Consider the following 57,671-nt stretch of genomic DNA (forward strand, 5'->3'; position numbering starts at 1 on the left):
CCACACCCCGCGATCTTGCTCACCCACATCTTGTGGTCCCTAGAACCCGTTCTACGCACCGTCAATTCGGAAGAGCCGGTAATCAGGCGGGTGGTGCGCCGGGTACTCCGGGCGGATATGTGGAGCTGCCGGAGATTGACGTCACGTGGCTGGCGACGCAGGTGCCCGACATTGCGGCGGTGAGCGTGGTCGTCGGCACGAGTGGCGGCGAGAGCAAGTTTGGGCAGCGCTCAAACGGGACGTGGGTCTTCGAGACCCGCATTGGTTTCGCTGTCAAGGTTGACGGGTATTCGTTTGTCACTTGCAACTCGGGGCCTGGCGCGGGCGGATACGGCGGCGCTGGCTACACCAGCGGCGGCGCCACCGTCAACAACGGCACTAAGGGTGGCGACTCGATGCTCGCCATCGGCGGTGCGGCAGGTGCCGACGGCTACAACGGCCCCGGTGGAGCGGGAGGCAATGGCATTCGGGCCCCAATCGACGGGCCGGCCAAGTCGGGCGGCTCAGGCGGTGGCGGTGGTGGCGGCGGTGGAGTGACCAGCTTAGGCGGTATCGGGCAATCGGGCGGGGCAGGTGGACACGGTGCATTCCCTGGTGGCGCACCGGGCGGCGGTGGCGGTCGAGCCTCAAATCCCGGACCCGGCACCACAGTCGGCGCGGGCGGTAGCTCCGCAAACGGATACGTCGAGTTGGAGGCGGTATGACCGAGCTTGTGATCAGTAACGTGCAGGGGTGGGCATCGACGACCCGCCTCTACCGCGACGTGGTTGCTGACGGCGACTGGTGGCTGATTTCGGCCATTCTCGTGTCAGCGGTCCGCAACGCCACGGTCGATGTGGTTGCCGAGACTGCCGACATCGACCCTCACGGCACAGCGGACTCGGGCACCGGGCATATCGAAATCTATCGCGCCACCGTGGCCGAGACGCCCGCTTACGAGTGGGTGCAGACCGCCGGACCGCCTGCGCCACAGGGAGATTACGACATCACCTACCCCGATGACACGCACCTCATCGCCACACGCGATGGCGTCGAGTATCGCGCCGAACTCCAACAGGTCCGCACCGACTACACGATCACCGCGGTAGACGCCGACGGCGACCCGCTCAATGGCTTGACGCCGTGGGCGATCCTCCCGCACGGCACCACCTTTGAGCAGGCACTCGACCACATCGCACAGGAGGATTGATGGCTCGACTACAAGGCGTCTACAAGCTGCCTAATGGCAGCATCCCCATCGGCGGCACAATCAAGCTGCGTGTCCCCCGTGACCGCAACACCACAAACGGCAGCTCGTACACGCTGCCCGCGCAAACCGTGACCGTCCCTATCGACGCCACCACTGGGGCTTATGACTCGGGCACTATCCCCGATGGCCCGTATCAGGTGCGTCGCGTTATCACTGGCGCGCAGACACAGGGCAGCAATGGTGGCTGGTCGGACGTCGTCCTGTCAGGCACGACCGATCTGCAGACGGCGATCGACACCTACGACCCCACCTCTTACACCCCACCTGTGGTGTCGGCGGCGCAGGCTGCTGCGGCGCAGGCGGCGCAGTCGGCGGCGGCGGCCGAGGCGGCGGCCGAGCAGGTGACCGGCGGCGTGGTTGCCACCGACAACGGTGACGGCACATTCTCGCTGTCGTCGTCGACGGGCGCGCTCGTCGACCACGGCGACGGCACCTGGACTCTCACCACCTAAGCAGGGAGACATCACGCATGGCATCTGTCACTGGCTATTCGAAGACTCAGACGGACCAGTTGTTTGCGCCGAAGGTGAATGATCGGCCGGCGCACGGGCTCGACGTCGGATTCGCGGTCGGTTTCCCGGAGGCGACGAGCTCGGCGGCGACGATCAATGGGATCGCGGCGAAGGCGAAAGCGTTGGGCGGGCGTCGCATTCGGATCATCATCTCACCCCACGATGTGGGTGCGGGGCCGTCATATGTGTGGACGCGGGTCGATCAGCAGTTCGCGGCGGCGAAGGCTGCCGGCCTGACTCCGCACGTGTTGTTCGAGCAGCCGCGCAATACTGCCGGCACCGCGTTCGTCACCCCGACCACGGCGGTGATGACTCCGCTGATCACGGCGGCGGTCGCACGGTACAAGGATCGGTGCTCGACGTGGGAGATCTGCAACGAGGTCAACCACCAGCAGCTCTGGGGTGGTGCACCGTCGGCGGCGGCGTACAAGACGATCCTGCAGGCTGCCTACACCGCGATCCATGCGGCTCAACCGCACGCTGTGGTGGTGACCGCTGGGTTGATGCAGGTCAACAACGTGGCCAACCAGACGGTGTCGCCGGTCGACTTCTTGACTGGCCTGTATGCGGCTGGGGCGCAACCGTTCTTCGACGCGGTGGGCAATCATCCCTACACCGTGGAGGCGGGAATCGACCCGGCGGCGCCGGTGCCATCGGAAGCCTCGAACGCGTTCCTGCGCGACAAGGCGCTCTATGACCTGATGGTCGCCAATGGTGATGCGGGTAAGCAAGTGTGGTGGAGCGAGGTCGGATTCCCCACGGTGTCGAGCAGCGCGGCATTGGGGTACACGGTCAGCCAGGCTCAGCAGCAGAAGTATCTGACGACGCTGCTGCAGGTGGCGTCTCGCCGCCCGTGGGTGGGTCCGGTGCTGGTGTACACGGTGCGCGATCTCGGTGCGGACACGACCGATCCGGAGAATGCGTACGGCCAGTACACCATTGATGGCACTCCGAAGGCGTCGGTGCAGTGGTGGAAGTCGGTGACGAAGCCGACGAGTGTGGGCATTCTCGGTGAGGCTGTGGTCCCGCGGGTGTCGCTGGGGTCGCTGTATCGGCCGATGACCGATGTGATCTCGACCAGTGTCCTCACCACTGACCGGTACGTGACGTCGCTGCCGAATGATTACACCAATCAGTGGGGCACGCGTTGGGACGCAACGACCTTCAATACCCAGGGCCAGAACCTTGTCGCGGCGACGCCGGGGTCTCCGGCCAATGGGTGCGTCAACTCGAGCTCGGGCCGGTATGTGACGAGCGGGTCGACGACCTTGCAGTTCGGCTCCACCATCGACGTCGAGTTCATGTTCACCGGCGACAAGCTCGACATCATGATGTCTTGTGGCGGAGGCTATTTCGACACCCAAGTCTACATCGAGGACCAGGGCGTGATGCGCAAGGCGAAAGCGTTGCCGCTGGCGGGGAGCGCGACCGGGACCGTGTTTCGGTCGCTGCGATTCGCCGAGCGCGCGACCCGAAGGATTCGCGTCGTCATCCCGTACGGGCCGTACGCTCTGACGTGGACGCAGATCGTGCATGAGCGGTCCGCGATCCTCACCCGCTCACCGGATCGACCGCTGATCGTCACGACCGGCGACTCCTATTTCGAGCCGGCCGGCACCTACAACCCAGGCAGCGCCCGCAGTTTCGCCTGCTTCGGGATGATCGATCAGCTCATCGAGGCGACCGGATTCGCTGTTGCGCGGTGCGCGCAGGGCGGCACCGGCTATTTCAACGACGGCAGCGGGTCCGCAGGCTCACTCACCGCGACGTACGGCACCGCCCACAGCTCACCTTTCGGGTCGACGTCGCGGATCGGCGCGTACACACCATTCCTCGGCGCCGCGAAGCCCGTGCTGTTCCTAGTGAATGGAACCATCAACGACGGCGGGCTCTCGGGTGACGGCACCACCGCGTCCCAGGCGGCGATGCAGGCGCGGGTGACCGCGTTGTTCGATGCCGTCGCCGCTCTCGATCCTCTCGTCGGTATCGCCGCGATTGGTCCTGAGCCGCTCAATGATTCGGCCGCGTCCGGCGTGCACGCGGTGAATCGGCTGGGCATCAAGGCGGCAGTCGACGCTCACGGGCAAGGCGTTGGTTTCGCTGACGCCAACAACCCAGCGGCGCCGTGGTGGACGGGCACCGGCTACGAGAATTCGGTGACCACCAGCCAACAGGCACAGATGATCGGCTCGGATCAGATTCACCCGAATTGGTTCGGGCACAAGTATTACGGCGCGCAGATCGCTGCGGCGCTGGCGAGTATGCGGGTCTTGCGGGATCGCGCGGAGAGGGTGGCGTGATGGACGAGCTCAGTCAGGCATTCACCGAGGCCGGCATCGGGTTGCTTCCCGAGGTGGTGCCGCCGCCACCGCCGCCACCGGATGTTGCCGCACCCGACCCGACTGAAGGAGGTGCCGATCATGTCTGACATCACCGCATACACCAAGCAGCAGGCCGACCAGCTGCTGGGCGGGAAGTACACGAAACCGTCTGATGGTGTGCCGAAGAGCGACCTCGCGTCGGGTGTACAAGCGTCGCTGGAGAAGGCGGACGCTGCGCTCCGCAAGACCGACGCGGACGCGACCTACGTCAAGGCGATCACGCCCGAGATGTTCGGCGCGGCAGGCGACGGCACGACGAATGACCAGGCAGCATTGCAGGCGATGTTCGACGCCGCAGGCGGCAAGACAGTGTGGCTGGCGGGAACGTACGCCCACAGCGGCATCCTGACAATCTCAGCCTCGGGGGTGACTATCGACGGACCGGGCACGCTGCTCGCGACCGCCGAACAGACGTCATCGGTGCTCGTGTCCGGCGCGTACTGCACGATGCGACGGGTCACTATCAAGATGCAGTCGACCACGCAGCGCTACACCGAGTACGAGAAGATGAAGGTGCGGGTGACCGGCGATCACTTTTATGCAGACCGCATCACCATCGACGGCAGCGCCGCGTCCGGCGTGTATCTCGCGGCAGGCTGGGCAACGTTCCTCGGCTGCGTCATCAAGGACACCCGCGCAGATGGCATCTTCACCAGCGAAGGTTCCCACGACGTCACTGTCCTTGCGTGCACGGCAATCAACACTGGCGACGACGGATTTTCTGTCGTCTCGTACCCGGACGGCCCGGTTCAGCGTTACACGAATGTGGGCTGCAAGGTGCTTAACGGCCAGGCTCGCGGGTTCTCGTGCGTCGGCGGCACCGACGTCACGTTCGCGAGCTTCTATGTCAACACCTGCCAGGCCGCGGCCCTGTATGTGGGTGGCGAAGGTGATGGGTTCGCCAACATTGCCCGCGTGAGCTTCGTCGGCGGCGAGATCATCAATGCCAACCAGAATGCGTCCACCGACCACGGCGCGTTGCACATCACCGCGTGGGGCACCCGATCAGTGACGCAGGTGTCGTTCTCCGGACTCACGATCCGCAACACCCGCTCCGGGGCGTCGGCACAGTTGCGCGTCATCCGCTATGACAACTCCACCATCACCGACTTACTGCTGTCGGGGGTAACGCTCATCGACGGACCCGGCACCCTCGTCAACCTCCACCAAGTCACCGCCGCAGGCAACCGCATCTACCTCGCGAACGTGCTCAGGAACGGCATCGACGTCACCGCCCGTCAGGTGTTCACCAGCTACGGCGCGCTCACCTTGGACGGGGCATCAACAAAGTATGTGGTGTTCATGGCGTCGGGCGGATCGGCGCCGGTCCTGCCCACTGCGGTCGGCAACGTGTCCGTCTACCGATTCAAGAACACTGGCGACGCGGACGCCACCATCTCGACCACGTCGTCGCAAACCATCGACGGCGCTGCCACCCTTACTCTGTCACCGGGCAACGCTGTCGATATTGAGTCTGACGGCGATAACTGGCGAACTTTCTGACCGCTAGCTCGGCTCCCACTCGTCGCCCAGCACTCCCGCGATGCTGAGCGGACAATCCAACTTCCGACCAGCGTCGAGCTTCGACCTTCGCCCCCGGTGATCAGCGCCCCACCTTCTTCGGAAGGTGGGGCGCTTTTTGTGCGTTATACGTAAGTGAAAACGTAAGTATCTAGAAGATACTGTGTCTGACCAGAGCCGATGACGGGAATCGAACCCGCGTATTCAGCTTGGGAAGCTGATGTTCTGCCATTGAACTACATCGGCGTGCGAGGTCTGCTCGCGAACGACAGCCTAGCAAACCCAGGCCCCGATGACGGTGACCGGCCGCGACGTCGCGGCTATCCTCGCGACCAGGCTCGCGTAGGCGCCCGGTGCGACACACCGCCTGCGACACACAGCTGCGACAGAGAAACGACGACGGGGAGACCACTCATGGAGTACCGCAACCGCACAGCACTCATCACCGGGGCCAGCGGAGGCATCGGCGAACAGTTTGCCCGCGCCCTCGCGGCGCGTGGTGCAGACCTGATCCTGGTCGCTCGCAGCGAAGACAAGCTGGTCGCGCTCGCCGACGAGTTGGCGTCGCGCCACGGCGTCCGCGCCGAGGTCATCCCCGCCGACCTTTCGATACCGGGCGCAGTCGACAAGGTTGTCGCCGACGCAGATGGCCGCGGGCTGCGCGTCGACGTCTTGATCAACAACGCGGGCTTCGGCACGTTCGGATACCTCGCCGACGCCGACCCGTCGCGCATCCGCGACGAGGTACAGCTCAACGTCGGCGCACTCACCGACTTCACCACGGTCTACATCAAGCGCATGGCCGAAGCGGGTACAGGGGCGATCGTGAATATCGCCAGTAATGCTGCGTTCCAACCGGTTCCGAGCATGGCGGTCTACGCGGCCACCAAGGCGTACGTGCTGTCGCTGAGCGAGGCGCTCTGGTCGGAGGGCAAGCGCAAGGGTGTCCACGTCCTCGCCGTCTGCCCCGGAGCCACTGACACCGAGTTCTTCGACGTTGCTGGCGACGGCTCGGCGATGAAGTCGCGGCGCACGACCGAGCAGGTCGTCGACACCGCGTTCAAGGCGCTCGAGGCCGGCAAGCCGAGCGTCGTCGACGGTCTCGTCAATCGCATCGGTGCGTACGGTGCACGGTTTGCTCCGCGTCGGCTCGTGCTGGCTATCGCCGAGCGTGCCGTGAGCTGAGCAAGTAATCCGTTACCGGCGCCAACCAGCGGCGGACGGAGTAAACCGATTGCCATGCGATCGAGATGGGTAATGCTGGCAGCGGCGTCGGTTCTCGTCCTCGCGGGCTGCGCCACGGACTCGGGCACCGCAACGACCACCAGTCAGCACAAATCGAGTGCCTCGGCGGTCACGGTGACGGTTACCGCGTCGACGCAGACGCCCACGGTCACGACCACCGCACCGCCGGAGACACCCACGGTCGCCCCGGTCAACGAGGGTGCCCAGTGCGGCCCGATCGGGGCCACCGCAGTATTCGCGGACGGCTCGACGGCCTACTGTTCTCGTCTCGCGGGTACCGATAACGCGGTGTGGTCCAGCGTTCAGGGTGTCGCACCCAATCCGAATCTGCCTGAGACCACCACCGCGGGGCCGTCGCTTGGCGACAACTGCATCGGCGCGGACATCGGCCGGACAGCCATTGACGTGAACGGCAACGCCATCATCTGCACCGACTATCAGTGGCAACTCAACACAGGTCAGACTCCCGAGCACAAGTGGGCCGACGACCAGCGGGCGTGGTCGGACTGCATCCAGACCAGGACAACCGAGGAGTGCCGCGCAGAGCTCAATTCCGGGGGTTGAGGCGCCCTGCGTCGCACGGTTCCGTCCCGATAACCCGGTGTGAGACCGCAGAACGCCGTCGTCGTACCTGCACCAGACACCGTCCGATACGCTCGCAGGCGTGCTGCTCTCCGATCGCGACATCCGCTCCGAGGTCTCCGACGGCAACCTGTCGATCGACCCGTTCGATCCTGCTCTCGTGCAGCCGTCGAGCGTCGACGTCCGGCTCGACAACCTGTTCCGGGTCTTCAACAACACCCGCTACACGCACATCGACCCCGCACAGCGGCAGGACGAGCTGACGACGCTCGTCGAACCCGCAGACGGAGAGCCGTTCGTGCTGCATCCGGGCGAGTTCGTCCTCGGCTCGACGCTGGAGATCTGCAGCCTGCCCGACTACCTGGCAGGCAGGCTGGAGGGCAAGTCGTCGCTCGGCAGGCTCGGACTGCTGACACATTCGACGGCGGGCTTCATCGATCCGGGTTTCTCCGGCCACATCACGCTCGAACTGTCAAACGTCGCCAACCTGCCGATCACGCTCTGGCCCGGCATGAAGATCGGGCAGCTCTGCCTGTTCAGGCTCAGCAGCCCGTCGGAAAACCCCTACGGCAGCGCCGCGGTCGGGTCGAAGTACCAGGGCCAACGCGGCCCGACGCCGTCGAAGGCGTATCTGAACTTCATCCGCGACGCCGACAAGTAACCGTCAGCTCGACTCCGCCAGGTGTGCGTAGGCGACGTGCACGAAGATGCGCAGATAGTCGAGCAGCGAGTCGTCGTCGGCGTAGAAATCCGGTGAGTGATTCGATGCCAAGCCGCGGCCGCCGGGCGTCGGAGTCAATCCCTTGCCGCTGACCTGAGCGTCCTGGACACCGTAGGTGAAGTAGGCGCCGCCGAAGTCGCGCACGAACACCGAGACGTCGTCGTATCCGAGCGCTCCGGGCACGTCGACCACACGCTCCTTGCCGATGACGTCGTCGATCACAGGTCGAATCCTGTTGACCCACTCCGGTGTATTGACCACGGGCGGAACATCCTGCAGATACTCGACGGTCGCGCTCGCGCCGTACGCCGCAGCGGTGTTCTCGGCGAGACGTCGGAGTTTGTCTTGTACCGCAGTCATATCGGCGCCATCGAGGCAGCGGATGGTGCCCCAGAGCGTCACTGTCTGGCCGATGATGTTGAAGCGTCCGACGTCGTCGACGTGTCCGAACGACACCGTGATTGCGTCGTTCGCGGGCACCTGCCGGTAGATCTGCGCGCTTCCGGAAATGATCTCGGCTGCAACGGGATACGGGTCGATTCCCATCCACGGTGTCGACCCGTGGACCTGTTTGCCCTCGACGGATATCTTGATCATGCACGACGCCGCGTACTGATTTCCCACGTGCACCCCGACCATCCCGATCGGCAGTGGCACGACGTGCATTCCGAAGACCATGGTTGGGGTGTGGTCGGTGAAGGCATTGTCGTCGACCATCGCCTGCGCGCCACCGCTCTCGCCGACGGGCGCTCCTTCTTCGGCCGGCTGAAAGATGAACATGACGTCGCCGGGCAACCGATCGCGTACCGAGGCCAACACATGCGCGGCAGCGAGAACCGTTGCCGTATGGCAATCGTGGCCGCACGCATGCGCAACGGGGAACGGGCCGCCCGGATAGTCCTTGTCGACGACGGTCGACGCGAAGTCGACCCCTGACGTCTCCTTGACGGGCAGTGCATCGATGTCTGCACGCAACGCTGCCAAGCGCTTGCCGCCGCTTCCACTGTCGCCCCCGCCGCGCAGGATGGCCACCACGCCGGTGCCCGCGATACCGCTGCGGATTTCGTCGATGCCCGCGTCGCGTAGACGTTCGACGATGAACTCCGCGGTGTGATGCTCGCGATTGGAGAGCTCGGGATGAGAATGCAGGTGGTGTCGCCAGGCGACGAGGTCGTCGAAGACATCGCGTGCTGCGGAATCGAGGGCGGAAGCGATCGTCGAGGAGGTCACATAATCGAGTGTGCCCGCGAACCCGGTCCGGCGGTGCCGAATTCGCCGGTGATGTCGGTATTCTCTTGCCGAATCCGACGAGGCGTTGTCCTGTGATTCGCCTGCCGGGTCACCTCGATTCGACTGCCGTTAAACACCTGAACACGACGTTCACACGCGCGCCTGCGACTGGTCATGTGCTCGTAGCAAGTTGGCAGATCGGCCCACGTAGTCACTTCAGGTATGAAGCTGACAGTGATCGGGTGTGGATACCTGGGGGCGACACACGCAGCGTGTATGGCCGAACTCGGGCACGACGTGCTCGGCGTCGACGTCAATCCGGAGAAGGTGGCTCGCCTGTCGTCGGGCGAGGTGCCGTTCTTCGAACCAGGACTCGGAGACATTCTGCGCCGCAACATCTCTGCGGGGAGGCTCTCGTTCACCACGGAGGCTGACGCCGCTGCCGCACACGGTGCGGTGCACTTCATCGGGGTGGGTACACCGCAGCGGGCGCGTGGGCATGCGGCCGACACGTCGTATGTCGAAGGTGCGGTGGACGCACTGGTGCCACATCTGCGTGGTGACCACCTGATCGTCGGCAAATCGACTGTCCCAGTGGGCACCGCAGCGTCGCTGGCTCGACGGATCAGCACGTTGGCGGCACCAGACGCCACTGTTGACCTCGCGTGGAACCCCGAGTTCTTACGCGAAGGCTACGCCGTTGAGGACACGCTTCGTCCCGATCGGCTGGTTATCGGCACCGATCCGGATTCCGACGCGCGGGTCGCGCGTGCGGTGCTGCGTGACGTGTACCGCGAGATCATCGACACCGGACTTCCGGTCATCGAAACCGACTGGTCCACAGCGGAGTTGGTGAAGGTATCGGCCAATGCCTTTCTCGCGACGAAGATCTCGTTCATAAACGCGATCAGCGAACTCTGCGAGATCGTCGGCGCTGATGTCTCGACGCTCGCCGACGCGATCGGTCACGACAAGCGGATCGGGCGCCGATTCCTCAACGCGGGCCTGGGATTCGGCGGCGGATGTCTCCCCAAGGACATTCGGGCTTTCGAGGCACGCGCCGAAGAACTAGGGGCGCATGGAGCTCTCCGATTCCTGCGCGAGGTTGACACGATCAACATGCGACGACGCTCCGCCATGGTCGACCTCATCGCACAGGTATGTCCGCGAGAGTTGTTGGGCGCCAACATCGCGGTGCTCGGCGCGGCCTTCAAGCCAGAAAGCGACGACGTGCGCGATTCCCCCGCGCTGAGTGTCGCAGGACAATTGGCACTACGCGGGGCGTCGGTCACGGTATTCGACCCGAAGGCCAACGCCAACTCTCAACGGATGTATCCGATGCTCGGCTATGCCGATTCGGCCGCAGAGGCCGCCCAGGACGCCGACGTCGTCGCAATCGCCACCGAATGGGCGCAGTTCGTGCACATGGCGCCATCGGAACTCGATCCAGTCGTGCGTTCACGCGTTATCGTCGACGGTCGTCGCTGTTTGGACCCACAGTCGTGGCGGCGAGCAGGCTGGTCGTACGCCGCGCTCGGTGGCGCGGTTGCGACTCCGGAGAACGCGTTCGACGCAGATCAGCGTGCTTCGGCCGGTCTCGGCCGCGGGTCCTTCGAAGGTGCGACACAAGTGGCGCACCGCTGACGTCATGCTAGGTTGAACACTCAGAAGTGCGGGGGAGTGGTCGAACGAGCGCGGCACGGGTGAACGAACACAGGTTTACCGGGCCCGACTCACGAGAATGCGCGTGGGGTTTCTCGATGACGGGGACTACCGAACTATGGACAACGGGGCGATCCCGAACGGGGTGATCGAAGACGGGCGGGTTATCGACGCGTCCGTGATCAGTCGTGTCTCCGACCACCTCCGACGCCGCCACTCGACGCTCGTCGACTCTTTCGCTGTGGTGAGCGTCGCCGAGGACGGTGTCGATGTGACGCTCGTCGACGTCGAATCCGGTGCGGCCGTCGTACGCAGACGCGCCGCAGGCACAAGTGGAGCCGAACTCGACGCCCTCATCTCCGACCACCTCGTGCGCGCGGGCCGCGTCGACGCCCCCGACTCCGACGAGTGGACAGCGGAACTGCACCTCCTGAGTCACAAGGGCCGATACCGCCTCGCCGAGTCCGACGGCACGTTCATCATGGGCGAGAAGCACGTCCGACTGTTCCGTGTCACACGACGCGACGTCGCACAGTCGACACTCGCCCGCGCCGAGAACGTGCCCGACGCTGTCGCGCAGTGCGCGGAATCGACGGGTCGTCAGGTCAGCGCGATGGTCTTCGATTCGACGCACACCGTGTGGCCAGGACTCCCGGAATTGCTCGCTCCGGTCGCCGACGTCCCGATCGTCGTTCTCGACGACGTGACACTGGCGATGCCCGACGTTGCCGCCGTGCAGGGGCCAGCCGCGGTACGGGGGCCAGAACCAGTGGCCGAGACCACCGATCACGTCGAGGTCCACCGCGAGCCGGTCGCGCACGTGGGTGCAGACCCCGTCGCGGAGCCCGAGGGTGCCCCCGTCGCGGGAATCCGTGGCGACTCCGTTGTAGAAGCCGGCCATGCACAGCTGCCACTCGACCCGCCACTCGCTCCGCCGCTGCGGTCCGTCGACAACGAGTTCGATGTGACGGATCGGATCGAGCCCGTCAGGCTCGCGTACTCAGATCCGTCGACGCCCGCGTATCTGCACTCCGTGGGTGTTGGGCGAAACACCGAAAACTACTTTCCGGCAGACGACTTCGTTCCGATATCCCCCAGAATCGAACCTCGCGAGCAAGAAGCCGCAGCGGTTGATGCGGCAGCGGTTGACAAGACACCGTCGCGCGGTCGAAAGAAGATCCTGATCGGTGCCGGCGCAGTCGGCGTAGTCGGAGTTGCCTTGGCTGCCACCGCACTTGGGCTCAGTGGTGGTTCCGCATCGCCATCGGCGTCGAACCCGGTCACCACGACGCACAGTTCGACGACAACGCAACTGTACGCAGATCTCGCCGACCTCAACGAGGCTCGCGCACCCGCTGCTGCCTACGTGCCTCCACCCCCGCCGCCGCCGCGAACCGAGGAGTCGCAGCGCGCCGAACAACCGCGCCCGCGCAGCAATCCTCGGCCGAAACCCAAACCGCGAGCGGTCATTCCGCTACCCGGAGGGTTACCCCCGATCGTCGTTCCCTGACCGCTTTCGTCCCTTGGCGGTCGAGCTCTGGCGTTCGCCCCGTATGTCGAGCGGATCCTGGTCGACGGAGTCGTCGGCGATGGCGAGATAGTCGTCGAGCTGACGAGCCATGTCGCGATCGAGCGCGCGGTCGAGAGCATTGTGCGCGATCGTCGACCCCGCTCGTCTGAATTCGACGAGAAGGTCACGCACCCAATCTGCCTCGGCAGCGGTCTGCGGTATCCAACCGTCCTTGTATTCTTCGGCGATCGTCCCGCGTCCGGCCGAGATGAGTGCCTCCGCAACCGAATCCATCTGTGTACTGAGGTTCTCATGTACGGAGAGAATCGAATTCAGTGTCAGGCCACGCCGCACGAGGCGGGCATATGCATCGATCGTGTCTTGGTCGAGCACCGTGAATGACGTTGGGGGATCTGCTGTCCCCTCCGGCTTGATCAATCCGAGGTCGGTCAATCGCGTGAAGTACGCGGGGTTGCTGTTGTTGAGTAACTCGCGCAGTTCGTCGGCGCTCACCGAGGTCTTCGTCGTGTTCCCCCACGGGGCGGCGACCACTTCGCGCAGCCCGAGGACGTCGGCGAGGTCGTCGCCGCGCTGGATTCCGGTGAGGAATTCGCCGATATGGCGGATGGTGAATCCACGGCGGAGCAGATCGTTGATCACCCTGAGGCGATCGAGGTGAAGGTCGGTGTAGATCGCAATGCGCCCGCGGCGCAGGGGCCTCGGCAACAGTCCACGATCCTGATATCCGCGGACGTTGCGTGTGGTGGTCCCGGCCACCCGCGCCAGATCATCGATCCGGTACTCGTTGGTGGCCTTGTCATCGCTGCTCATCGCGCTCATTCTCGCATCACGCGCTCAGGCCGCGGAGCACCACGGCCAAGACGTGCTCGTAGTTCACGACGGGATCGATCGTCGGGGGATGGGTACCTGCGAGTTCCAAGGCCACCGCACCGTGAACGCAGCTCCACACCTGCATCGTCGCCTGATGGGGATCGTCCTTCACGAGTAGTCCCGCGTTCTGGCCGTACCTGATGTGTTCGGTCAGCACCGAGAAGGCGTGTTCGGCGACGTCGGAGTCGGGGTGGTGCTCGCGCGAGAACATCAGCGAGTACGCGACCGGGTAGCGCAGCGCGAACTCCCGGTACGCCCTGCCGCTGTGCGCCAACCTCTCTCGGGCGTCGTCGTCTGTCACGTCGATCATGCGCGCGAACTCGACGAAGGCGTCGTTGACCAACGCGTCGAGTAACCCCTCCTTGCCGTCGAAGTGGTTGTAGACCCCCATGGGTGCTACGCCGGCGTCGGTCGCGACCACGCGCACGGTGAGGCCGGCGACACCGTCTCGTTCCAGAATTCGACGCCCCGACGCGATGAGGTTCGTGCGTACCTCGGTCGCCGGGGTACGACGCGTACTTCGTGTGGGAGCCATATTGACAACCTACTAGAACAGTGTTCTTCTAGAAAAGAACGACGTTCTATAACAGTAGAACGACAATCTACTCGGAGGGTTTTCGCATGCGTTCTCGCTGGTTGGCGCTGTGTGCGCTGTGTTTGGCTGAGCTCTTGGTGATGGTCGACAACACGATCGTCAACGTCGCGTTGCCGACCATGTCGCGTGATCTCGGGGCTGGAATCTCGGGATTGCAGTGGATCGTCGACGCCTACACGCTGGTCTTCGCCGGGCTGCTTCTCACCGGTGGTTACCTCGGCGACCGGTTCGGGCACCGTCGGATGCTCCTGGTGGGTATCGCGGGCTTTGCAGGGGTGTCGGCCCTCGCCGCCTCGGCGAACACGTTGGGTCAACTGATTGCTGCGCGTGCCGGCCTGGGAGTGTTCGCGGCGCTGGTGTTTCCCGCGACCCTCGGACTGATCGTCGCGATCTTCCCGGAAGGGAAGCAACGTGCCACGGCGGTCGGCATCTGGGGTGCGACGTCGGGAATCGCCGTGGCGATCGGGCCGGTGCTCGGAGGGTGGCTGCTCGAGCACTACTCGTGGGCATCGGTGTTCTGGGTCGGACTACCCATTGCGGCGGTGACCGCGATCGCTGTGCTCGCGGTGGTACCGGGCACGCGACCGGAATCGGTGTCGCGGTTCGACGTCGTCGGACTGGTGCTGTCGGTCATCGGACTCGGCCTGCTGACCTACTCGGTGATCGAAGGTCCTCATCACGGGTGGACCGATGCACGAACCATCGTGGGAATCGTTGTGGCGATTGCGGTTATCGGACTCTTCGTCTGGCGTGAACTCGTGGTGGCGCACCCGATCCTCGACGTCGCGCTGTTCGCCAATCGCAGGTTTGCGACCGCAGCGGGAATGGTGGCGGTCGCGTTCTTCTCGCTGTTCGGATTCATCTTCCTGATCACCCAGTTCTTCCAGGCTGTGAAGGGATATGGACCGTTCGAAGCAGGCCTGCGCACACTGCCTTTCGCGATCGTGACCGCGGTGTGCTCGCCGGTTGCCATGGCGCTGGCGCATCGGTTCGGGCCCCGCTGGGTGGTGACCTCGGGAGCTGTCCTGATGTCGGCAGGCTTTGCGCTGGTGGAGATCTCGTCACGGATGTCTGGTTACTGGGAACTCATCATCTGGTCGATGGCGCTGATGGCGGCGGGCCTCGCCGCGATCACGGGTCCGTGTACGCACGTGATCATGAGCTCGCTGCGACCGGAGCAGGCGGGTGCCGGTAGCGCCGTCAACGACACGACGCGTGAGATCGGTGGAACACTGGGCGTGGCCGTGCTCGGCTCGGTGCTCACCTCGGTGTATGCCTCTTCCGTATCGGAAAGGATTGGCGCACTGGGACTTCCGCGCGAGATTGCCGCGATAGCCGAACAGTCGGTGATGGGCGGAGCGGAGGTCGCCGCCCGCGCCCCTGAGTCGATCTCCGGCCCTATGACCATCGCCGTGCAGGAGGTCTTCGTCGACGGGCTGCACAGCGCGGTCTGGGTGGCGGTTGCGGTGACCGCCGTGGCTGCCGTTGCCGCTGCGGTTCTACTGCGCGGTGAAAGTCACTCGCGTGGCGCCGAACTCACGTCGGATGCGCACTCAGAGGTCGACGGTCAGGTGATCGCCACCGGCGCGTGAGACGCAGGTGAGGATGGAGCCCGCTGCACGCTCCGGCTCGGTCAGGATGTTGTCGCGGTGGTCGATTGCCCCCGACAACGTCCTGATCTTGCATGTGCCACAGAATCCCTGGCGGCATGAATACGGGACCGACGGAACCTCTTTGCGGAGCGCGCTCAGCAAGGTCTCGTCTGCCGCGACGTCGATCTGCTGTCCGGTCGAGTCGATTGTCACGGTGAACGGACGACCGTTCTCCACCGGCGGCGGACTGAAACGCTCGTAGTGCAGTTCGATGTCGGGGCGGTCGTGTAGATGGCGCCGCAACGACTCCAACATCGGTACCGGGCCGCAGCAATAGACTGCGAGACCCGATGGGGCCCTTCCGGTCTGCGGGTCGATCGGTCCGAGCAATTCCTCCATGCTCGGCAGGCCGTGCTCGTCGTCGGTGCGGATGGTGATCTTGTCGCCGAATCGCGCGACCTCGTCGCGGAACGGGATCGAGTCCATACTGCGACCGGTGTAGATCATCGACCAGTCGAGACCGAGGCGCTCGGCGGCCGCCAGCATGGGCAGGATCGGCGTGATGCCGATGCCCGCAGCGACGAACCGGAGTGAGCGGGCTTGCGATCCGTAGCCGGGCAATGCGATCGGAAAGGCGTTGCGCGGACCCTTGATCTGAACGGTGTCGCCGACGTGCAGGGTGTCGTGCACCTCGACCGAACCGCCTCCGCCATCGGGGATGCGCCGCACGGCGATTCGGTAGGTCTTCCTATCGGCGGGATCGCCGCAGAGGGAGTACTCGCGCATCCTGCCCGACGGCAGCAGGAGGTCGAGATGCGCTCCGGCGTGCCACCTTTCGAGAAGCTGATCGTCGAGTCCTGCGAAGGTCAGTGCGACGACGTTCTCGTCCTGCGCGACGACCTCTCGTCCCACGATGCGCAGCGTCGTGACACCGTCGTACTCAGCGGTCGACCGCAGTGGCGAGAACGGACGCCAGAACGGCAGCCACGTCTTGGACAGCACGGTGCCGAAGGTCATCAGGGGATCATGGCGCCATCGTCCGTAGAGATGTGGCGGCACCGAGGTCATTTCGGTGGTGTGCGGGTGTGCCCGTTGATTCATGGTCTGTTCGGTTCCGTGTGTACTCAGGAGGCGTTTCGTGCTGCGGGCGAGGACGCCAGGTAGGCGACAGCCTGTGCGGTCGAACCGATTTCGGTTGGATGAAAACCTGGCCTGAAGTAGCTCGCCGTCGCGAAGAGCACACTGCGGATCGTCGGGAGAACGCCTGCCCGCACGCCGCGCGCGTAGTGATACTGGCGGTAGAAGTAGTTGTTGTGCTTGATCGCCGGATCCTGATGGGTGATGAAGCGGAAACCGCGAAAGAGTAGGAGCAGCAGGGTGGGCAGTGCGATCAGCATCGCCCGGCCGCGCCGAAGGTAGCTGTCACCGAAGTAGACCGCGACGTCGTGTGCGACGGCTCGGTGCTCGACCTCCTCGGCTCCGTGCCAGGTGAACAGGTCCGACATCGTCGGATCGGCCCCGACTTCGGTCCAGGTGTTGTTGAGCGCGAAATCGCCGAGGATCGCGGTGTAGTGCTCGATCGCGGCGATCAGCCACAGTCGTTCGATGAGGTGCTTCTGCTTGGCCTCCACGCTGCCCTTCTCCAGGGGGCCCAACACCTTTCGGAACACCCACTCCATCTGGCGGCAGTACGGCCGAGGGTCGATTCCGTGATGGTCGAGGAACTCCCAGAGCACGTGGTCGTGCGCCTCGGCGTGCATGGCTTCCTGGCCGATGAAGCCGCGCATCGTTGCGGCCAGCTCCTCGTCACGAACCAGGGGGAGTGCTTCGTTGTAGGTCTGGACAAACCAGCGCTCTCCCTCGGGGAGAAGCAGATTGAGCACGCTGATGAAGTCGGACGCGATCGGATGACCCGGAATCCAGTGCAGCGGAACGTCGCTCCAGTCGAACGTCACGTTGCGCGCGTGAAGCTCGACGTCGCCGGGATCGGTGTCGTTGTCCTGAGGTGGGACTGCATGTGGTGTGGATGCGTGTGGTGCGAATGTGTGCGCTGAGGTGGTGTCCACCTTCTCGGCGTGTGCGTGCACGGTAGAAACTCCTTCGCGATGGCAGGTCAGCGGATAGCGGCGCGGTCGGGGGTGGTCGCGGTGGATGTTCGGGCGGCGATGCGTCGTACGAAGTCGCGGATCGAGTCGGCGACGTAGCCGGGATTGGTCGTCGGGGCCCAGTGGGTGGTCGGTGACTCGAGACGGGTGAGATCGGGGGCGAATCGGTTCGTGTTGCGCAGCAGGTGTGTTCGCACCGCGAAGTCGCGGGTGTTGACCATCTCCAGCACGGGAACGTTGGTCGTTCGCGGGTTGGGTTTGCCGACCTTGCGCACCATGTTGGCTCGGTAATAGCGCGCGCCGGAACGCATGTCGCGCCGCAGCGACGGCGCGACGACGATCTGCTCGGGGGGCGTACCGTCCATGAGTCGCAGGAAACGTCGCCATGCGCCGGGCGAGCCGAGCGTCGCGGAGATCAGCGTCGGACCAAATGGCAGGTGCAGCAGCACGATGTACGTCGAGAAGAAGGACTGCAGGAGGGTGTCGAGCGCTCGACGCGGCGTCGGATGAGAGATGTTCTCGCGCAGGAGCACTCCCACGTGGTCCAGGCACGGGCCGGAGATGCTGGTGTACGACGCGAAGTGATCGGCGGCGTCCGGGCGGGACATAGCCTCCCACGACTGAATGGAACCCCAGTCATGCGCGACAACATGGACGGGCGCGTCGGGGCTCACGGCATTGGCGACGGCGTACAGGTCGTCCGCGAGCGTTTCGATGCGATACGCCGACACCCCACGCGGGTTGTCGCTGACTCCGAGTCCGCGGGTGTCGTACGCGACGACCCGGACGTCGTCGGAAAGACGTTCCGCAACCTCGGTCCACACCTCATGCGTATCCGGCCATCCGTGCACGAACAGCACCGTCGGACGCTCGGCGTTTTCGGGAGTAACTGGGCCGGCGGGGTTGCCGGCTCCCGAGACGGCGGATGTGTCACCGGCAGGATCGTCGAACTCGAAAGTCGCGAGCCGTACGCCGTCGACGTCGATGAGTCGTTTGACCCACTGCTTCATACGTCACCCCTTCGGTACCGTGATCTGGTTAACGTAACCGAGCGTCACAGCTATGTCCAGAGATGGTGACAACGAAGAGTGTCACATAACGTGCAGGCGGGGATCAGCGAATCGCGCAGAAGGTGCTGCGCCGCAGGTCATCGGGGGTAATTCGGCCGGTGAACTACTGGCGATACGACGACAGGAAGTTGCCGATCCGTTCGACGGCGTCCTTGAGATCGCGCGACCAGGGGAGTGTGACGATGCGGAAGTGGTTCTGATCGTCGAGGTTGAACCCGCTGCCCTGCACGACCAGGATCTTCTCCTGCAGCAGCAGGTCCTGGACGAAGAGCTCGTCGTTGTGGATCTCGTAGACCTCGGGATCGAGACGCGGGAACGCGTAGAGCGCGCCCTTGGGCTTGACGCAACTGACGCCGGGGATCTCGTTGAGCTTCTCCCACGTGACGTTGCGCTGCTCGTAGAGGCGTCCACCGGGCGCGACGAGCGCCTCGATGCTCTGGTAGCCGCCAAGGGCCACCTGAATCGCGTGCTGGCCCGGAACGTTCGCGCACAGGCGCGTCGACGCCAGGATGCCAAGGCCCTCGATGAAGCCCTTGGCGTGGTCCTTGGGGCCGGTGAGCACAACCCAGCCAGCCCGGTAGCCACAGACGCGGTACGCCTTCGAGAGCCCGTTGAACGTCAGGCAGAACAGGTCGGGGGCGAGCGACGCGATGTTGATGTGCTCAGCGTCGTCGTAGAGGATCTTGTCGTAGATCTCGTCGGCGAGGATGAGCAGTGAGTTGCGTCGGGCGACGTCGACGAGTTGCTCGAGCACCTCCCGCGAGTAGACGGCGCCCGTGGGGTTGTTGGGGTTGATGACGACGATCGCCTTGGTGCGGTCGGTGATCTTCGACTCGATATCGGCGATGTCGGGGTTCCAGTCGTTGTCCTCGTCGCAGCGATAGTGCACGGCTGTGCCGCCGGAGAGGGCCGTCATGGCCGTCCAGAGGGGATAGTCGGGCGCGGGGATCAGCACCTCGTCGCCGTTGTTGAGCAGCGCCTGCATCGTCATCGTGATGAGCTCGGAGACACCGTTGCCGAGGATCACGTCGTCGACGTCGAAGTACGGGAAGTCGGGGAGGAGCTCGTAGCGGGTGACCACGGCGCGTCGTGCCGAGAGCACACCCGCCGACTCCGAGTACCCCTGCGAGTACGGCAGCGCGTGGATCATGTCGCGCATGATCACGTCTGGGGCCTCGAAGCCGAACAGCGCCGGGTTGCCGATGTTCAGCTTCATGATCCGATGGCCCTCGGCCTCGAGTCGCGCCGCATGCGCGTGCACCGGCCCACGGATCTCATAGCAGACGTTCTGCAGCTTCTCGGACTGCTCCAACGGCTTGAGGTTCTGGTTCAGGTGCGATACATACGGCCTACTCACGGGTTCAATTGTCTCAGCCGCAGGCAAATCGATTTTTTCGGGCTGTCGGAAATGCAGAAACACGCGCCTCTGACACCTGCGAGCGATACTTCACTCGCAGGTGTCAGAAACGCGTGTTTCTGACGGGCGGCGGATTCTTACCGTCAGCCGATCAGCGCTGGCCGGGCCGCTTCTTGCCTGCGGCCATGCCGAAGCCCTTGGCCTTCGACGCTCCGGTCTCGGCGATCGTGCGGCCGTCATCAGCTGCGCCTTCTGGGGCACTGCCGTTCGACGACGCTGCCGCGCCCTCGGCCGCTGTGTCCGTGGACGCCTCTGCCGGGGTTTCTGCCGGTGCTGCTTGGGCTGACTCGGCTTCGGGCGCTTCGGCCTCTGGTGCAGCGGCTTCTGGTTCCGGAGTCGACGCTGCGGGAGCCGTCGACGCTGCCGGAGCTGCAGCCTTGGGAGCCGACGCCCCGCCCGGGCGCTTCTTGCCCGCGGCCATGCCGAAGCCCTTGGCCTTGGCAGGCTTCTCTTCGGTCACCGCAGCGGCCGACGCCGTTGCAGTAGACGCCGTTGCAGCGGGCGTCTCCTCCGTCGCGCTGGCCTCGCCACCGGTCTCGGGCTGTGCCGGAGCGGATTCTGCCGGAGCGGACTCAGCCGCCGACGTTTCAGCAGGTGCCGAAGCCTCTGCAGCTGGGGCGGCAGGCTTGGCAGCCCCCGACCCGGTGCCTCCCGGGCGCTTCTTGCCCGCGGCCATGCCGAAGCCCTTGGCCTTGGCAGGCTTCTCCTCGGTCACCGTGGCAGCGGAAGTGCTTGCGGCCGTTGCCGATTCGGTGTCGGCGGTCGGGGCGGCGTCGGGTGCGGATTCGGTCTCTGCAACCTTGTTCTCCGCGGCGGCTGTGACGCCCGCGTCGGACGCGGCCGCATTTGCGGTACTCGCTGCGCCCGGCTTCTTGGCGCCGGGACGCTTGCCGGCAGCCATGCCGAAGCCCTTGGCCTTGGCCGGCTTCGGCGCATCGGCTGTGGTACTTGCTGCTGTATCACTCGCCGCGTTCTCGACTGCCGCCGACGACTCGGCCTGAGCAGGTGCGGGCTGCGCGGACGCCGACGCAGGCTTGGCCGCCCCGCCCGGCTTCTTCATGCCGCCCTTCATGCCGAAGCCCTTTGCGGCGGGCTTCTTCTCGGCTGCGTCGGTCGACGCTGTGTCCGCCGAAGCCGCAGGTGCCGATGCTGCCGGCGCCTTGGTCGCTGCGCTCCCGGCGCCGGGCTTCTTGCCGCCCTTCATCCCCAACCCGACCTTGGGCTTGGGCTTGGCGTCGGTTGCAGCGCCTGCCGCGGCCGCGGCCGGAGCGGCGGCTGCCACCTTCTCGGGCTCGGGTTCCGGCTCGGGTGCGGGCTTGGCGACCGGTCCGAGGAAACGACCGCCCCGCTTGACCTCCGGCAGACCACGCTTGACCGAATCGAGCAGCATCTGCGAGACGTCGACGACCTCGATCTTGCCCTCGTTCTCGGTGCCGGACGTCCGTGCGGTCACACCGTCGGTCAGCATGACGCGGCAGAACGGGCAGCCCGTCGCGATCTTCTGCGGTGCCTCGCCGTTGCTACCTCCGGCTCCGTTCGCCGAAGCCAGGGTGTCGAGAGCCTCGTCGACGCGGTCGATGTTGATGCGCTTGCCGATCTGCTCTTCCATCCACATACGCGCACCACCGGCGCCACAGCACATGGAACGCTCGCCGTGGCGAGGCATCTCGCGCAGCGTCGAACCGGATGCTTCCATCAGCTCACGAGGAGCGTCGTAGACCTTGTTGTGACGTCCCAGGTAGCAGGGGTCGTGGTAGGTGACGCCCTCGCCCATCGGTGCCACGGGCACCAGGCGCTTCTCCCGCACGAGGCGGTTGAGGAGCTGCGTGTGGTGGACCACCTCGTACTTCGCGCCGAGCTGCGGGTACTCGTTGGACAGCGTGTTGAAGCAGTGCGCACAGGTCACGACGACCTTCTTGCGCTGCGTCGGCGCCGTCTCGAAGACCCCGTTGATGGTCTCGATGTTCTGCTGCGCCAGCATCTGGAACAGGAATTCGTTGCCGGCACGTCGTGCCGAATCGCCGGTACAGGTCTCGCCCTCGCCGAGGACCATGAAGTTCACCGCGGCGATGTCGAGGAGTTCTGCGACAGCCTTGGTGGTCTTCTTCGCGCGATCCTCGTACGCGCCAGCGCAACCGACCCAGAAGAGGTACTCAAAGCCTTCGAACGATTCGACGTCGGCACCGAAGACCGGGATCTCGATGTCCATCTCGTCGATCCAGTTGGTGCGTGCCGACGCGTTCTGACCCCAGGGGTTGCCCTTGTTCTCGAGGTTCTTGAACATGCCCGCGAGCTCGGTCGGGAAGTCGGACTCGATGAGCACCTGGTAGCGCCGCATGTCGATGATGTGGTCGACGTGCTCGATGTCGACGGGGCACTGCTCGACGCACGCACCGCAGGTGGTGCAGCTCCACAGGGTCTCGGTGTCGATGACCGCACCGAGCTGCTCGGGGTCGAATGCGCCGTCTTCGTCGACAATGCCCTCGCCGCCGCCCATCGCGCCCTTCGACTCACCGACCAACTTGCGCGACGCCTCGGCCCGCGCGGCCTCGGGGATCTTGGCGAGCTTCGCCTCGTCGACGTTGCCCTCTGCGTCGACGAGACCGACCTCGTCGCCGCCCATGTCCTTGCGGCCGCCGGCGATCAGATACGGCGCCTTGGCCTGTGCGTGGTCGCGCAGCGACATGATGAGCAGCTTCGGGCTCAACGGCTTTCCGGTGTTCCAGGCAGGGCACTGACTCTGGCAGCGGCCACACTCGGTACATGTCGTGAAGTCGAGCCAGCCCTTCCACGAGAAGTCCTCGACCTTGCCTGCGCCGAACGCGTCGACGTCGGGGTCGGCGGTCTCCATGTCGAGGACCTTGCCCTGGCTCATCATCGGCTTGGCGGCACCGAGCGCGACGCCGCCGTCCTGCTCACGCTTCAGATAGATGTTGAAGAACGCGGCGAAGCGGTGCCACGCGACACCCCAGTCGATGTTCGCGCCGACGACCGCCAGCCAGATCATGCCGCTCATCAGCTTGACGACAGCGGCGGCGGTGACCCAGTAGACCGACGACCCCTCGAAGAGCTGCGCGAAGTAGTGGGTGAAGAACGACGTCCAGATCGGCGGGTCCTCGATGCCAGACGAGATCTTGAACGTCTTCACGAAGATCATGCCGAGGCCCTCGATCAGGACCACGAGTTCGACGAAGTACGCGGCGCCGAAGCGTGAACCCGAGAAGCGGGACAGGCGCTTGGGCATCCGCGGGTGGTTGAGCTGGCGGATGATGATCAGCGCCATGATGCCGATGACGGTGCCGAGGCCCAGCACCTCGTCGGCGAAGATGTAGATGTTCCACGAGCCGATCACGGGCCAATGGAACTCGGGGTCGAAGATCTGGCCGTATGCCTCGAACCAGAAGATCGCACCGATCATGAAGCCGAACATCACCAGCCAGTGCGCCCAGCCGACGGTCCGGAACTTCACCATTCGCGTGTGGCCGACGAACTCCTTGAGCATCGTCCACAGTCGCGGGCCGACGGGCCAGTAACGGGTGCTGTCGACCTTCTGGCCCTGGGCGATCGCGCGCACCATCGTCCACACGCCGCGCAGGAAACTGGCCCAACAGAACAAGCTGATGACCGCGGCAATAGTGCCGATGGTGATCGTCGTGGCATTCACGGCGTCCCGGCCCCTCTCATATTGATCATCGACCTAGTCGCGCAGGGCTGACGTGCGCGGGGTCGGACGTCTACTACAGGTAACCGTAATTCTTCCTCGGTACCTCGCGCTGCCAAGGCTGCCCTTACCTGGAGCTGGTACTAGGCGTTGCGATATAGGAATGATACTCACGAGTAACTGACTATCCAGTCAGTTCCGAGTGACGTAAACCTCTCTCGCTGCCCCGCCGGTGCCATTTTGCTTGATGAAGGGGCTCGCTGTGTGCTGCGGTCGCGCTCGCCGAAGGAAATAGAGTGACCCATGCCACATATGTTGGATAAAGCGTCGCGCGTCTCAGTAGAAAGGAGTTTATCCGTCCACGGAATTGGGGACAAAAACCGTTTCGTGTGGCGCACAAATTTTGTATTCAGGTAAACAATTCAAATATGTACACCAGACGGAGTACGGCGGGTTGCGGGTGCCCCTGAACTGGGCAAGAATCGTGGATGAGCTGCGACGAGGCGGGTCGATGTTGTGGGATCGATGTCAACTCGGAGGTGGGGATCGTGGGGCCAGCGCGGCTGTTTGCCGTCAGAATCATTTCCATTCTTGTGGTTTCTTTCGGCTGTGCCTATATCTTTTGGCGATGGAGCGACACTATCGCCTGGTCCGCTTGGTGGATTGCTATTCCATTAGTTATTGCGGAAACATATTCGCTTTCTGAGTCCATTCTTTTCGCATTTATGATGTGGAATGCGCGCGAGCGGCCGGCTCCACCCATGGCGCGACCCGGCCTGACCGTGGATGTATTCATCACCACATACAACGAGCCCCTCGAGCTCGTGGTCCGCACCGCGATCGGCGCGCGCGACGTGAGATACCCCCACAACACCTGGATCCTCGACGACGGTGATCGCGAGGAGTTCCGGATCGCGGCGGCCGCGCTGGGCGTCGGGTACCTCACGCGAGGCGAGGAGTGGAACGGGCGCCAGCGGCATGCCAAGGCCGGCAACATCAACAACGCACTGTTTCTCACCGACGCGGAGTTCGTGGCGATCCTCGACGCCGACCAGGTCCCCAAGCCGGAGTTCCTCGACGCCGTCCTCGGCTACTTCGACGACGACGCCGTGGCCTTCGTGCAGACGCCGCAGTACTTCTGGAATGTGCCTGACTCCGATCCGCTGGGCAGTCAGGCCGAACTGTTCTATGGCCCCATCCAGCAGGGTAAGGACGGCTGGGGTGCTGCATTCTTTTGCGGCTCGAACGCTGTCCTGCGGCGCGAGGCTCTGATGGCGCTGGGCCTACGGACATACTCGCGCGGCGCTGACCCGCAGGTCAGAAGGGCTATTCGCGACGAATGGGCGCGCCTCGAGGGTCTCATCAACGAAGCGGGGCATGGATCGGGACTGCGCATCCCACTCGAGGATGCGCTCGACGTGGTGCGTGGCGCGCGACGCAGGTTGCGGCGTGGCGCGCCAGTCGGCGAGGTCGCCTTCGAACTGCGTGCCGGTATTCACGACGTCCTCGACTCGCACCCGTGGCTACCGGACGAGGTCGTCGACGAGCTGCACAAGACAATGGACTCGGTTGAAGTGTCTCGGATCGACCAGGCATTGGCGATCCAGCCGATCAACACCGCCACGGTGACCGAGGACATGGCGACCGCCATGCATCTGCACGCCATGGGTTGGGAGAGCGTCTACCACCACGAGGTGTTGGTGGAAGGCCTCGCACCCGACGATCTCGCGACAATGCTCGGCCAACGCCAGCGATGGGCCACGGGGTCGATGCAGGTCTTCTTCGCCGACAACCCGCTCTTCCAGTCCGGGCTGACGTTTGCGCAGCGGTTGATGTACCTGGCCACCATGACCTCGTACCTCAACGGTTTTGCAGCGGTGGTCTACATCGCCGCGCCGATCATCTACTTCACGCTCGGTGTCTTCCCCATGAACGCCTACCCCCTGGACTTCTTCGCCAGGTTCATCCCCTTCTTCGTTTGCTGTCAGTTGCTGTTCCAGGTGGCCGGGTACCGGTCCGGCGGTCTGTGGCGTGGGCAGCAGATGTCGTTCGCACTGTTCCCGATCTGGATATCGGCCACCCTCTCGGCTGCCGCGGCGGTCTTCTTCCGACGCCACATCTCCTTCTCGGTGACCTCCAAGGAGCAGGTCGACGCGCGGGTCGACTACCGGCCGATCATCCCGCAGATAGTCGCGATGGTGGCACTTGTCGCATCGTCGGCTGTCGGCATCCTGCGCTGGAGTCACGGCGATGCCGAGACTTTCCCGACCTTCCTGTCACTCGGGTGGGTCGGTCTCGATCTCCTCCTGCTTTCGTCCGTCGTCCGCGCCGCCCACTACCGCCCGACACCCATCGACCCGGTCGACCAGTACATCAATGGTTGTGTGTTGACCAATAGCCCTGCGCCACAACGTTCCACCTAATTGACGACCTCCCAGCCCCCTGAATCCTGGAGAAGAACATGTCACTGGCCCACGAAGCATTCGCAGAGTTCGACGATGAGACAGCCGACGTCCGGGTATCCGGACGGCTAGAAGTGAAGTCGCGTCTGTGCGACGACGTTGCCCGCGCATGTTCGGGCGGCGCGCGTCTCGTGCTGGTCGACGTCGGCGAGGTCACCACGGTGACACCATCCGGTATGGCCGAACTCATGCACGCTGTGCGCTGGGCAAGGTCGCGCCGCGCCGATCTGCGTATCTATGGAACATCGGTGGCAATGCTCGACGCGCTTGACGCCCTCGATCTCGGTAGGGTCATGGTTCTCTACACCGACCGCGCCGCAGCTGCTGACCGCGATCAGACAAGGATCGAACAAGTCACGCGCACAGCACGATTCGCACGACGCAGGCGTCTCTTCTCGGTTGCCCGCGGGGCCACGGATGCGTCGGGTCCTGCTAGTAATGCTCTGGACGCAACGCTCCCCGAGGAGCTAGAGGTGGTCACACAGCTTGGCGCCAATGACGCGATTCACGTCGATAAGCCGGCCGAGGTTGATGGTGGCAAGGCTATGGAGGGTTCATCGGGCATCGCCGATGTCGCCGTGAGTGGCCTGTGGGACGTGTCCTCGACTGTCCACATCGATGTGCACCAGCTGTGCACCGCCGGTGCGAGGCTGGTGCTCGTAGACGTTGGCGGTGTCTCCCGTGTGACGCCTTCGGGCATGGCCGATCTCATGCATGCGGTTCGGTCGGCGCGGAAGCTCCGTGCAGAACTGCGGATCTTCGGGCACTCGCCCGCTGTTGCCGACGCCCTCGACGCCCTCGGGTCGGGAAAAATTCTTGTGCTCTATCCGGATAGGAGTGCGGCGCTGACCTGTGATCGACGCGTACCCGACGCTAGGTCGCGGGGACGGCGTCCAATGCGGACCGGAATGCCTTCTCGCTCTGTGGGTTCGAATTGAAGCGCCAGTCTCGCTCCTTGTTCGCCTGGAACCACACGAACCCGTCGACGTCCGGCTCGCGACTGACGAGCGAGACAAAGTCATGGATCCACGTAGCTTTTCGTGTCGGATCCGGGTCGTCGGCGGATGCCACTTCGGTGACCAGGATGGGTTTGTCGCCGAGTCGGCGGAGGCTGACGAACGCGTCCGAGAAGATGAATTCCGGTGAGGCCCAACCGTGTTTGCCATCGTTGCCCCAGTTGTAGCCATCGATCCCCAGGTAGTCGACCTCGTCGTCGCCGGGGTAGGCGGCGTCGAATCCAGGGATGCCCGAAATCGCCGCCATCGGCGCCCAAACCATCGAGATGTTGTGCGGGTCAATCGAAGTCAAGATCGATCGGACGTGGCGCCAGGCGTCAATGTAGGACTGCGGCGTGTTGCCGTTCACGTGCATTCCCCACGGGTACCAGTCGCCGTTCATTTCGTGGGCGAACCGGACGATCACCGGCTTGCCGAACTCCTTCAGTCCGGTCGCCCATCGTCGGAGATCGCTATCGAACGCGCCGTCGGCAATTCGCGACAGTCGGTAGTCCGGTTGGTTGACACCGCCGGACGGGTTCCATGGTTCGATGCTCACGATCGGAACAGCACCCGTCTCGGCGATTCTGGCCAGATCCGCGTTCGGTACCGGCTCGCGGAGTCCGCTGAAGGTGAGGATCAGATCCAACGGGCGATCGGCAAGGGTGGTGACCCCGACCACCCCGGCGTCGGAGTCGACGTCGCTCCCCTTCAGATCGGGAAGATAAGCGCCCCAACGAATGTGGTGCGGAGCGTCGGAGTCGCCGCCGTTGCTGCACGCGCCGAGCGTGAGCACCAGGATCAGTGCGACGAGCGGCAAGGCGATACGCGCGACGTCGACATTCTCTGTCTGTGTACGTGGTCTCACAACAGTTCCGTTCCGTTCGGTAGCACTGGTGAGGAAAGTGTGGCATGACATGACCAGCCCGCCAATCGATAGCGAGACGACGCGTCCAGATGACCTGGCGGAGCAGGGCTTCGCGGAGCGGTGGTCGCGGCGTCGTCGGCGTCGCCCCTCCGCACTGATCCCGATCATCGCCATGGTGGTCGGAATCGGCGCCGCGGCCACCCTGTTTCAGCACTACCTGCCCGAGCCGACACCGCCCTGCGCGGTCACCGACTACCATCGGGCAGTCCCGGCGTCGGGAGTTCTGTTCGGCGTCAATCTCGACTGGCAGTCCGAGAGCCTGCGAGAACATCACGACAACCTCGGGCACGCTCCCGCGGTTGCTGTGCAGTTCTCCGACATCCCGTACAACAACGAGACCTGGGCACATACTGTCGCCGCCGCCGATCAGGTGCGTAACGAACGCGGCATCATGGTGCTGACCCTGGAGCCTCACGCTGGATTGGCGGCGATCACCGAGGGCGTCGTCGGTCGTCTGGGTGACGACCTGCGCAAACTGAACGATTCGGGTGTGCCCGTTATCCTTCGATTCGCGCACGAGATGAACGGTTCCTGGTACGCGTGGGGTCAGCAACCCAGGGCCTACGTCGAGACATTCCGTCGGGTGGCCGCGATGGTCCATCGCAAAGCGCCTGGGACGGCGATGATGTGGGCGCCGAATTACGGCGGCGGGTATCCGTTTGAAGGCGGAAAGTACATGGCGCGTAGCGGAACAGAGGACTACCAGTTGACCGACACCAATGGTGACGGAAAACTCACCGCGGACGACGATGCGTATGCGCCGTACTATCCGGGCGACGACGCGGTCGACTGGGTGGGGATTTCGTTGTATCACTGGGGAAATCGCCGTCCGTGGGGCAACAACGACGTAAGCGAACCCGGAAAGTTCACCGCGATGCTGGAGGGTCGCTACAACGGAAGCGCGGGTCACGACCTCACCGTGCCGAACTTCTATCAGATCTATGGCGCGGAGCACAACAAGCCGGTGGCGATTGTCGAGACCGCCGCGATCTATACCCCGGCGCGTGCGGCTCAGGGTGCCTCGGAGCTTGCGGTGAAGTCGACGTGGTGGCGGCAGGTCTTCGCCGCCGACATACCGTCGCGTTACCCGATGCTCAAGATGATCAACTGGTTCGAGTGGCGCAAGTACGAGATCGAGATCAAAGATGTCGTCGACTGGCGTGCTGCCGGTTCACCGGAAACAAGGGATGCATTCGTCAGCAGCCTGCCGAAGTGGCTCGACTACGCCGACGCGGTACACCCGTGCTGAAACACATTGCTCTGCAATCTGTTTCAAGTTCAGATCATGCCCCTACGTCCGCGACCTTCTCCAACTCCTCCAGCGAGGTGTCGAGGTGGGTGAGCAGCCGCTGCAGGCTCGGCACTTCCTTGCGGGCGCCGGTCAGACCGAAGTTGATGTGGTCGGCAGTGGTGGCGACGGTGATGTTGATCGCCTGCCCGCCCAGCGGGATCGATGCCGGATAGACACCGTCGAGTTTGGCTCCGTTCCAATACAAGTCGGTCTTCGGGCCGGGAACATTGCTGATGATCAGATTGAACTGCGGAGGCGTGTATCGCACGAATCCCGGGACCGTCGCGAGGGCGAGTGGTGCAAAATTGGCCGCGCCCAACGCCATCGACTGCACCGGAGACAGGCTCCGCACCAGTTCTTTGGTCTTGCGGGTCGACGCGATGATCGTGGCCAGCCGTCGTTCCGGATCCGGCTGGTCCGTGGCCAGATTCACCATGATCGCGGTGATGTTGTTGCCGTCGGCATCGTTGTCGGTGTGTAGCGAGACCGGCATCGCCGCGATGAGCGGTGCGTCGGGAAGAGCGTCCTGGTCGATCAGGTAGGCGCGCATCGCGCCCGAGCACATCGCGACCATGACGTCATTGATGGTGATCTGCATTTCGTCGGCGATCGCACGTAGGCGTGTGAGCTCCCACCGTTGCGCGGCGAAACGTCGGGCACTGCCGATGGGGACGTCGAGGATCGTCTTCGGTGCGGCATGTAGCGGCGGGACGAAGGCGTCGTCGGTGAGTCCGGTGTAGGCGACCTTCGCTGCGGCCATGCCCAGTCCGGCGACCTCACCCGCGAGTCCCGTTGCCGTTCCCGCGATGTCGCCGATGCGCGACAGCAGCCCCTTCGCGGGCGCCGCCGGCTTGGGGTGCCGTCGCTTCAATGACGGATCCCACGGCGCGGTACCCGACCGGTCGTCGGGGTCCTCGCTCAATGTGCGTTCCAGTAGCCGCAGCGCCGATACGCCGTCGACGATCGAGTGATGAATCCTCGTGTACAGCGCTACACGACCGTCGTCGAGACCGTCGATGATGTGGACCTCCCACATCGGACGGTTCCGGTCGAGGAGTGTGCCGTGATGGAGTGAGACGTAGCGGAACAGTTCGCGGATGCGCCCGGGACGGGGCAAGACGGCACGACGGACGTGATAGTCGAAGTCGATCTCGTCGTCGAACGACCACATCAACGAACCGATGAGGCTGACCGGCTGGGCAGGCCTCTTGCGGAACAGGGGATGCACGTCGGTGCAGGAGTAGAAGGTATCGAAGATCTCCTCGGCAAGTTCGGTCGACGACTGGCCCTCACGAGGAATGAAGAGTTGTAACCCGCCGACGTGGATCGGTTGATCGCGGGTCTCGGCGAGCAGGAACATCGACGCGGTAACCGGCATGTACGGCATGCTGTCCCCCTCACGGTTCGGAATAACCTCAGTATCGTCGTGACCGCGCGTCAGATACGTCGAACGGCGATATCGGGACTGTGTCCCGGCACACGTCGAGGGTGCGGTTACCGTGAGACGTGCTCAACCGTCGTCGTATCGGCTTGTCGCTGATGTGGGTGGCGGTACTTGTGGAACTGATCGTCACTGTCGCGGCCACCGTGGTCTTCGTCGGCGCGCACGGTCGGGTCTATGCCATCGACGATGCCGCGCTGCGGCCCGGCTCGGTCCCCGCGACGGCCATCGTCTTGGGTTCGCTGGTTTCTGACGGCGAACCCGGCACCTATGTTCGGGGTCGCCTCGACACGGTACTCGACCTCTATCACCGCCGAATCGTCACGCGAATCATCAATTCCGGCAACGGTTCTGCCGACGCGGGTGATGAACCGGCGGTGATGCGCGCGTATCTCGAAGAGCGCGGGGTTCCGCCACACGCCATCGTCGACGACGCTGCGGGCATGAGCACCGAACAGAGTTGCGTTCGCGCCCGCGATGCTTTCGGCCTGCGGGCGGCACTTCTGATCACCCAGGACTTCCATGCCGACCGTGCCGTCACGCTGTGCCGGGCGGCCGGAATCGACGCAAGCGCGGTGGTCGCCTCGTGTGAGTGCGAGTGGCCGACAGTGGTACGAAACCACGTGCGCGAGAGCCTGTTCGCCAATCCACGGGCGCTGCTGTCCATGCTGTCCGCATCGAGATAGCGACCTTTTCGATCACGTGCGAGCGCTGTGGAACCGTGAGTAAAGTACCCGAACATCGCATTCGTGTTGTTAAACTTCGCGCGGTAAGGCGCTGGTAAAGGATCGTCGATAGGAACATCGGTGGACGCAGTCGTGCGGGACGTGGGCGCGCGGGAAGTGGGCGTGCTCTCGTGACTCGACGGCGGTTATCAATCGGACCATCCGGCATGTTGGCCGTCGTGTGTTCTGCCGTCATGCTCGCTGTGGGCTGCTCGGCGACCGACACGTCGGTGGGCGGGGGATCGTCTGCTCCTGCCGCGACCCCGGTCAATGCGGGCGCGGCCGACGGTCAACTCGCCAAGGTCAACTCGTCGTCGGATGTCGAAGCCAGGCGGTATCTGTATCCGACCACGACGGGCACACGCGACGATCGGCAGAACTGGGCTGACCTCTACCTCCCTCCCGGCGATCACAAAGACGGATCAGTGCCGCTGGTGATTCTGATTCACGGAGGGTCGTGGCAGGCGCAGGTCGGCGCCGACAGTTTCGTCACCTTTTCGAGGCGTCTCGCGGAGCGGGGCCTGGCCGTCTACAACGTCGAGTATCGGCGAGTCGGGTCGGGCGGTGGCTGGCCGACGACCTTCAAAGACGTTGCCGCCGCGCTCGATTTCGTGCCGCAGGTCCGTAGCAGCAACCCGGAGATCAACACGACGAATGCCGTCGTCGTCGGACATTCTGCTGGAGGACAGTTGGCGATGTGGGCCGGAACCCGACACAACCTCGAGCCGCGCGAAGTCGGTGCATCGCCCGCCTTTTGGCCGACGAGCGTGGTCTCGCTGGCCGGGCCGCTCGACATGCGAACAGCCGTGAAACTCGGTGACGATCGGATCGTCACGGCGCTCGGCGGTCGGCCAGAGCAGGTTCCCGACCGTTACACGTCGGTCGATCCGATACAGAACATCGACCCGAAAGCGCCCATCATCGCGATGGTCGGGACCAACGATCACGTTGTCCCGCCGATCCTTTCGCAGAACTACGTCAAGGCAGTCAAACGTGAGGGCGGAACGGGCACGGTGGTTCTGCTCGACGGCGCCGACCACGTGTCGATCGTGACTCCCTCCGCCCCGACCTTCCCGCTCGTCGTCGAGACGATCAGCAGGGCCGCGCACAATGCTTCCCGGTCATGACGGGCTTGCAGGTCATGACGAGCTCACCGCACGTGAAAGCAGGCCAGAACCCATGTGGCGCTTGAGAAAATGTCTACGCTCGACGAGCGTCGCCGTGATCGTCGCAGTGGGTGCGGTCGCCCTCGGGGCATGCGAATCGGACTCGGCGAACAGCGGTTCGACGTCGACGGCGCCTGCGTCGCTGAGCGTCGACTCCGCACTCGCGGCTCAACTGCCCGCGCGCATCCGCGAGAGTGGGCAACTCCTCATCGCGACCGACGTACCCTACGAGCCGATCATCGCGTCGCAAGGCGGGAAGTACGTGGGATTCGACGCGGACGTCGCGACCGCGCTGGGTCAATTGCTCGGCGTCACACCGGTTTTCCGCACCACGGCGTTCTCGACGATCATCGCGGGGGTGCAGGACGGTACCTACGACACAGGGTTACGCGGCATCTTCGACACCCTTGCCCGCGAGCGTCGGGTCGACCTGGTCAGCTACTTCTCGGCGGGCACTCAATGGGCCCAACCGACAGGAAAGCACGTCGACCCCAACAATGCGTGCGGACTGCGGGTGGCGGTGTCGGCAGGCACCGTGCAGGCAACCGTCGAGATTCCGGCGAAGAGTCAGGCGTGTACAACTGTCGGTGAAAAGGCAATCACTGCAGTGCCTTTCGACAGTATCGATGCCGCCGTCGCTGGGCTCGAGGCGGGCAAGGCCGATGCGATCTCGGCCGATTCGCCTGCTATCGCGTTCGCGGTGCACAAGTCTCACGACGCCCTGGCGCTGGCAGGAGACATCTTCGACACCGAGCCCTATGCGCTTCCGGTCGCCAAGAACTCGCCGCTCGGACCCACGTTGCGTGACGCGGTTCAGCGGCTCATCGACAGCGGCGAGATGCGTCGTATCGCACGCAAGTGGGGTCTCGAAGACGGCTTGATCAAGCAGTCGACGATCAACACCGCGATCAGCTGACGGCAGCGCCTTCGCGACGGCTCGGCGCATCGTCGGCGAGGGTCGGCGCGGAGTCCGCGCGCGGCGAACGGAACGGAACTCGCGGGCGCCCCGTCAGGTACAGCGCGCCGGGGAGTCGCCGCAGAATCTCGACGAGGAGGAGCGACCCGGCCAGCGTGCCCACGTAGACGACGATGGTCGCCCACGGCTGTCCGATGGCGTCGAGCACCCACGACGTGCCGTTGCGCTGCGGGTACATGATCATCGTCAGCACCAGTACGTGGACAAGGAACACCGGGAACGAGCGATTGGACGCGTACTTCACGGCCCGGGCGAATCGCGGGGTGAACTCGCGTCGGTTCTCGGCCCAGTGCAGGGCAACCGCGTACAGGCAGGTCATCGCGACGACCAGGAACGGGAGCAACGTGGGGTAGAACGCCGAGTTGTTGTCGTGCACCGGTTTGCCCGCGAACCAGACGCCCCCGACGTACGAGCCGACGGCGATCGCTGCGGTCACCAGCAGTGCGCCGAACAACCACCAGCCCTTGCCCTGCAGCCATGCGCCGATCTGCTTGCGGTGCACCGCGGCGACGGCGCCGTACAGGATGAAGAACTGATACGGGATGAACGTCGCGTAGTTGTGCCACCAGTGGGCCGCGACGGCTGCGGGCGGATTCCAATGCGTGATGGTCGCGGCGACGGCGAACTGCAGCACCAAGCTGACACCAAGGAGCGCGACGTGGTGCCCGGCGGTTGCGCGCAGCAACCAGACCACCAGCGGGAAGATCAGGTAGACCTGCAGCATGACGAACAGGAAGTACATCTGGAACCCGGAGAGGCCCCAGCTGAGCTGGTAGAAGAAGTTGGTCAGACTCGTCGGGACCTCGGTGAGCCTGCCCGCCAGCCACATGTTGACCACCCAATAGATGGCCGACCAGATCACGTACGGATAGATCACCAGCTTGATTCGACGCTTCCAGAACGTCGGCGCACTGAAATCCTGCTTGTCGAAGTTCTGGTACATCAGCACGAAGCCGGTGAGGGCGAAGAAGGTGTTGCGCGTGAAATGCAGCAGCAGCGACGTGGTGTTCACCGGCATGCTGGTGAACTCGTTGGTGGTCTGCGTGAGGCAGTGCACGAAGATGACCAGCGAGAACGTCACACTGCGGATCAGGTCGACCTGGTGCAGGTAGGGGCGGCGCGTCGGTCGCGTGGTCGAGGCGTCGGCACCTGCCGTCGACTCGTTTGCACGCGAAACCAACGTCGTCGACATACTCAGACTCAGCCCCTGACAGTTCTCGTGGACGGTGTGCGGGGCCGGATCTCTTCACGTTGACGGGGTGCTCGAGCCTCGACGCTCGCCCCGTGCGTCAACGTTGCGGCCCCATCGCGTTGATAGGCCGTGATCCTCCCGTTATCGCGTCTGAGCTTATCAGTGGAGTCTGGACGCTCCCTGAGACGTGGCTGTCAGCGAGTCTCACCGGCGCTCAGACTCACCACCACCGCAGCGCACGGCCCAGATCGGCGTCGACCGCAGGGATCAGGCTGCGGACAAACGTCGCGGACAGGTGGTGGTAGTCGTGCCAGACGAGGATGTTGCCGACGACAGCCGGGCAGTAGGCCGAACCGCACATCGCGTCGGTGTAGTCGAGAAACGACATGTTCGGATACTGCGACGCGATGGCCCCCGTAGGGTCCGTCTCCGCCATCGCCGCATCCCGGTCGACGCCGCAGACCTGCGGTTTCTTGCCCTGTGCCAGGCATTCCGGCGGCTTGAGCTTGCCATGTGCCCAGGGGTTGTCGCGCACCGCGACGACCCGCTGTCCGCGCTCACGGAACTGCGTGAAGATGTCGGTGTAGTCCTTCGGAACGGTGTCACCGGGCCCGTTCTCGACCGGGCGGGTGCTGTTGGTGAACACGACGTCGGGTTTGTCGACGGCCAACCTGTCCATCACGCGCCGTGACCAGTCGTTGCACTGGTAGTACTTCTGCCCGAACCAGGTGAAGACGTGCGAGGTGGTCAACGCGCAGCCGACCTTGAGGTAGGTGGTGACCCTGAATCCGCGCTGCTTGCCGACGGCGTCGAGCGCGGTGATCCACTGCTCGGCGTGCGATCCGCCGACCAGCGCGACGGTGCGCGTGGCCCCAGGATCGCCGTAGACGCCGACCTTGATCGACGGGTCCTTCCAGCCGCTGATCATCGAGTCGTACGAGGTGACCGGCCAGTCCTTATCGACGACCTCCGGGCTCGGTTGGGGGTCGACGCGGGGCGTCGGCGCGCCGTCGAGGTACGCGCGAGCACCGGGGTAGAGCCGGGGATCGAGGTTGTCGGTGTTGACCGTCGCGTTCGCGGCGTTGCGCTGCCAGACGACGGCCGTGGTGCCCGCGACGATCGTCGCGATCACGAGCACAGCGGTGAGCGCGACCCGATACGAGCGGCCGAAACCCGTGTCCCGTCCGGATCGCAGCGGAGCTTCGATGTACCGGGTCGTCAGCCACGCCAGCAGCAGCGACACCGCGAGGATCGCTGTGCCCTCGTACCAGCTCACGTCGTCCTGGAAGCGCCACGCGAGGTAGAAGATGAGCAGCGGCCAGTGCCACAGGTAGAGCGCGTAGGCCACCGAACCGAGCCACACCAGCCGCGGGTGCGCGAGTGCCCGGCTGACCAGCCCGGTGTCGTTCGACGCCGCGTCGCGGGCAGCGGGTGAACCGGTCCAGATCAGCGCGAGCGTCGCGCCGACCGGTATCCACGCCCAGACGCCCGGATACTCCGACACCCCGCTGATCCACCAGCCGCAGCTCACGATCAGCGCAAGCGCACCAACACCGACGACGTCGCGCAGCCAACCGGGCATCGCGAGGCGGTTGCGGTGGACCTGCGTAAGCCTTTGGGGAATGGCGACGGCCAACAGCCCGCCCGCGAGCGGCTCCCACAGCCTCGCGACAGTGTCGTAGTAGTTGAACGGCTGGTTCACGTCGTGCCGGTAGACCGCCCAGGCGAACGCGACGACTGCGACGGCAAGCAGGGCGACGCCGACGATGGCACGTATGACGCGGGCCTCGCCGAACACCGAGATGCGACGTGCGAGCAGCTTCAGGACGCCGCCGAGCGCGAGCATGCACACGAGCGTGAGGACGAAGAACTGGCCCTGCATCGACATCGACCAGAGATGCTGCATCGGACTGTTCGCCGAATCGGCGGCAGCGTAGTCCTGTGAGTCGAAGGCCAGGTGCCAGTTCTGGTAGTAGAGCGCACTCGCTTGGATCTCCGAACCCAAAGGGCCCCAACGAGTTGTGGGCATGATCAGCGCTATCAAGGCGGTGATGACAGCCAGGACGACGAGCAGAGCGGGCAGCAGGCGCCGTGCCAGTCGCCAGAAGCGAGGCCACGGATCGACCGCCCGTCGCCACGACACGTTCGGCGGGTTGGTTGCGATGACGTGCTTGAGCAACGACGCAATGAAGAAGTAGCCGGACAGCGTGAGGAACACGTCGACGCCACCGGACACCCGACCGAACCAGACGTGGAAAATCGCGACGAGTGCGATCGCGATACCCCGCAGGCCGTCGAGGTCGAGGCGGTACCCCGAGGTGTTGCCGGTGGCGGCGTCCTCGTTGGGGGTGCCGGGAGCGATCCCGGCGTCGGAAAGCGTGGAACTCACAGGCAGCGATGGTAGCGCGGCGAATGACCCAGTCCGCGGACCCCATCGGCGCGGGAGGTTTGCGCCTTCGTGCTTCTAAATCTTTTCCCACCAGAGTGCATCGCGCACGCTGTGTCCATTGTCGAAAAGTTCAGACCACAAGGAGCACAGATGGCAGACCAGAAGCGCGTTGCAGTCGTCGGCGCGGGAGTAACGGGTACGAGCGCTGCGCTCGGCTTCCTCGACGCGGGATTCGACGTCACTCTCTACTCTGACCGCGATCGAGAGTCGTTGCGAGACAGGGTCCCACCGACCGGCGTCGGCGTGCTGTTCGGTAGCTCGCGCGACTGGGATGCGCAGATCATCGACGACCTCTACGAGGTGGGCAACACCACCGGCATCAGCGTTCGACTGTCGTCAGGGGAGGGCACCGAGCGCGTCGACGTTCTCGAGTTCAACCCCGACTACGGCTACGTCGCGCAGGCCGTCGACCTGCGTCTACGTGCCGATGACCGCCTCGGTCGATTCCTCGAGCGCGGCGGCCGCTTCGAGGTCGAAGCCGTGGATCCAGACCGCCTGGACGAGATCGCTGCCGACAACGACCTGACCCTCGTCGCCACCGGCAAGGGCGGCCTGGCGTCGTTCTTCCCGGTCGACGACGAGCGCACGCACTATCGCGAGCCGCAGCGTCGACTCCTGCAGGTCACCCTGACCGGACTCGACCACGGTCCCGACACGTTCGCCTACCGTGCTGCCGACGGCGGACGTCAGTCGCTGTTCAACCTCGACAGCGACAACGGCGAGATCTTCGTCGGACCCTTCCTGCACAAGGACGCGGGCGCGACATGGTCGTTCATCGTCTTCGCCAAGCCTGACGGCGCGTGGGCGCCGAAGATCGACGAGGTCACCGACGCCTCGTCGGCGCGTCAGGCAATCGTCGACATCTTCGACGAGTGGTTTCCCGCCGACGCTCCGGCGATCCGCGAGCTCGCCGTCATCGACTCTGATCCCTACTCGTGGTTGAAGGGTGCGGTCACCCCGACCGTCCGCAAGCCCGTCGGCACGACGAAGAGCGGGCACGTCGTCGCGGCGATCGGCGACACCGTAATCGCCGTCGACCCGGTTGCCGGCCAGGGCGCGCAGAACTCGCTGATCCAGGTCGCCGAATTGGTGCAGGCCGCCAAGGCGCGCCTCGACGACGACCCGTCGGCGGAGTTCTCCGCGCAGTGGCTGACCGACGAGTTCGAGGAGCATTGGGAGAGAAGAGGACACGCGTCTGTCGAGGTGACGAGGCTCTACCTCGGCGACCCCGATTACGCGACGCACCTCGAACTGGCCTTCCCGGCCGCGGCTGTCAACGTCGACGTCGCCTCGGCGCTGTTCGGCTTGCTGTCCGACCCCAATCCGCTTCTCACGCTTGGTGATCGCGACGACGTGCTCGGCTTCATCTCGGCGGTGTCGGGCGAGCCGGCCGACGACGTGCTCGGACGGTTCGAGCCGCTGGGAAGCTTCAATTCGCGCGCAGTTCCCGCCTGATTGATTGGCAGCAAAAATCTCTGACTCAACGGGTTCCGGCCACACTCCTGTGGCCGGAACCCGTTGTTCTGTCAGCCGGTTCGTGCCAGCCGTTTCGTGTCATGCGGTTCGTGTCACGCGGCGCGGTGCGTCATGAACCGTTGGCATGCACGTCGTTGGTGACGCGGGTGATCAGCTCGAGGACCTGCTCGAACGCCCTCGACTTCGGATCGACCAGCGACGAATGTGTTTGTCCCGGCATGATGATCGCCCGTGCACGGCCGCCCGCCTTGGCGTCGGCGGCGACGTAATCCTGCGAAAGCACGTGCGGCACCACATGATCCGACGTACCGGCGACTGCGATGACCGGCGTCTGCGGATCGAGATTCTGGATCGGGTCGACCGACGCGTAACGGTCGGGAACCTCGTCCGGTGTGCCGCCGAGTACGCGCACGATGCGCGTGTCGCCCATCGCGACGGCCCTGCGCATGTCGAGCGGACCCGCGAGCGAGATGACGGTCGTCGGGCGGAACGTCGGGGATGCACCGACCTCGCCGGGACGTAGATCCTGTCGCGTACTTGCCCAGACAGCGAGTTGGGCACCCGCAGAATGTCCGACGGTGACCGCATTGTTGAGGTTGAGCTGGGGATAGGCCTTCGCGAGGTCGGGGATGGCGTCCATCGCCGACGCGACGTCGACGAAGGTCGTCGGCCAGCCGCCGCCGTTGCCGAGCCGGCGATACTCGACGTTGACCACAGCGAGTCCGCGTTGAGCCAGGCGTCGCGCGAACGTGGCGAACGTGCCGGCCCCGATCTTGGCCTGCCACCCTCCGCCATGGATGAGGACGACCAGAGGGACCTTGCCCGCCCGAGGCGGAAGGTAGAGGTCCATCCAGTTCTGTCGCGGATCGGCCTGCCCCGTCGACACCGCGTAGAAGTAGCGATGCAGAGTGATCCTCGACTCGGTCGCCTGATTGTTGATGTCCTTGGCTGCGGCGCCCCGGGGAACAGCGGCCGACACCTTGGCGGTCGCTGGTACGGCCCCCGACGGTGCGGGAATCGATGCGCCTACCGACTCATGTGTCGGCGTCGAGCACGATGCGGTCACCGCGCACACGAGAGCAAGCGCAGAGACCGTCAGGGCACGGACGGGTGACGGCAGGTCGCGGGGGGTGGCCACGTGAGACAAGGTCCTCGGCATTGGTGACGGGTGTCGGGTGCGGGTTGGCAAAGTGCGGCGAAGAGTTCGCGTATGCCATTGTGCCCGCGGGACGCCGCCCGATCCTTGTCAGAACGTGTGAGATCGTACGAATATCCGACGTGGGAGGATGCAGCGATGGGTAAATCGCGGTGGTCGGTGTCCGATGCGCCGGATCTGTCCGGACGTACCGCCGTGGTCACCGGTGCGAATTCGGGCGTCGGGTTGGCGACGGCGGGTCACCTGGCACATCTCGGAGCGCGGGTCGTGCTCGCGTGCCGCAACGTCGAGGCCGCAGCACGCGCGCGGGACGTGATCGTCGCGGACAGCGGGCCGGGTGGCCACGGCAGCCGGATCTCTCCCGACAGCCAGATCTCTCCCGACATCGAGATCGTGCAGGTCGATCTGAGTGAGCTGGATTCCGTGCGGCGCGCCGCCGACGAGTTGGTCGAGCGCTTTCCGACGATCGACATCCTCGTCAACAACGCCGGGGTGATGCGCGCGGAGCGTGAAGTCACGAAAGACGGCGTCGAGATGGATTTCGCCACCAACTTCCTCGGACATTTCGCGCTGACAGGGCTGCTGCTCGGTCCGCTGCGTGCCGCGCGTGGCGCCCGCATCGTCTCGGTGTGCTCGAAGCTGTCGACGGTTGGTCGACTCGACCCCGACGACCTCGCGATGACTACCGGCTACAGCGCCGCGGCCGCGTACTCGCGGTCCAAGCTGGCCCAGGCGATCTTCGCCGTGGCGCTGCAGCGTCGGCTTGCGTTGCTCGGCGACGGTGCGCCGTCGTCGGTCCTGGCGCATCCGGGTGCGACCCACAGCGGGGTGATGCGCGATCAAGGAGTGCTGAGCTGGCTGTTCAGCACGCCGAGCCTGCGGTGGGTGCGACGGACTTTCATCATGGACCCGGCTGAGGGATCGCTGTCGTCTGTGCGTGCGGCGACCGATCCCGGTTTGCTCGGCGGCCAGTACATCGGGCCGGGAGGGTTCCTGGAACTGTCCGGCGCGCCGGTCCTGGTTGCTCCGCCGGAGGAAACCGACGACCTTCGCCTGGCTCGCGCATTGTGGGAGGCTGCGGAGAAGGCGACGGGCGTCGGTTTCGACCTGCCGGACTACCCGGTCAATCCCCAGTCCTGATTCCACGGATGGAAGGTGCACACGAGCGGCGTCGAAACGCCGAGTGCACGTAGCGTCACGGAGATCGCCCGCGGGGAGTAGGTCATCACGGAGTGCCCCGAGATGTCGACCGGACAGCCATCCTGAAGCAGGACGTTGTTGACCCTCGCGCCGGGACCAGCAGTCAGGAACGTGGCGGCATACGGCGTCGAGAACTGGTCGAAGCGGGTCGCGATCACGGTGTAGTCGACGCCGGCGAATGTCTCGCCGCCGCGGTTGAGGTCGGTGATCATCGACGATCCGACGAGCTGTTCGTATCCCGCGCTTCCCGCAATGGCCGTGACGCCTGGTTCGACGTTGACACCGGCGTCCCGCAGCACCACGGCGAGCGCGCCCGAGCCACTCAGTGTCGTCCCGTGATTGGTGGCGCCGAGCGTCACCACGTTCGCGACGACGTTGTGCGTGGGGTCGGATGGATCTGCGCCGCCCTTGTACTTGAGGTAACGACGGATGAGCACGCCGCCCTGAGAATGACCGATGGCATCGATCTGGCTTGCTCCCGTTGCCTTCCGCACGCGTTGCACGAACTGCGCGAGCTGCTCAGTGGAGTCTTCGACGGGACCCGTCCCGTATAGCCCGGGGATCACCGACAGTGCGCCACCTTCTGCGACGCCGCCACGGCCGTAATTCTGTGTGAAGACGCAGAATCCGGCGCGCTTGAGGGCGGGCGAGAGTCGGGCGAACGTGCTGAATGCGCCCTCCCAGGTGCCGTGGACCAGGACAACCGGTCGAGGATGCGCGGCCGTCGGACGGCACGTCCAGTCGTTGGCGCCCGCCGGGGCGGCCTCCGGGAACGGGTAGGCGAAAGCGGCTTGGAACCCTTTGATTTCCGGTCCGACGCCGCGGGTGTCGGAGGCGTAACTGGTTGCGGCCGCTGCGGTGGGTGTCGCAACGATCGTCGCGGTGAGCGCGGCGATGGTCGCGGCAGCGACGGTGAATAGCGTTGTGAGATAACGGTTCATGATGTGTGTCCGGGCCTCAGCTGTTCGGCGGCGTCTGGTCGGGCCAGCGTCGAGCCTTTTGTAGTTGTGCCGCGACCTGGCAGATCAGGGGTTCGCTGTTGTTGGGGCCGACGAGCTGCACGCTCAACGGCAGGCCGCCGGAGAAGCCGGCAGGGACCGCCGCTGCCGGATTACCCACGACGTTCCACACGGATGTGTACGCAGCCACCGGCGACGCCTTGGCTGATGCCTCGACGAAGCCCGCGCCGTCGAGTTGCCCTATGGGATAGGCCTTTCCGGGCGTCGTCGGACAGATCAGCAGATCGTAGGCGGGAAACACCGACGCCAGGATCTGTTTTCCGACGGTCTTGCTGAGCTCGATGGCCTTGGTCACCGCGAGATCCGACGACAAGCCCGTGCTCCGTCCGACGTCGACACCCTCACGAGTTCGCCGCTCGAGCAGTTCGTAGTGGTCGGCGCGGCGGGCTTCGGTACTGAAACCACCGAGAACCTGCGGCTGGAATGCAGCGGTGAGCGTCGCAGGGTAGACCGGATCGTGTGCGACGACGCGGTGGCCCAGCTTGCCGAGTATGGCGCCGGTCTGCAGCACGGCGCGACGGGTGTCCTCGTCGAGGTGAGTGCCGGCGGGCTGCGCCGTAGAGATCGCAATCCGTAGTGGCCGAACACGTTTCGTCAACGCCTCGGTAAGGGAGTACGGCCACGGATCAGCCTTGTAGAGGTCCACTCCGGCGACGCTGCCGTGGATGCAGTCGAGAATCAGCGCGGTGTCTTCGACCTTCCGACACAGCGGGCCGATCACGCCGAGGGACTTCCACAGGTCGACATTGGGTGCAGCCGACACTCGGCCGCGCTGGAGCTTCAGTCCGTACAAGCCGCACCACGACGACGGCAGCCGAATCGATCCGCCACCATCGCCACCGATCGCGGCGGGCACCATGCCCGATGCCACCGCCGACGCGGTCCCTCCCGACGACCCCGCGGTGGAGTGCAGGATGTTCCACGGGTTTCGGGTGTATCCGTGTGCCGACGTCTCCGTGAACGGCCAGATGCCGAACTCCGGCATAGCCGTGATCCCGAGGATGACTGCACCCGCGGCACGCAGGCGTTTCACGACTTCGGCGTCGTCGGTCGCGGGAGTGGTGAATGCCGCGCCGCCATAGGTTGTCGGGACACCTTTGACGTGATTCTCGGCTTTGATCCCGATCGGCACGCCGTGCAGTGGACCAAGGCGTGCGCCGCTCGCCTTCTTGGCGTCGAGAGCGTCCGCCTCGGCGCGGGCACGTTCGTGAAGCGGAATCGTCCACGCGCGCAACGTCGGGTTGAGCATGTCGATCCGAGCGAGGAAGAAGTCGGTGATCTGTCGAGCGGTGAACTCGCCTGCCGCAATGCGTTTGGCGATCTCGACGACGCCCGCGAACGCGATGCTTTTGTCGTTCGGGTCGAGGTCACGGCCCGCAGCGGCAGCGGGTGCGGCCCCCGTCACGCCTTGCAGCGCAACCGCACCCGCTGCCGCTGCAGCCATACCCCCGACGAGGACGGAACGTCTGCGGAATCCCGAACGCTGCGCGCTCTGGTCCTGTGATGCTGTCCCCGTTGAGTTTTCGTGTGAATGAGACGCACTCTCCGCGCCCCTTACCGCCTGTGATGCCGACATGGTTCCCCTTTGCCCCGGCCGTCGTGAGTCATCATCGCCAGCGCGTTCCGGTGGCGATGGCATGACTCTAGGAGTCAGGTGTGACCTGGCGATCGCCTCGGCGTTGCACTGACTGCGAAGATCTGCGTCCGTCACTCGCGAGCGGATTTACCTGTCTGTCACACAAGGATCCGTGACCGACGCCCGACCCGGCGCAGCCCGGGTGACCTGGATCAATTGCGCACGGCCGGCGTAGTACGTCTCTCACCCCGGTTAACGCGACCGTGACCTCAATTAGCCGAGGCGCAACGTGGGGGGTCCACTGTGAACGCGATCATGACCTCGACTTCCTCTTCACCGGTTCCCTCGCCGCCTGTGCCCTCGCCGCCCGTGCCGTCGGTGCCACTGATTGCCGACGAGTCGCCGGTCCGCGGACTCACGCGCAGGCAGCTCCCGTTCGTAGCGGTTGTCGCGCAGTCTGTCGCGGCGATCGCGCCTGCGGGCACCTCCGCCGTGACGCCACTCTTCGTCATCGTCGCGGCGGGTGGGGCGAGGAGCATCGCGGCATTCCTGACCGCGCTCGTGGTGATCATGTTCGTCGCACTCTGCATCCGGCCGATGGCGCAACGCGTCGCAGTCGTCGGTGGTCTCTATTCCTATGTGGCGCAGGCGTATGGCGCGAGGACGGCGATGGTGACGGCATGGTCGGCGGTCGTCGGCTATACCGCCGTGAGCGTCGCCGGTCTCATGGCTGTCGGTCTGTACACGAATCACGTTGCGATCAGTGCCGGTGTGACACAACGGGTATCACAGGTGGCGATGAGCGTGATCGTCGTACTCGCCGCCGTCGTCATGGCTTTCGTGATGATCAGGGGAGTGAAGGTCTCGGCGGTGGTGATCCTCTGCATCGAGCTGCTCGCGGTTGTCGTGATGGTCGCGCTGATGCTGTGGCTCGGCTACACCCATCGCGACCAACCATGGCGGCTGTCCGAGGCGCACCCGAATCCCGACGGCTCACTGGCACTGAGTGTGGTTGTCGCAGTGAGTGCATTCGTCGGATTCGAGAGTTCGACGACGCTGTCTGCCGAGGCGCGTCGACCCTTCCGGTCGGTGCCACGTGCGTTGCTGTGGACACCGTTGTTGGCGGGTGTGATCTATCTGCTTGCCGTGTCGAGTCAGTCGGCGGCAATGGCGGGAGCGTCGGAGTCGGTACGGGAGAGCAGCACACCGCTCGCGGCACTGTTCCTCTCGGACGGAAGCCCCGTCGCCGCAATGATTCTCGACGTCGGTATCGCTACCTCATTCCTGGCATGCGCTATGGCATCGGTGAATGCGCTTGTGCGCGTGCTGTTCACGCTCGGGCGTGAGCACATCATTCCGAAGCAGTTCGGCGCCACGCATCGTCGACTACACACGCCGGCGTTCGCCACCGCGATCGCGACATCGGTGGTGGCGCTCGGGCCGCTGGTGTTCCTGTGGTTCGGCGGCGATCCCGAGGAGGGTGTCCGTGACTTCCTCACCCTGAGCGCCCTGGGTTACATGGGCAGCTACGTCGCGGCATGTCTCGCGGCGCCGCGGTTGTTGCGACGCATGGGGGAATTGACGCGGCCCCTGCTGGTCGCGAGTTGGGGGACCGCGTCGGGCCTGGTGATTCTTCTCGGGTTGGGCGCCACGATGTCGGACTCCGGTGACCGGGTGACGTTCCTGTGCTTCTTCGGTTCGGTGGCCGTCGTTGCGATCGCGGTGGTGGTGATCTATGCACGGTGGCCCGCGCGGTTCGCGCGGGTCGGTGTGTTCGACGAGACGAACCGTGACGACGTGCTGGCGTTACCGGGGCTGCGCTGATGGGGGTGGGCTGATGGGGATGGGACGTCCCGGCGCGGGTGAGTCGATAGCGCGGGCGATGCAGATCATCGAGGCCGTCGGTGATCTCGGGCCGGGAGCAACGAGCCGCGAGATCGCCGACCGTTTGGATGTGCCGCCTGCCAACATCTATCGCCTGTTGAATACGTTGGCCGTCGAGGAGTACCTCGTGCGGACAGCGGATCTGCGCGGTTTCGCGCTGGGAAACAGGTTGAACACCATGGTGCACTCCGCGGTGACCCCGTACATGTCCAGCCGCGCACAGGAACTCTGCGAGAAGTTCCGCGCATCGGTGCGTTTCGGCGTGTACGTCATGCACTTTCGTCCCGCGACCCTTCGGATCGTCGACATGGATCCCGACCATCCGTTGGTCGCCGAGCACGAAATGATCCGATCCCTGCACGCGTCGGCCGCGGGAAAGTTGTTGCTCGCGGCGGACTCGCAGTGGCGCGAGCTCTTGCCACCAACACTTCCCGCGCTGACGCCGTCGACTGTCACCGAGATGCGTGAACTCGCAGCGCAAGTCGAGGAGACGCGCCAACGCGGCTACGCCGTGTCGGTCGACGAAATGCTCGACGGAGAGGCGTCGATCGCCATACCGATACTCGACGTGGAGGGTGTGGTCCGCGGTGCGGTCACGGTGACAGGATTCTCTGCGCGTCTCGATGCCATCACCTCGCTGGTGCCCCGCTGTCGTGAACTCGCCGCCGAACTCGGCCCCCTGCTGTACTGACCCTGCTGTACCGACCCTGCTGGTTCAGGCCCTGCTGTACCGACCCTGCTGGTTCAGGCCCTTTGGGCTGGGCAGTCGAAGTTTCTGCGGCATATCGGTCCGACGTCTAGTGTCGAGAGCACGGCGTTGAAACAGCCCGACGCCCCGTTGACAACTTTTCGCCGACCCCAGCCCCTTGGAGGCGATATGTCGGATCAGAACGATTTCTACACAACCAGAGACTCCGGAGCGCCTGCCGGAAGCGATGAGCATTCGCTCACCGTCGGAGCGGGCGGTCCCATCGTCCTGCACGATCACTATCTGATCGAGCAGATGGCGCAGTTCAACCGCGAGCGCATCCCCGAGCGTCAGCCCCACGCCAAGGGGAGCGGTGCGTTCGGCACGTTCGAGACAACCGAAGACGTCTCGGCCTACACCTGCGCGGCGCTCTTCCAACCAGGCGTGAAGACGGAGATGGTCGCGAGATTCTCGACCGTCGCCGGTGAGCGGGGTAGCCCGGACACGTGGCGCGACCCACGCGGCTTCGCGTTGAAGTTCTATACCTCAGAGGGCATCTACGACATGGTCGGCAACAACACGCCGGTCTTTTTCATCAAGGATCCGCTGAAGTTTCAGCACTTCATCCGGTCGCAGAAACGCCGCGCCGACAACAACCTTCGCGACCACGACATGCAGTGGGACTTCTGGACGCTGTCTCCGGAGTCGGCGCATCAGGTCACCTGGCTGATGGGCGACCGCGGTATCCCGAAGACCTGGCGCCACATGAACGGGTACAGCTCGCACACCTATCTGTGGGTAAACACCCAGGGCGTCAAGCACTGGGTGAGGTACCACTTCATCTCCGATCAGGGCGTCGAGTTCTTCACCCAGGACGAAGCCGACCAAATGGCTTCTGCCGACACCGATTTCCACACCCGCGACCTCTTCGAGAACATCGCGGGCGGAGGTCGACCGAGCTGGACTCTCAAGGTGCAACTGATGCCGTACGACGACGCGGTCTCGTATCGGTTCAATCCCTTCGACCTGACCAAGGTGTGGCCGCACGGCGACTATCCGCTGCACGAGGTCGGGAAGATGACGTTGCACACCAACCCGACCGACAATCATGCCCAGATCGAGCAGGCGGCGTTCGAGCCGAACAACGTCGTACCCGGTATCGGATTCAGCCCCGACCGCATGCTGCTCGGCCGCGTGTTCGCCTACGCCGACGCGCATCGTGCCCGGCTCGGCGTGAACTACAAGCAGATCCCGGTCAACGCGCCTCGCAACGATGTCCACACGTACTCCAAAGACGGTGCGATGCGTATCAATCCGGTGACCGACCCGGTCTATGCGCCGAACTCGAAAGGTGGTCCCGCCGCGACGTTCTCGGGTCAGCCGGAGCCGCAGTGGGCCGCCGACGGCGAGATCATCCGCAGCGCCTACGTCGACCATCCCGAGGACGACGACTGGAGCCAGGCGGGAACCCTGGTCCGTGAGGTACTCGACGACGCCGCGCGGGATCGACTGGCGGACAACGTCGTCGGCCACCTGCTCAACGGAGTGTCCGAACCGGTGTTGGCCCGAGCGTTCGACTACTGGAGCCGCGTCGACACAGACCTCGGCGCCAAGATCAAGAAGGGCGTCACGGAGAAGGCCGACGAGCCCGACCCCAAGGCTGCCGACCAGGGCAACCCTGCCCGGTCGTCGATGCAGCAGAAGGTCTGACGCGCACAGTCGCCTACCTCGAGCGCCCAGTGGGCTGAATACAGCGCACAGTGGGCTGAATACGGCGCACAGTCGACGGGAACTCTCGCCGGCTGTGCGCCGAACTTCGTCGAGTGGGCGCTGTATTTCGTCGAATGTGCGCGATATCCCGCCGAGTGGGCGCGTCATCCCGCCGAGTGGGTGCTCCGTCGTGCCGAGTGGGTGCACTGTCCCGCCGAGTGGGTGCTCTATCCCGCCGAGTGGGCGCGCTATCCCGCCGAGTGGGCGTGCGTCACCCCTGCGCGGGCAGGATGCGGTGGAGGAATGCCAGCAGGTACATGAGGCCGGCGCCGTCGCGGACGTCGTCGTGGCCCGCGTTGACGGCGTGGAACTCGAAGCGCGTGCCCGCTCGCCGGAACTGTCGGAGCAGGCGCAGCGTCAGCGGCAGCGGTACGCGAGAGTCCTTCCAGCCGTGCACTATCAACACCGGAGCGCCGTAGCCGCCGGTGGGCACGGCCATGTACTCGGCCAGGGAGCGTCGAAAATCGCTGTCGCCCAGAGGTTTCGCCACTACCGAACCCGTCGATACCCCCGCTACGAGTTGTGGCCTCGCGCCGCTGCACACACCGGTCATCTCGTTGGAGATTCGCTGGCCGACCGGGGTGAGGTAGGAGCGGACGTCCACCTTGGTCGGCGTCGCCGTCATCCCGGTCAGCACCGCGAGCAGGCTGCCGACCGGAAAGCCGGGAATCGACGGCATCTGCGGCCTGGCCATGGCGAAGACGTGCTCGATGTTCGACGCCGGGGCCAGGGCCGCGGTGCCGTGGAAGATCAGGTCGGGTGCATACGTCGCGGCGCGATGCCCGGCCGCGAGGGCGGCGTGACCGCCCTGCGACTGACCGGCGACGGCCCAGTGCTGCGACAACTCGCCGATGCCCATGCGCGCCGCGCAGACAGCGTCGATCGTCGCGGTCGATTCGGTGTCGGTGTGCAGGTACGGATGCGGACCGATGGTGCCCGGGCCCAGGCCGAGATAGTCGGGGGCCACGACGGCGTATCCAGCAGCGTTGAGCCGACCGATCACCTCGCCGGTCCCAGCCTCGAGATCGGGCGAGCCGGTCAACCCACAATGCTCCGACAGTCCAGATGTCCCATGGGTCCACGCAACCACCCGCCAACCCTCCGCGGGGGCGGGACCGTCCGGGAGACACACCAATCCCGTTGCGGTGACCGACGTTCCGTCCGGACCCGGAGTGGTGTACACGAGCCGACTCACGGCGTGCAGCCCGCCCCACGAACCAATCGGGTCGAGTCGCTGCAGCGTCGAACGTCGGCTCATCGTCACCCCCGTGATCTGTCCGAGTCGACCGCCGGTCGGCAATCGCGTGTCGACAGCCATTCAATCAGCACGGGCGCGTTGGTGCGCCGGATCGTCGAGTACGGCTCCCGCCGCCTGACCGGGTTGGCATAGTGAAGAGGTGGACTCCGACACAAGCACGAGCGGGTTCGACCTGAGCGAGGCGATGCGCACGACGTTCGCGGCGCGGTCGTACACCGACGATCCGCTTCCCGACGACGTGCTCTTCGACATCCTCGACGTCGCGCGCTTCGCTCCGAGCGGCGGCAACCGTCAGGGCGCGCACGTGACCGTGGTGCGCGACGCCGAGACGAAACGTCGGATCGCCGACCTCAGCAAACCTGCGGCCCGACGCTACCTCGCGCAAAAGGCGGCAGGCGAGAGTCCGTGGAATCCGGTCAATCCGACGTCGGTCACCGAGAGCGACCTCGAATCCGTCGACGGCGTCGACGCATTCGTCTCGCCGCTCATCAACGCCCCGGTGGTGCTCGTCGTGTCGGTCGACCTCGCCGTCGTCGCGGCGACCGACCAGGACCTCGACCGCATCGGTGTCATCAGCGGAGCGTCGATCTATCCGCTGGTGTGGAACATCCTGCTGCAGGCTCGCGCCCACGGATTCGGTGGCACGGTCACGACGATGGCAGCTGCGAGCGAGTCCGCCGTCCAAGAACTGATCGGGTTGCCGACGACGCACGCCGTCGCCGCGGTGCTGCCCATCGGCAGACCCGTCAAACAACTCACGAAGCTGCGCAGGCAACCCGTCGACGAGTTCGTGACGATCGAAAGATTCGACGGTCCGCCGCTGCGGGCCGCACAGGAGTGACACAGGAGACCCATGAGCGAACGCCAGGTGCTACTACCGACCGACGACCATCCGATCACCGTCGAACCTGCCACCGAGCACGTGCGCATCCGCGTGGCAGATCGCGTCATCGCCGAGACCGACGACGCGCTCATCCTGCGGGAAGCGTCGTATCCGCCGGTCTACTACATTCCGCGCCACGACCTCGACGCCGACGTCTTCACTCCGAGTACGCATCAGACCTACTGCCCCTACAAGGGCGAGGCCGGATACCACGGGATAGTCGGTGCCGACGGTGCGACGCTCGCCGACAAGGTGTGGTTCTACGACGAGCCGTACCCCGCGGTCGCCGAGATCGCGGGTCATGTCGCGTTCTATCCCGACGCGGTGACCATCGATATCACACCGAATTGAGCAGGGGGAGAATCGAAGTGGATGCCCAGACCATCGGGGATACGGTGGAGATCCGGCAATTGCTGACTCGTTACGCAACCGCGGTCGACGCCCGGGATTGGCCGCTGTACCGCACGGTCTTCACCGAGGATGCCGAAATCGACTACACGGCATCGCCGTTCGGAATCATCGGCAGCGTCGACGACGTCGTGGACTGGCTCGAGCGCGGGCTGTCGTCGCTGGAGATGACGATGCACTACGTGCTGAACATCGACGTCGAGATCAGCGGCGACACGGCGACGGTTCGCGCGCAGTTCTTCAATCCCATGCAGATCCCGGGACTCGGCGAGCAGAGTTCGTGTGGCGGCTACTACCACCACACCCTCATACGCACACAGGACGGCTGGCGGAGCAGGTCGATGCGCGAGGAGATCGTGTGGTTTGTCAACTCCCCGTTGGGATCTCCCCGCTGACGCGGCTCGCCCCGCGTCGAGGTCAGTTGTCCGGGTAGTCGGCGAGCGCATCCGCAGCGCGCACAAATGCCAAGTGTGACAACGCCTGTGGCGTGTTGCCGACCTGCCTGCGTGCGTCGACGTCGTACTCCTCGGAGAACAGTCCGACGTCGTTGGCCGTCGCCATACCCTGAGCCATCACCTTTTCGGCGTCGCCACGCCTGCCGCTGCGGGCGTACTGCTCTGCGAGCCAGAACGTACACGCCATGAAGGGGTGTTCGGTGCCGTCGAGGCCGTCGACGTGCGACGACGTCCGGTAGCGCAGCACCAACCCGCCCTGCATCAGCGTTTGCTCAATGCCCTCGACGGTGGCGAGCATGCGCGGATCGTCGAAGTCGCAGAAGCCGACCTGTGGGAGTTGCAGTAGTGAGGCGTCGACCTCCGTCGTGCCCGGATACTGGACGAACCGGCCGGTGTGCGGGTCGACCATGGTCTCCTCGATCTCGGCTCGAATCTTGTCGCGCAGCGCTTTCCAGTGGTTCGCGGGCCCCTTGAGTCCGTGCTCTTCGACGGCGCGTACGCCTCGATCGAACGCTGCCCACACCATCGCCCGCGAGTGCGTGAACTTGCGCAGCGGCCCGCGGATCTCCCAGATGCCGTTGTCGGGTTTGTCGATGTTCTCCTCGGCCCGTTTGAGTAGTTCGCGCTGCAGCGACCACGAGATCTTGTTCTCCGGCAGGCCTGCGGCACGGGCGGCGTCGAGTGCGACGAGCACCTCGCCGATGGTGTCGGCCTGGAACTGGTCGACGGCGCCGTTGCCGACCCGTACCGGGGCGGAGCCCTCATAACCGGGGAACTGGGGCATCTCGATCTCGGGTAATTCTCGCTCTCCCGCGATGCCGTACATGATCTGCAACTGACTGGGATCGCCGGCGATGGCGCGCAGCAACCACATCCGCCAGTGCTCGGCGACGCGGATGAATCCGTGGCAGACGAGGACGTCGAGCGTCAGGGCTGCGTCACGTAGCCACACATAGCGGTAGTCCCAATTACGTGATCCGCCAATGGATTCGGGTAGCGACGTGGTTGCAGCGGCGACGATGCCCCCGGTGTCGAGGTTACTCAACGCGCGCAACGTGATCAGCGATCGGACGATCGCCGCGTCGCGTGATCCGGTGTGGTCGATACGGCCTGCCCACTCCGTCCACCAGTCGTGTGTTTCGCGCAGCGCCTGATCGACGTCGAGTGGTTCTGGCTCTTCGCGATATGAGTGGTACCAGGTCAACACCAAATCAAGGGTCTGGCCCGCGTGGATCGTCTTCGTCGCGCGGTGGACGTGGTCGGTGGCCTTCAGTGCGATGCCTCGGACGATCACGGCGTCTGGTCCCGCGACCGCCCTCAGCGCCGGGCGCTCGTCGTCGCCGTGCTGCAGCACCCAGGGGACGACCCGCGAATAGTCGAAGCGCATGCGGAGTTCCGTGTCGATCTCGACCTTGCCGCTGATCCCGACCACTCGCCGCACGAGATCGACGCGCCCGCCGTCGATCGGCATGAACTCGTGGACCTCGGCGACACCGGTCGACGTCTCCCACCGCGTCACCAGGATCAACGTCTCACCGTCGTAGCGTCGGCTCACCGTCGCGTCGAGGTCGGTTGGCGCAAGGTGCCACGATCCGTGGTCGGGTTTGCCGAGGAGGCTCCCGAAGATCGAGGCGCTGTCGAAGCGTGGAACGCACAACCAGTCGACGTCACCGTTGCGTGAGATCAGCGCTCCGGTGCGGCAATCCCCGACGAGTGCGTAGTCTTCGATATAGGCGGCCATGCTCTCGATTCTGCCTGTGATCGCAGTTGTCCGACGAAACTTCGCGAGTCGGGCACATGCCAATAGAGTCCGCACGGACGGGCTCATCGTCGAGGAGGACTACGTGACCGGACCGGCGTCGGACAACACCTCGAGCGCTGATGACCAGACGTCACCGCAGGTGACGACGCTGATCATTTTCGGCGCCACGGGCGACCTGACCAAGCGGCTGCTGCTCCCCGCACTCGGCCAGTTGCTCGGTCTCGAACCCGATCTCAACGTGCGTTTGATCGGCGTCGGCAGACATGACCTGACCGACGATCAGTGGCGGGATAAGGTTCGCGAGGCCTTCGCCGACGAGCGGTCGGACGCGGGGGACCGGGTGGCGGAACAGACCGTGTACCGCCGGGGCGACCCGACAGACGCCGACGATCTCAGAAGTGTTCTCAGCGATATCGACGGCCGTCCTGTGCTGTACTTCGCGGTGCCGCCGTCGGTGACCCGCAAGGCGTGCGAGGCGCTGCGCGACGTCGACCTTCCGCCCGGCACCACGCTCGCCCCGGAGAAGCCGTTCGGAAGCGACCAGAAGTCGGCCCGCGAACTCAACGAGCTCCTGCTGGAGCTGGTACCCGAGAACCAGATCTACCGCGTGGATCACTTCCTCGGTCAGTCGGTGTTGCTCGACCTGCTCGGGGTGCGTTTGGCCAACCGCGTGTTCGAGCCGGTGTGGTCGGGAACGCATATCGAGTCGGTCGTCATCCGGTACGACGAGAGCCTCGGATTAGAGGGTCGCGCAGGCTATTACGACGGGGTCGGCGCGCTGCAGGACATGATCCAGAGCCACCTGCTGCAACTGGTTGCCGTCGTCGCGATGGAACCGCCTGCGACACTCGGCGAGCGCGATCTGCGTGACGCGATCGGCGCTGCGCTGCGTGCCGTGCACATCTGGGACGACGACGCCGTGGCATCGTCGCGTCGAGCCCGCTACACGGCGGGCGAGGCGGGCGGCGAGCAGTTGCCCAGTTACGTCGACGAGGACGGTGTCGACGCATCGAACAACACCGAGACCCTGGCGGAAGCCACGTTCGAGGTTCGCACCAACAGGTGGCAGGGTGTGCCGTTCACGCTGCGCTCGGGCAAGGCGCTCGATCCGGAGGCGAAGGAGATCGTGCTGACCTTCCGTCCGCTGCGGCACGTCCCCGAGCAGTTCGAGGACCAGGTCGAGCCCAACGTCCTGCGTTTCACCTTCGGACACGACGCGATGTCGGTGCGGCTCAACGTCCATCGTGGCTCACATCCGTTCGCGCTCAAGACCGTTGACCTCGACGCCGACTTCGGCAACGCGTCGATGCGCGCGTACGCTGAGGTGCTGTCGGGAATCATCAAAGGTGATGAGACACTTGCCGTTCGAGGCGACGCCGCCGAAGAGTGTTGGCGCATCGTCGATCCCATCGTCGACGCATGGCGCGCCAACAAGGTACCGATCGACGACTACGCCGCGGGCAGTGCCGGACCCGACGCCTGGCCGACGCTGCCGCTCTAGACGGTGACTTTCATGCGCATTCCGTCGACCGTCCGACGTGCCGTCGCCGACGTGTCGGTCTCCTTCGACGCCCCGCCCGACGAGGTCTTCGACTACCTCGTCGACCCGGAGAACCGGCCGCAGTGGCAAGCCAGCCTGCGTGCGATCGCCGACCTGATGCCACTCGGCGATCACCCCGGCGACGTCGGAACGTCGTGGACAGACGTCACTGTCGTCCCGGGTGTCCGCCCACGCATGGACGTCGTTCGGAGCGCTCGACCACAGCGTTGGGTAGAGATCGGGCAGTGGAGATTTGTCGACGCCGCGCTGGTGCTCACCGTCGACCGCGCGTCCGACGGGTCGACGACCGTCGGGGCACGAGCCGTGTTCACGCTGCCGATCGTGCTCGCGCCGGTCTTCATCCCTCTGGCAGTGGTCGTCCCGCCCGCCGTTCGCCTCGACCTACGGAGTGCGGCGTCGGCGATCACGGCGAGGCGGGAGCGTGCCGATCAGGGCAGTTGAATCGCGTTCACGCCTGGGATCACGCTGATCACCTGCGGCGCTGCATTCGGCTGCTCACGCAACACGCTGACCGTCGCGACGACGGGACCCGACCCGGTCACCGCGACCGCGGACGTCTTCAGCGTCGACGGGTAGCCGCTCACCGGATAGCTCGGTAGCTGCCAGTGCCGCAGAGACACCACGCCGTGCTTGCCGGTCCGCAGGTTGTTCCACGAGATCGACAGGAACCGATACGAGTACTGGTAGTGATACGACGCCGGCGAGGGCACAGAGAAGGTGACGGCGGCGGGCGGTGGCGGGAACTGCAGGGTGCGCGGCGCAGGTTGCGCGACGACGGTGACCGGACGCAGCGATCCGCCGGGCACGCCGGCCGGACCGGTCTCGACGCCGCCGATCGCGGGGATCGAGAACGTCAGCACATCTGATCGGGTGGGAGCCGATGGCGCGGCATTCGCCAAGGCCGGCCCGCTGACCAGGGTCAACGCGACGAGAACGAACGCGGTCAGTAGGCGTCTAGCTGCGGTGGTCATCGTCGGCTCCTCTGGTGGTCAACACTGGCTGGTCTGCGTTCATTGGCAAGTCGTGCACGATCGGAGCATCGTGGGAACTACCTACGGCTCCGCGTGCCGCCGACACCACTGCACCACGACTGTGAGAGACGGGCAACGATATGCACACGCCTGCGCCGAACAATGGCTCTCCGGGGGTCAGCGCATCGTCGGCGAAGGGGCGCTGGCTCATCGCGTCGGCTGTCCTCGGTTCGGGTGTCGCCTTCCTCGACGGCACCGTCGTGAACGTCGCATTGCCGACCATCGCGCGCGACCTCGACACCGGGCTCGCCGGGCAGCAGTGGGTCGTCGACGGGTACATGCTCACGCTGAGTGCGCTCCTGCTGACCGGCGGTGTCGCGGGAGATCGGTACGGCCGCAGCGCCGTATTCGTGGGTGGTTTGATCGTGTTCGCTATTGCCTCGATCGCGTGCGGTCTTGCCCCGACCATCGAGTGGTTGGTGGTGGCACGTCTCGTGCAGGGCGTCGCGGCGGCGGCTCTCGTGCCGGGCAGCCTTGCACTGGTCAATGCCGGTATCCGCGAAGAGGAACGAGGGCAGGCAGTCGGCCTGTGGGCGGGGATGTCGGGGGCGACGAGTGCGCTCGGGCCGTTCGTGGGCGGATGGCTCGTCGACGCCGCGTCGTGGCGGTGGGTCTTCTTCCTCAGCGTCCCGATCGCGCTTGTTGCGGTGGCGATCACGTTGCGGCACATAGACGAATCGAAGGAGCCGGACGTGGTCGGGCGGCCCGACATACCTGGTGCCGTCACCATCACGCTGGGACTCGCGGGTGTGATCGTTGCGCTGATCGAGGGGCCGTCGCGCGGGTGGACGCCGTGGATCATCGCGATAGGAGTCGCAGGAGTTGTGCTTCTGGTGGTGTTCGTGCTGATCGAACTACATACGCCTGCACCACTTCTCGAGTTGTCGATGTTCCGCTCGGCGCAGTTCACCGGAGCAAATGCGACGACCCTGCTCGTCTATGCGGCGCTCGGAGGGGCGCTGTTTCTTGTTGCGCTGCAACTACAGCAGAGCCTCGGGTACTCGGCATTGGAAGCCGGCGCTGCGATGGTGCCGAGCACCGTCGTGATGCTCTTCGGGTCGTCCCTGTCGGGGCGGATTGCGCAGAAGACGGGTCCTCGCATTCCGATGACCGTGGGCCCGATCATCGCGGGCATCGGGTTGGCATTGATGGCGCGGATCGTCCCTGGGGCAAGCTATCTCGGCGCGGTGTTCCCCGCGGTGATCCTGTTCGGTGTGGGGATGACCATCACGGTCGCGCCCCTGACTGCCGCGGCGCTCGCTGCGGTCGACGATGCGCACGCCGGCGCGGCGTCGGGCGTCAACAACGCTGTGTCGAGGATCGCGGGTCTGCTCGCCGTCGCGGTTCTTCCTGCTGTTGCGGGGATCAGCGCTGGACCTGGCCAGCCGCTCGGTCCCGGATTCACCACGGCGATGCTCATCTCTGCGGTCTTCTGTGCACTGGGCGGAGTGGTCGCGGCTTTCACGATCCGGTCCGGTACCGGCTTCCGACCACAGGTGACACCGGCAGTGAACGCCGCGTGTCAGGACCCCGCGACACGGGTGCGTTCGTCGACGTCGGGCTGACGGGTCAGGAAAGCGCTGATCTCGCGGGCGACCGCGGCGGGATCGTCGAGCGAGAGGAGGACCGAGCCTTCGATCGTCCGTAAGCGGGCGGAGGGAATCAGGTCGGCGAGGCGGCGGCCATGCTCGGGCGGCATCACGTGATTGCGAACAGGCCAGAGAATCAACGCATCTCCCCTGAATTCGCGAAGCGCCTCGGTATCACGGATGAGGCTCGACGCGTCGAATCGCGTGGAGGCGTAGGAGGCCAGGTCGCGCGCAACGTTGCGGTCGGAGAGTACGGATTTCGTCCACCCCTCGACAACAGCGTCGGGAATCGGGCGAGCTGTCATCCAGCCGAAGAGCAACGGCGTGTTGCGCAGCCACCGAATTCGGAGTAGCCGTGCCGCGAGAGTCAGGCCGCCAGGAAGATG

General features: G+C 65.0%; 48 protein-coding genes and 1 tRNA gene (1 of these 49 running past the window's edge). 29 read left to right on the top strand and 20 right to left on the bottom strand.

What is annotated here, in order from left to right; all coding sequences use genetic code 11:
- Nucleotides 1-119: 119 nt before the first annotated feature.
- Genes A5788_RS10870 through A5788_RS10890 form a run of 6 tightly spaced genes read left to right on the top strand, consistent with a single transcriptional unit; the run spans nt 120 to nt 5,645 of the window.
- Nucleotides 120-704 (top strand): hypothetical protein, encoded by a 585-nt coding sequence (locus A5788_RS10870; RefSeq protein WP_064870098.1) that lies wholly within the window; start codon nt 120-122, stop codon nt 702-704.
- Nucleotides 701-1,189 carry a hypothetical protein gene (locus A5788_RS10875; protein ID WP_064870100.1) on the top strand — a complete coding sequence of 163 codons (489 nt, stop codon included), beginning with the start codon at nt 701-703 and terminating at the stop codon, nt 1,187-1,189. Before A5788_RS10870 ends, A5788_RS10875 begins: the two co-directional genes overlap by 4 nt.
- Nucleotides 1,189-1,701: a hypothetical protein gene (locus A5788_RS10880; protein WP_064870102.1), complete on the top strand. Its 513-nt coding sequence runs from the start codon at nt 1,189-1,191 to the stop codon at nt 1,699-1,701. Before A5788_RS10875 ends, A5788_RS10880 begins: the two co-directional genes overlap by 1 nt.
- 17 nt (nt 1,702-1,718) lie before the next feature.
- A complete protein-coding gene (locus A5788_RS10885; RefSeq protein WP_064870104.1) occupies nt 1,719-4,061 on the top strand; it encodes a hypothetical protein in 2,343 nt (780 codons plus the stop codon).
- Nucleotides 4,061-4,189 carry a hypothetical protein gene (locus A5788_RS24435; protein WP_269449574.1) on the top strand — a complete coding sequence of 43 codons (129 nt, stop codon included), beginning with the start codon at nt 4,061-4,063 and terminating at the stop codon, nt 4,187-4,189. Before A5788_RS10885 ends, A5788_RS24435 begins: the two co-directional genes overlap by 1 nt.
- Nucleotides 4,182-5,645 (top strand): glycosyl hydrolase family 28-related protein, encoded by a 1,464-nt coding sequence (locus A5788_RS10890; protein WP_197494553.1) that lies wholly within the window; start codon nt 4,182-4,184, stop codon nt 5,643-5,645. Before A5788_RS24435 ends, A5788_RS10890 begins: the two co-directional genes overlap by 8 nt.
- A 193-nt stretch (nt 5,646-5,838) precedes the next feature.
- Here the strand turns inward: A5788_RS10890 and A5788_RS10895 are convergent.
- Nucleotides 5,839-5,909: transfer RNA gene (locus tag A5788_RS10895), tRNA-Gly, on the bottom strand.
- A gap of 168 nt (nt 5,910-6,077) precedes the next feature.
- Here A5788_RS10895 and A5788_RS10900 point away from each other — a divergent pair.
- From A5788_RS10900 to dcd, 3 genes are all read left to right on the top strand, one after another.
- Nucleotides 6,078-6,848 (top strand): SDR family NAD(P)-dependent oxidoreductase, encoded by a 771-nt coding sequence (locus tag A5788_RS10900; protein WP_064866108.1) that lies wholly within the window; start codon nt 6,078-6,080, stop codon nt 6,846-6,848.
- Nucleotides 6,849-6,902: 54 nt separating this feature from the next.
- Nucleotides 6,903-7,472, top strand: coding sequence for a hypothetical protein (locus A5788_RS23845; RefSeq protein ID WP_156525501.1), 570 nt, complete (start codon nt 6,903-6,905; stop codon nt 7,470-7,472).
- A gap of 100 nt (nt 7,473-7,572) precedes the next feature.
- A complete protein-coding gene (gene dcd / locus A5788_RS10910; RefSeq protein ID WP_049700414.1) occupies nt 7,573-8,151 on the top strand; it encodes a dCTP deaminase in 579 nt (192 codons plus the stop codon).
- Nucleotides 8,152-8,154: 3 nt separating this feature from the next.
- On the opposite strand, the gene A5788_RS10915 is transcribed toward dcd, so the two are convergent.
- A complete protein-coding gene (locus tag A5788_RS10915; RefSeq protein WP_064866106.1) occupies nt 8,155-9,441 on the bottom strand; it encodes a M20 metallopeptidase family protein in 1,287 nt (428 codons plus the stop codon).
- 222 nt (nt 9,442-9,663) lie between these two features.
- On the opposite strand from A5788_RS10915, the gene A5788_RS10920 reads away from it, so the two are divergent.
- Entirely contained in the window at nt 9,664-11,085 is a 1,422-nt protein-coding gene (locus A5788_RS10920; protein ID WP_064866104.1) for a UDP-glucose dehydrogenase family protein, read from the top strand.
- A gap of 136 nt (nt 11,086-11,221) precedes the next feature.
- Complete coding sequence (locus A5788_RS10925; RefSeq protein WP_231895459.1) at nt 11,222-12,613, top strand: hypothetical protein; 1,392 nt, start codon at nt 11,222-11,224, stop codon at nt 12,611-12,613.
- On the opposite strand, the gene A5788_RS10930 is transcribed toward A5788_RS10925, so the two are convergent.
- Nucleotides 12,590-13,444: a MerR family transcriptional regulator gene (locus tag A5788_RS10930; RefSeq protein ID WP_049700486.1), complete on the bottom strand. Its 855-nt coding sequence runs from the start codon at nt 13,442-13,444 to the stop codon at nt 12,590-12,592. The genes A5788_RS10925 and A5788_RS10930 overlap by 24 nt on opposite strands.
- Nucleotides 13,445-13,460: 16 nt before the next feature.
- Nucleotides 13,461-14,039, bottom strand: coding sequence for a TetR/AcrR family transcriptional regulator (locus A5788_RS10935; RefSeq protein WP_064866103.1), 579 nt, complete (start codon nt 14,037-14,039; stop codon nt 13,461-13,463).
- Nucleotides 14,040-14,125: 86 nt separating this feature from the next.
- Here A5788_RS10935 and A5788_RS10940 point away from each other — a divergent pair, with 86 nt between their 5' ends.
- Complete coding sequence (locus tag A5788_RS10940; protein WP_064870108.1) at nt 14,126-15,691, top strand: DHA2 family efflux MFS transporter permease subunit; 1,566 nt, start codon at nt 14,126-14,128, stop codon at nt 15,689-15,691.
- On the opposite strand, the gene A5788_RS10945 is transcribed toward A5788_RS10940, so the two are convergent.
- From A5788_RS10945 to A5788_RS10965, 5 genes are all read right to left on the bottom strand, one after another.
- Nucleotides 15,653-16,792 carry a PDR/VanB family oxidoreductase gene (locus A5788_RS10945; protein ID WP_064866099.1) on the bottom strand — a complete coding sequence of 380 codons (1,140 nt, stop codon included), beginning with the start codon at nt 16,790-16,792 and terminating at the stop codon, nt 15,653-15,655. The genes A5788_RS10940 and A5788_RS10945 overlap by 39 nt on opposite strands.
- Nucleotides 16,793-16,815: 23 nt before the next feature.
- The gene (locus tag A5788_RS10950) at nt 16,816-17,778 is read right to left on the bottom strand and encodes a metal-dependent hydrolase (RefSeq protein ID WP_064866097.1); all 963 of its coding nucleotides are present in this window, start codon (nt 17,776-17,778) and stop codon (nt 16,816-16,818) included.
- Nucleotides 17,779-17,804: 26 nt separating this feature from the next.
- Nucleotides 17,805-18,806 carry an alpha/beta fold hydrolase gene (locus A5788_RS10955; protein WP_064866095.1) on the bottom strand — a complete coding sequence of 334 codons (1,002 nt, stop codon included), beginning with the start codon at nt 18,804-18,806 and terminating at the stop codon, nt 17,805-17,807.
- A gap of 163 nt (nt 18,807-18,969) precedes the next feature.
- The gene (locus tag A5788_RS10960) at nt 18,970-20,223 is read right to left on the bottom strand and encodes a pyridoxal phosphate-dependent aminotransferase (protein WP_064866093.1); all 1,254 of its coding nucleotides are present in this window, start codon (nt 20,221-20,223) and stop codon (nt 18,970-18,972) included.
- Between the two features lie 151 nt (nt 20,224-20,374).
- A complete protein-coding gene (locus tag A5788_RS10965; RefSeq protein WP_064866091.1) occupies nt 20,375-23,947 on the bottom strand; it encodes a (Fe-S)-binding protein in 3,573 nt (1,190 codons plus the stop codon).
- Nucleotides 23,948-24,705: 758 nt separating this feature from the next.
- Here A5788_RS10965 and A5788_RS10970 point away from each other — a divergent pair.
- Together A5788_RS10970 and A5788_RS10975 are read left to right on the top strand one after the other, a co-directional pair.
- Nucleotides 24,706-26,367: a glycosyltransferase family 2 protein gene (locus A5788_RS10970; RefSeq protein ID WP_064866090.1), complete on the top strand. Its 1,662-nt coding sequence runs from the start codon at nt 24,706-24,708 to the stop codon at nt 26,365-26,367.
- Between the two features lie 38 nt (nt 26,368-26,405).
- Nucleotides 26,406-27,344, top strand: coding sequence for an STAS domain-containing protein (locus A5788_RS10975; RefSeq protein WP_064866088.1), 939 nt, complete (start codon nt 26,406-26,408; stop codon nt 27,342-27,344).
- Here the strand turns inward: A5788_RS10975 and A5788_RS10980 are convergent.
- Nucleotides 27,280-28,269, bottom strand: coding sequence for a glycoside hydrolase family 26 protein (locus tag A5788_RS10980; protein ID WP_231894242.1), 990 nt, complete (start codon nt 28,267-28,269; stop codon nt 27,280-27,282). The genes A5788_RS10975 and A5788_RS10980 overlap by 65 nt on opposite strands.
- 49 nt (nt 28,270-28,318) lie before the next feature.
- Here A5788_RS10980 and A5788_RS10985 point away from each other — a divergent pair, with 49 nt between their 5' ends.
- Nucleotides 28,319-29,578 (top strand): glycoside hydrolase family 26 protein, encoded by a 1,260-nt coding sequence (locus tag A5788_RS10985; protein WP_231894243.1) that lies wholly within the window; start codon nt 28,319-28,321, stop codon nt 29,576-29,578.
- Nucleotides 29,579-29,612: 34 nt separating this feature from the next.
- On the opposite strand, the gene A5788_RS10990 is transcribed toward A5788_RS10985, so the two are convergent.
- Nucleotides 29,613-31,007, bottom strand: a complete 1,395-nt coding sequence (locus tag A5788_RS10990) for a WS/DGAT/MGAT family O-acyltransferase (RefSeq protein WP_064866084.1) — start codon at nt 31,005-31,007, stop codon at nt 29,613-29,615.
- A 119-nt stretch (nt 31,008-31,126) separates the two neighbouring features.
- Here A5788_RS10990 and A5788_RS10995 point away from each other — a divergent pair, with 119 nt between their 5' ends.
- The 3 genes from A5788_RS10995 to A5788_RS11005 all read left to right on the top strand — a co-directional run bounded on the left by A5788_RS10995 (nt 31,127) and on the right by A5788_RS11005 (nt 33,868).
- Complete coding sequence (locus A5788_RS10995) at nt 31,127-31,747, top strand: SanA/YdcF family protein (protein WP_331710819.1); 621 nt, start codon at nt 31,127-31,129, stop codon at nt 31,745-31,747.
- Between the two features lie 218 nt (nt 31,748-31,965).
- Nucleotides 31,966-32,913, top strand: coding sequence for an alpha/beta hydrolase family protein (locus tag A5788_RS11000; protein WP_231894244.1), 948 nt, complete (start codon nt 31,966-31,968; stop codon nt 32,911-32,913).
- Between the two features lie 94 nt (nt 32,914-33,007).
- Nucleotides 33,008-33,868 carry a transporter substrate-binding domain-containing protein gene (locus A5788_RS11005; RefSeq protein ID WP_231894245.1) on the top strand — a complete coding sequence of 287 codons (861 nt, stop codon included), beginning with the start codon at nt 33,008-33,010 and terminating at the stop codon, nt 33,866-33,868.
- On the opposite strand, the gene A5788_RS11010 is transcribed toward A5788_RS11005, so the two are convergent.
- Nucleotides 33,861-35,120 (bottom strand): acyltransferase, encoded by a 1,260-nt coding sequence (locus A5788_RS11010; protein ID WP_064866078.1) that lies wholly within the window; start codon nt 35,118-35,120, stop codon nt 33,861-33,863. The two genes, A5788_RS11005 and A5788_RS11010, sit on opposite strands and share 8 nt — an antisense overlap.
- A 220-nt stretch (nt 35,121-35,340) precedes the next feature.
- Entirely contained in the window at nt 35,341-37,509 is a 2,169-nt protein-coding gene (locus A5788_RS11015) for an acyltransferase family protein (RefSeq protein WP_064870109.1), read from the bottom strand.
- Nucleotides 37,510-37,659: 150 nt separating this feature from the next.
- On the opposite strand from A5788_RS11015, the gene A5788_RS11020 reads away from it, so the two are divergent.
- Complete coding sequence (locus tag A5788_RS11020) at nt 37,660-39,024, top strand: styrene monooxygenase/indole monooxygenase family protein (RefSeq protein WP_064866075.1); 1,365 nt, start codon at nt 37,660-37,662, stop codon at nt 39,022-39,024.
- A gap of 130 nt (nt 39,025-39,154) precedes the next feature.
- Here the strand turns inward: A5788_RS11020 and A5788_RS11025 are convergent, their stop codons facing one another.
- Nucleotides 39,155-40,183 (bottom strand): alpha/beta hydrolase family protein, encoded by a 1,029-nt coding sequence (locus A5788_RS11025; RefSeq protein WP_082938020.1) that lies wholly within the window; start codon nt 40,181-40,183, stop codon nt 39,155-39,157.
- A gap of 156 nt (nt 40,184-40,339) precedes the next feature.
- Here A5788_RS11025 and A5788_RS11030 point away from each other — a divergent pair, with 156 nt between their 5' ends.
- A complete protein-coding gene (locus A5788_RS11030; protein WP_064866071.1) occupies nt 40,340-41,341 on the top strand; it encodes an oxidoreductase in 1,002 nt (333 codons plus the stop codon).
- On the opposite strand, the gene A5788_RS11035 is transcribed toward A5788_RS11030, so the two are convergent.
- Both A5788_RS11035 and A5788_RS11040 read right to left on the bottom strand, forming a co-directional pair.
- A complete protein-coding gene (locus tag A5788_RS11035; protein ID WP_049700434.1) occupies nt 41,317-42,342 on the bottom strand; it encodes an esterase/lipase family protein in 1,026 nt (341 codons plus the stop codon). The two genes, A5788_RS11030 and A5788_RS11035, sit on opposite strands and share 25 nt — an antisense overlap.
- Before the next feature lie 16 nt (nt 42,343-42,358).
- Entirely contained in the window at nt 42,359-43,864 is a 1,506-nt protein-coding gene (locus A5788_RS11040; RefSeq protein ID WP_082938021.1) for an amidase, read from the bottom strand.
- A 486-nt stretch (nt 43,865-44,350) separates the two neighbouring features.
- On the opposite strand from A5788_RS11040, the gene A5788_RS11045 reads away from it, so the two are divergent.
- The 3 genes from A5788_RS11045 to A5788_RS11055 all read left to right on the top strand — a co-directional run bounded on the left by A5788_RS11045 (nt 44,351) and on the right by A5788_RS11055 (nt 48,278).
- Nucleotides 44,351-45,820 carry an APC family permease gene (locus A5788_RS11045; RefSeq protein ID WP_231895458.1) on the top strand — a complete coding sequence of 490 codons (1,470 nt, stop codon included), beginning with the start codon at nt 44,351-44,353 and terminating at the stop codon, nt 45,818-45,820.
- Nucleotides 45,821-45,833: 13 nt separating this feature from the next.
- On the top strand, nt 45,834-46,571 hold the full coding sequence (locus A5788_RS11050; protein ID WP_049700435.1) for an IclR family transcriptional regulator: 738 nt from the start codon (nt 45,834-45,836) through the stop codon (nt 46,569-46,571).
- Nucleotides 46,572-46,757: 186 nt separating this feature from the next.
- Entirely contained in the window at nt 46,758-48,278 is a 1,521-nt protein-coding gene (locus A5788_RS11055) for a catalase (protein ID WP_064866068.1), read from the top strand.
- Between the two features lie 271 nt (nt 48,279-48,549).
- Here A5788_RS11055 and A5788_RS11060 read toward each other — a convergent pair whose 3' ends face one another.
- Nucleotides 48,550-49,656: an alpha/beta fold hydrolase gene (locus A5788_RS11060; RefSeq protein ID WP_231894246.1), complete on the bottom strand. Its 1,107-nt coding sequence runs from the start codon at nt 49,654-49,656 to the stop codon at nt 48,550-48,552.
- Nucleotides 49,657-49,780: 124 nt separating this feature from the next.
- On the opposite strand from A5788_RS11060, the gene A5788_RS11065 reads away from it, so the two are divergent.
- From A5788_RS11065 to A5788_RS11075, 3 genes are read left to right on the top strand one after another with little or no spacing between them, the layout of a single operon-like run.
- Entirely contained in the window at nt 49,781-50,437 is a 657-nt protein-coding gene (locus A5788_RS11065; protein WP_064866223.1) for a nitroreductase family protein, read from the top strand.
- A gap of 12 nt (nt 50,438-50,449) precedes the next feature.
- The gene (locus A5788_RS11070; protein ID WP_064866066.1) at nt 50,450-50,830 is read left to right on the top strand and encodes a DUF427 domain-containing protein; all 381 of its coding nucleotides are present in this window, start codon (nt 50,450-50,452) and stop codon (nt 50,828-50,830) included.
- 17 nt (nt 50,831-50,847) lie between these two features.
- A complete protein-coding gene (locus tag A5788_RS11075) occupies nt 50,848-51,282 on the top strand; it encodes a nuclear transport factor 2 family protein (RefSeq protein WP_064866064.1) in 435 nt (144 codons plus the stop codon).
- 22 nt (nt 51,283-51,304) lie between these two features.
- Here the strand turns inward: A5788_RS11075 and A5788_RS11080 are convergent, their stop codons facing one another.
- Nucleotides 51,305-53,083 carry a glycoside hydrolase family 15 protein gene (locus tag A5788_RS11080; RefSeq protein WP_064866062.1) on the bottom strand — a complete coding sequence of 593 codons (1,779 nt, stop codon included), beginning with the start codon at nt 53,081-53,083 and terminating at the stop codon, nt 51,305-51,307.
- 103 nt (nt 53,084-53,186) lie between these two features.
- Here A5788_RS11080 and A5788_RS11085 point away from each other — a divergent pair, with 103 nt between their 5' ends.
- Together A5788_RS11085 and A5788_RS11090 are read left to right on the top strand one after the other, a co-directional pair.
- The gene (locus A5788_RS11085; RefSeq protein WP_082938023.1) at nt 53,187-54,605 is read left to right on the top strand and encodes a glucose-6-phosphate dehydrogenase; all 1,419 of its coding nucleotides are present in this window, start codon (nt 53,187-53,189) and stop codon (nt 54,603-54,605) included.
- Nucleotides 54,606-54,617: 12 nt separating this feature from the next.
- Nucleotides 54,618-55,106 (top strand): SRPBCC family protein, encoded by a 489-nt coding sequence (locus A5788_RS11090; RefSeq protein WP_064866060.1) that lies wholly within the window; start codon nt 54,618-54,620, stop codon nt 55,104-55,106.
- Here the strand turns inward: A5788_RS11090 and A5788_RS11095 are convergent.
- The gene (locus A5788_RS11095) at nt 55,094-55,636 is read right to left on the bottom strand and encodes a hypothetical protein (protein ID WP_064866058.1); all 543 of its coding nucleotides are present in this window, start codon (nt 55,634-55,636) and stop codon (nt 55,094-55,096) included. The genes A5788_RS11090 and A5788_RS11095 overlap by 13 nt on opposite strands.
- Before the next feature lie 140 nt (nt 55,637-55,776).
- Here A5788_RS11095 and A5788_RS11100 point away from each other — a divergent pair, with 140 nt between their 5' ends.
- On the top strand, nt 55,777-57,261 hold the full coding sequence (locus tag A5788_RS11100) for an MFS transporter (RefSeq protein ID WP_064866056.1): 1,485 nt from the start codon (nt 55,777-55,779) through the stop codon (nt 57,259-57,261).
- Here the strand turns inward: A5788_RS11100 and A5788_RS11105 are convergent.
- On the bottom strand, nt 57,219-57,671 hold the 3' portion of the coding sequence (locus A5788_RS11105; RefSeq protein ID WP_064870111.1) for an alpha/beta fold hydrolase. The gene runs 426 nt beyond the window's last position; the window shows 453 of its 879 coding nt (coding positions 427-879); its start codon lies off the right edge, out of view — the gene reads right to left on this strand; it ends in the stop codon at nt 57,219-57,221. The two genes, A5788_RS11100 and A5788_RS11105, sit on opposite strands and share 43 nt — an antisense overlap.

It is taken from the genome of Gordonia sp. 852002-50816_SCH5313054-c (assembly GCF_001665925.1).
GTDB classification, from domain to species: Bacteria; Actinomycetota; Actinomycetes; order Mycobacteriales; family Mycobacteriaceae; genus Gordonia; species Gordonia jacobaea.

What these genes read in the sequence shown, in the direction of transcription:
- A5788_RS11080 (WP_064866062.1), bottom strand. Translation starts at nt 53,083, where the DNA reads ATGGCCGCCTATATCGAAGACTACGCACTCGTCGGGGATTGCCGCACC.
- A5788_RS10975 (WP_064866088.1), top strand. Translation starts at nt 26,406, where the DNA reads ATGTCACTGGCCCACGAAGCATTCGCAGAGTTCGACGATGAGACAGCC.
- A5788_RS10940 (WP_064870108.1), top strand. Translation starts at nt 14,126, where the DNA reads ATGCGTTCTCGCTGGTTGGCGCTGTGTGCGCTGTGTTTGGCTGAGCTC.
- A5788_RS11020 (WP_064866075.1), top strand. Translation starts at nt 37,660, where the DNA reads ATGGCAGACCAGAAGCGCGTTGCAGTCGTCGGCGCGGGAGTAACGGGT.
- A5788_RS23845 (WP_156525501.1), top strand. Translation starts at nt 6,903, where the DNA reads ATGCGATCGAGATGGGTAATGCTGGCAGCGGCGTCGGTTCTCGTCCTC.
- A5788_RS11040 (WP_082938021.1), bottom strand. Translation starts at nt 43,864, where the DNA reads ATGGCTGCAGCGGCAGCGGGTGCGGTTGCGCTGCAAGGCGTGACGGGG.
- A5788_RS10880 (WP_064870102.1), top strand. Translation starts at nt 1,189, where the DNA reads ATGGCTCGACTACAAGGCGTCTACAAGCTGCCTAATGGCAGCATCCCC.
- A5788_RS11050 (WP_049700435.1), top strand. Translation starts at nt 45,834, where the DNA reads ATGGGGATGGGACGTCCCGGCGCGGGTGAGTCGATAGCGCGGGCGATG.
- A5788_RS10945 (WP_064866099.1), bottom strand. Translation starts at nt 16,792, where the DNA reads ATGAATCAACGGGCACACCCGCACACCACCGAAATGACCTCGGTGCCG.
- A5788_RS10890 (WP_197494553.1), top strand. Translation starts at nt 4,182, where the DNA reads ATGTCTGACATCACCGCATACACCAAGCAGCAGGCCGACCAGCTGCTG.
- A5788_RS10925 (WP_231895459.1), top strand. Translation starts at nt 11,222, where the DNA reads ATGGACAACGGGGCGATCCCGAACGGGGTGATCGAAGACGGGCGGGTT.
- A5788_RS10930 (WP_049700486.1), bottom strand. Translation starts at nt 13,444, where the DNA reads ATGAGCAGCGATGACAAGGCCACCAACGAGTACCGGATCGATGATCTG.
- A5788_RS10970 (WP_064866090.1), top strand. Translation starts at nt 24,706, where the DNA reads ATGGCGCGACCCGGCCTGACCGTGGATGTATTCATCACCACATACAAC.
- A5788_RS11030 (WP_064866071.1), top strand. Translation starts at nt 40,340, where the DNA reads ATGGGTAAATCGCGGTGGTCGGTGTCCGATGCGCCGGATCTGTCCGGA.
- A5788_RS11060 (WP_231894246.1), bottom strand. Translation starts at nt 49,656, where the DNA reads ATGGCTGTCGACACGCGATTGCCGACCGGCGGTCGACTCGGACAGATC.
- A5788_RS11035 (WP_049700434.1), bottom strand. Translation starts at nt 42,342, where the DNA reads ATGAACCGTTATCTCACAACGCTATTCACCGTCGCTGCCGCGACCATC.
- A5788_RS10885 (WP_064870104.1), top strand. Translation starts at nt 1,719, where the DNA reads ATGGCATCTGTCACTGGCTATTCGAAGACTCAGACGGACCAGTTGTTT.
- A5788_RS11100 (WP_064866056.1), top strand. Translation starts at nt 55,777, where the DNA reads ATGCACACGCCTGCGCCGAACAATGGCTCTCCGGGGGTCAGCGCATCG.
- A5788_RS10935 (WP_064866103.1), bottom strand. Translation starts at nt 14,039, where the DNA reads ATGGCTCCCACACGAAGTACGCGTCGTACCCCGGCGACCGAGGTACGC.
- A5788_RS11055 (WP_064866068.1), top strand. Translation starts at nt 46,758, where the DNA reads ATGTCGGATCAGAACGATTTCTACACAACCAGAGACTCCGGAGCGCCT.
- A5788_RS11095 (WP_064866058.1), bottom strand. Translation starts at nt 55,636, where the DNA reads ATGACCACCGCAGCTAGACGCCTACTGACCGCGTTCGTTCTCGTCGCG.
- A5788_RS10900 (WP_064866108.1), top strand. Translation starts at nt 6,078, where the DNA reads ATGGAGTACCGCAACCGCACAGCACTCATCACCGGGGCCAGCGGAGGC.
- A5788_RS24435 (WP_269449574.1), top strand. Translation starts at nt 4,061, where the DNA reads ATGGACGAGCTCAGTCAGGCATTCACCGAGGCCGGCATCGGGTTGCTT.
- A5788_RS10990 (WP_064866084.1), bottom strand. Translation starts at nt 31,007, where the DNA reads ATGCCGTACATGCCGGTTACCGCGTCGATGTTCCTGCTCGCCGAGACC.
- A5788_RS11070 (WP_064866066.1), top strand. Translation starts at nt 50,450, where the DNA reads ATGAGCGAACGCCAGGTGCTACTACCGACCGACGACCATCCGATCACC.
- A5788_RS10875 (WP_064870100.1), top strand. Translation starts at nt 701, where the DNA reads ATGACCGAGCTTGTGATCAGTAACGTGCAGGGGTGGGCATCGACGACC.
- A5788_RS11065 (WP_064866223.1), top strand. Translation starts at nt 49,781, where the DNA reads ATGCGCACGACGTTCGCGGCGCGGTCGTACACCGACGATCCGCTTCCC.
- A5788_RS10920 (WP_064866104.1), top strand. Translation starts at nt 9,664, where the DNA reads ATGAAGCTGACAGTGATCGGGTGTGGATACCTGGGGGCGACACACGCA.
- A5788_RS10955 (WP_064866095.1), bottom strand. Translation starts at nt 18,806, where the DNA reads ATGAAGCAGTGGGTCAAACGACTCATCGACGTCGACGGCGTACGGCTC.
- A5788_RS11090 (WP_064866060.1), top strand. Translation starts at nt 54,618, where the DNA reads ATGCGCATTCCGTCGACCGTCCGACGTGCCGTCGCCGACGTGTCGGTC.
- A5788_RS11010 (WP_064866078.1), bottom strand. Translation starts at nt 35,120, where the DNA reads ATGTCGACGACGTTGGTTTCGCGTGCAAACGAGTCGACGGCAGGTGCC.
- A5788_RS10985 (WP_231894243.1), top strand. Translation starts at nt 28,319, where the DNA reads ATGACCAGCCCGCCAATCGATAGCGAGACGACGCGTCCAGATGACCTG.